The sequence below is a fragment of the Bacteroidota bacterium genome (genome assembly GCA_020161395.1).
Lineage (GTDB): Bacteria > Bacteroidota > Ignavibacteria > Ignavibacteriales > Ignavibacteriaceae > UTCHB3.
On sequence record JAIUOE010000005.1, the window covers coordinates 230686 to 288356 of the forward strand.

General features: G+C 43.0%; 58 protein-coding genes and 2 tRNA genes (2 of these 60 only partly in view). 26 read left to right on the forward strand and 34 right to left on the reverse strand.

Annotated features, from left to right (window positions below; genetic code table 11):
• Both LCH52_10235 and LCH52_10240 read right to left on the reverse strand, forming a co-directional pair.
• Nucleotides 1–1232: the 5' portion of a hypothetical protein gene (locus tag LCH52_10235; GenBank protein ID MCA0388861.1), read on the reverse strand. It extends 439 nt beyond the left edge of the window; the window shows 1232 of its 1671 coding nt (coding positions 1–1232); it begins with the start codon at nt 1230–1232; the stop codon falls past the left edge of the window.
• Between the two features lie 260 nt (nt 1233–1492).
• Nucleotides 1493–1568, reverse strand: a tRNA-Lys gene (locus LCH52_10240).
• A 236-nt stretch (nt 1569–1804) separates the two neighbouring features.
• Between LCH52_10240 and LCH52_10245 the strand changes: the two genes are divergently transcribed.
• Nucleotides 1805–2347: a rhomboid family intramembrane serine protease gene (locus LCH52_10245; GenBank protein ID MCA0388862.1), complete on the forward strand. Its 543-nt coding sequence runs from the start codon at nt 1805–1807 to the stop codon at nt 2345–2347.
• Here the strand turns inward: LCH52_10245 and LCH52_10250 are convergent.
• The 3 genes from LCH52_10250 to LCH52_10260 all read right to left on the reverse strand — a co-directional run bounded on the left by LCH52_10250 (nt 2340) and on the right by LCH52_10260 (nt 4469).
• Nucleotides 2340–3311, reverse strand: coding sequence for a J domain-containing protein (locus tag LCH52_10250; GenBank protein ID MCA0388863.1), 972 nt, complete (start codon nt 3309–3311; stop codon nt 2340–2342). The two genes, LCH52_10245 and LCH52_10250, sit on opposite strands and share 8 nt — an antisense overlap.
• 84 nt (nt 3312–3395) lie before the next feature.
• The gene (locus LCH52_10255; protein ID MCA0388864.1) at nt 3396–3950 is read right to left on the reverse strand and encodes a GNAT family N-acetyltransferase; all 555 of its coding nucleotides are present in this window, start codon (nt 3948–3950) and stop codon (nt 3396–3398) included.
• An 87-nt stretch (nt 3951–4037) separates the two neighbouring features.
• Complete coding sequence (locus LCH52_10260) at nt 4038–4469, reverse strand: META domain-containing protein (GenBank protein MCA0388865.1); 432 nt, start codon at nt 4467–4469, stop codon at nt 4038–4040.
• 178 nt (nt 4470–4647) lie between these two features.
• Here LCH52_10260 and LCH52_10265 point away from each other — a divergent pair, with 178 nt between their 5' ends.
• The 7 genes from LCH52_10265 (at nt 4648) to LCH52_10295 (ending at nt 9380) form a co-directional block, all read left to right on the forward strand.
• Nucleotides 4648–4998, forward strand: a complete 351-nt coding sequence (locus LCH52_10265) for an STAS domain-containing protein (GenBank protein MCA0388866.1) — start codon at nt 4648–4650, stop codon at nt 4996–4998.
• A gap of 50 nt (nt 4999–5048) precedes the next feature.
• Nucleotides 5049–5369 (forward strand): YbaN family protein, encoded by a 321-nt coding sequence (locus LCH52_10270; GenBank protein ID MCA0388867.1) that lies wholly within the window; start codon nt 5049–5051, stop codon nt 5367–5369.
• Nucleotides 5357–5842 carry a TerB family tellurite resistance protein gene (locus LCH52_10275; GenBank protein ID MCA0388868.1) on the forward strand — a complete coding sequence of 162 codons (486 nt, stop codon included), beginning with the start codon at nt 5357–5359 and terminating at the stop codon, nt 5840–5842. Before LCH52_10270 ends, LCH52_10275 begins: the two co-directional genes overlap by 13 nt.
• A 110-nt stretch (nt 5843–5952) precedes the next feature.
• On the forward strand, nt 5953–6474 hold the full coding sequence (locus LCH52_10280) for a hypothetical protein (GenBank protein ID MCA0388869.1): 522 nt from the start codon (nt 5953–5955) through the stop codon (nt 6472–6474).
• Nucleotides 6475–6484: 10 nt separating this feature from the next.
• Nucleotides 6485–7030: a hypothetical protein gene (locus tag LCH52_10285; GenBank protein ID MCA0388870.1), complete on the forward strand. Its 546-nt coding sequence runs from the start codon at nt 6485–6487 to the stop codon at nt 7028–7030.
• A 3-nt stretch (nt 7031–7033) separates the two neighbouring features.
• Nucleotides 7034–8161 carry a hypothetical protein gene (locus tag LCH52_10290; GenBank protein ID MCA0388871.1) on the forward strand — a complete coding sequence of 376 codons (1128 nt, stop codon included), beginning with the start codon at nt 7034–7036 and terminating at the stop codon, nt 8159–8161.
• An 88-nt stretch (nt 8162–8249) separates the two neighbouring features.
• Nucleotides 8250–9380, forward strand: coding sequence for a hypothetical protein (locus LCH52_10295; protein MCA0388872.1), 1131 nt, complete (start codon nt 8250–8252; stop codon nt 9378–9380).
• Nucleotides 9381–9453: 73 nt separating this feature from the next.
• Here LCH52_10295 and tpiA read toward each other — a convergent pair whose 3' ends face one another.
• The 5 genes from tpiA to LCH52_10320 form a co-directional block, all read right to left on the reverse strand.
• Nucleotides 9454–10203, reverse strand: a complete 750-nt coding sequence (gene tpiA / locus LCH52_10300) for a triose-phosphate isomerase (protein MCA0388873.1) — start codon at nt 10201–10203, stop codon at nt 9454–9456.
• A 75-nt stretch (nt 10204–10278) separates the two neighbouring features.
• Nucleotides 10279–10914 (reverse strand): hypothetical protein, encoded by a 636-nt coding sequence (locus tag LCH52_10305; GenBank protein ID MCA0388874.1) that lies wholly within the window; start codon nt 10912–10914, stop codon nt 10279–10281.
• A 1-nt stretch (nt 10915) separates the two neighbouring features.
• Nucleotides 10916–11257 carry a hypothetical protein gene (locus LCH52_10310; GenBank protein ID MCA0388875.1) on the reverse strand — a complete coding sequence of 114 codons (342 nt, stop codon included), beginning with the start codon at nt 11255–11257 and terminating at the stop codon, nt 10916–10918.
• The gene (locus tag LCH52_10315; protein ID MCA0388876.1) at nt 11247–12968 is read right to left on the reverse strand and encodes a hypothetical protein; all 1722 of its coding nucleotides are present in this window, start codon (nt 12966–12968) and stop codon (nt 11247–11249) included. The genes LCH52_10310 and LCH52_10315 overlap by 11 nt, the downstream gene beginning before the upstream one ends.
• Before the next feature lie 136 nt (nt 12969–13104).
• On the reverse strand, nt 13105–15876 hold the full coding sequence (locus LCH52_10320) for a T9SS type A sorting domain-containing protein (GenBank protein ID MCA0388877.1): 2772 nt from the start codon (nt 15874–15876) through the stop codon (nt 13105–13107).
• Between the two features lie 313 nt (nt 15877–16189).
• On the opposite strand from LCH52_10320, the gene LCH52_10325 reads away from it, so the two are divergent.
• Together LCH52_10325 and LCH52_10330 are read left to right on the forward strand one after the other, a co-directional pair.
• The gene (locus LCH52_10325) at nt 16190–17653 is read left to right on the forward strand and encodes a glycosyltransferase family 2 protein (protein ID MCA0388878.1); all 1464 of its coding nucleotides are present in this window, start codon (nt 16190–16192) and stop codon (nt 17651–17653) included.
• Nucleotides 17650–18537, forward strand: coding sequence for a CoA ester lyase (locus LCH52_10330; GenBank protein MCA0388879.1), 888 nt, complete (start codon nt 17650–17652; stop codon nt 18535–18537). The genes LCH52_10325 and LCH52_10330 overlap by 4 nt, the downstream gene beginning before the upstream one ends.
• A 105-nt stretch (nt 18538–18642) precedes the next feature.
• Here LCH52_10330 and LCH52_10335 read toward each other — a convergent pair whose 3' ends face one another.
• Nucleotides 18643–19272, reverse strand: a complete 630-nt coding sequence (locus LCH52_10335; GenBank protein ID MCA0388880.1) for a nitroreductase family protein — start codon at nt 19270–19272, stop codon at nt 18643–18645.
• 126 nt (nt 19273–19398) lie between these two features.
• On the opposite strand from LCH52_10335, the gene LCH52_10340 reads away from it, so the two are divergent.
• The gene (locus LCH52_10340; protein MCA0388881.1) at nt 19399–19851 is read left to right on the forward strand and encodes a nucleoside deaminase; all 453 of its coding nucleotides are present in this window, start codon (nt 19399–19401) and stop codon (nt 19849–19851) included.
• Between the two features lie 170 nt (nt 19852–20021).
• Nucleotides 20022–20672 carry a peroxiredoxin gene (locus tag LCH52_10345; GenBank protein MCA0388882.1) on the forward strand — a complete coding sequence of 217 codons (651 nt, stop codon included), beginning with the start codon at nt 20022–20024 and terminating at the stop codon, nt 20670–20672.
• 67 nt (nt 20673–20739) lie between these two features.
• Here the strand turns inward: LCH52_10345 and LCH52_10350 are convergent, their stop codons facing one another.
• From LCH52_10350 to LCH52_10375, 6 genes are all read right to left on the reverse strand, one after another.
• Nucleotides 20740–21189, reverse strand: a complete 450-nt coding sequence (locus LCH52_10350) for a PepSY-like domain-containing protein (protein ID MCA0388883.1) — start codon at nt 21187–21189, stop codon at nt 20740–20742.
• Between the two features lie 99 nt (nt 21190–21288).
• Nucleotides 21289–22548: a HAMP domain-containing histidine kinase gene (locus tag LCH52_10355; GenBank protein MCA0388884.1), complete on the reverse strand. Its 1260-nt coding sequence runs from the start codon at nt 22546–22548 to the stop codon at nt 21289–21291.
• The gene (locus tag LCH52_10360; GenBank protein ID MCA0388885.1) at nt 22545–23219 is read right to left on the reverse strand and encodes a response regulator transcription factor; all 675 of its coding nucleotides are present in this window, start codon (nt 23217–23219) and stop codon (nt 22545–22547) included. The genes LCH52_10355 and LCH52_10360 overlap by 4 nt, the downstream gene beginning before the upstream one ends.
• 64 nt (nt 23220–23283) lie before the next feature.
• Nucleotides 23284–23832: a HipA domain-containing protein gene (locus LCH52_10365; GenBank protein ID MCA0388886.1), complete on the reverse strand. Its 549-nt coding sequence runs from the start codon at nt 23830–23832 to the stop codon at nt 23284–23286.
• Between the two features lie 56 nt (nt 23833–23888).
• A complete protein-coding gene (locus LCH52_10370) occupies nt 23889–24215 on the reverse strand; it encodes a HipA N-terminal domain-containing protein (protein ID MCA0388887.1) in 327 nt (108 codons plus the stop codon).
• A complete protein-coding gene (locus tag LCH52_10375) occupies nt 24208–24441 on the reverse strand; it encodes a helix-turn-helix domain-containing protein (protein ID MCA0388888.1) in 234 nt (77 codons plus the stop codon). Before LCH52_10375 ends, LCH52_10370 begins: the two co-directional genes overlap by 8 nt.
• 181 nt (nt 24442–24622) lie before the next feature.
• Between LCH52_10375 and LCH52_10380 the strand changes: the two genes are divergently transcribed.
• Together LCH52_10380 and LCH52_10385 are read left to right on the forward strand one after the other, a co-directional pair.
• Nucleotides 24623–26158, forward strand: coding sequence for an ATP-binding protein (locus LCH52_10380; GenBank protein ID MCA0388889.1), 1536 nt, complete (start codon nt 24623–24625; stop codon nt 26156–26158).
• An 85-nt stretch (nt 26159–26243) separates the two neighbouring features.
• Nucleotides 26244–27329 carry an O-methyltransferase gene (locus tag LCH52_10385; protein MCA0388890.1) on the forward strand — a complete coding sequence of 362 codons (1086 nt, stop codon included), beginning with the start codon at nt 26244–26246 and terminating at the stop codon, nt 27327–27329.
• Nucleotides 27330–27334: 5 nt separating this feature from the next.
• Here LCH52_10385 and LCH52_10390 read toward each other — a convergent pair whose 3' ends face one another.
• Together LCH52_10390 and LCH52_10395 are read right to left on the reverse strand one after the other, a co-directional pair.
• Nucleotides 27335–28828: a hypothetical protein gene (locus LCH52_10390; protein MCA0388891.1), complete on the reverse strand. Its 1494-nt coding sequence runs from the start codon at nt 28826–28828 to the stop codon at nt 27335–27337.
• 23 nt (nt 28829–28851) lie between these two features.
• Nucleotides 28852–29070, reverse strand: a complete 219-nt coding sequence (locus LCH52_10395) for a cation transporter (protein ID MCA0388892.1) — start codon at nt 29068–29070, stop codon at nt 28852–28854.
• Nucleotides 29071–29152: 82 nt separating this feature from the next.
• Between LCH52_10395 and LCH52_10400 the strand changes: the two genes are divergently transcribed.
• Nucleotides 29153–31216: a S9 family peptidase gene (locus tag LCH52_10400; GenBank protein MCA0388893.1), complete on the forward strand. Its 2064-nt coding sequence runs from the start codon at nt 29153–29155 to the stop codon at nt 31214–31216.
• A 159-nt stretch (nt 31217–31375) separates the two neighbouring features.
• Here LCH52_10400 and LCH52_10405 read toward each other — a convergent pair whose 3' ends face one another.
• The 4 genes from LCH52_10405 to LCH52_10420 form a co-directional block, all read right to left on the reverse strand.
• Nucleotides 31376–31981 carry a hypothetical protein gene (locus LCH52_10405; GenBank protein ID MCA0388894.1) on the reverse strand — a complete coding sequence of 202 codons (606 nt, stop codon included), beginning with the start codon at nt 31979–31981 and terminating at the stop codon, nt 31376–31378.
• A 27-nt stretch (nt 31982–32008) separates the two neighbouring features.
• Entirely contained in the window at nt 32009–33718 is a 1710-nt protein-coding gene (locus tag LCH52_10410; protein MCA0388895.1) for a glutamine--tRNA ligase/YqeY domain fusion protein, read from the reverse strand.
• A gap of 172 nt (nt 33719–33890) precedes the next feature.
• Entirely contained in the window at nt 33891–34325 is a 435-nt protein-coding gene (locus LCH52_10415; protein ID MCA0388896.1) for a hypothetical protein, read from the reverse strand.
• Between the two features lie 293 nt (nt 34326–34618).
• Nucleotides 34619–36175, reverse strand: coding sequence for an SUMF1/EgtB/PvdO family nonheme iron enzyme (locus LCH52_10420; protein MCA0388897.1), 1557 nt, complete (start codon nt 36173–36175; stop codon nt 34619–34621).
• A gap of 400 nt (nt 36176–36575) precedes the next feature.
• Here LCH52_10420 and LCH52_10425 point away from each other — a divergent pair, with 400 nt between their 5' ends.
• Nucleotides 36576–37679: a serine/threonine protein kinase gene (locus tag LCH52_10425; protein MCA0388898.1), complete on the forward strand. Its 1104-nt coding sequence runs from the start codon at nt 36576–36578 to the stop codon at nt 37677–37679.
• 2 nt (nt 37680–37681) lie between these two features.
• Here the strand turns inward: LCH52_10425 and LCH52_10430 are convergent, their stop codons facing one another.
• Nucleotides 37682–38275, reverse strand: coding sequence for a hypothetical protein (locus tag LCH52_10430; GenBank protein ID MCA0388899.1), 594 nt, complete (start codon nt 38273–38275; stop codon nt 37682–37684).
• Between the two features lie 124 nt (nt 38276–38399).
• A complete protein-coding gene (locus LCH52_10435; GenBank protein ID MCA0388900.1) occupies nt 38400–38825 on the reverse strand; it encodes a transcriptional repressor in 426 nt (141 codons plus the stop codon).
• A gap of 121 nt (nt 38826–38946) precedes the next feature.
• Here LCH52_10435 and LCH52_10440 point away from each other — a divergent pair, with 121 nt between their 5' ends.
• The 7 genes from LCH52_10440 (at nt 38947) to secG (ending at nt 47632) form a co-directional block, all read left to right on the forward strand.
• Nucleotides 38947–39360, forward strand: a complete 414-nt coding sequence (locus tag LCH52_10440) for a MerC domain-containing protein (protein ID MCA0388901.1) — start codon at nt 38947–38949, stop codon at nt 39358–39360.
• Nucleotides 39361–39481: 121 nt separating this feature from the next.
• Nucleotides 39482–40597: a DNA alkylation repair protein gene (locus LCH52_10445; protein ID MCA0388902.1), complete on the forward strand. Its 1116-nt coding sequence runs from the start codon at nt 39482–39484 to the stop codon at nt 40595–40597.
• 92 nt (nt 40598–40689) lie between these two features.
• Nucleotides 40690–42789 carry a S46 family peptidase gene (locus tag LCH52_10450; GenBank protein MCA0388903.1) on the forward strand — a complete coding sequence of 700 codons (2100 nt, stop codon included), beginning with the start codon at nt 40690–40692 and terminating at the stop codon, nt 42787–42789.
• A 173-nt stretch (nt 42790–42962) separates the two neighbouring features.
• On the forward strand, nt 42963–45452 hold the full coding sequence (locus LCH52_10455) for a hypothetical protein (protein ID MCA0388904.1): 2490 nt from the start codon (nt 42963–42965) through the stop codon (nt 45450–45452).
• A 14-nt stretch (nt 45453–45466) separates the two neighbouring features.
• On the forward strand, nt 45467–47155 hold the full coding sequence (locus tag LCH52_10460) for a hypothetical protein (GenBank protein ID MCA0388905.1): 1689 nt from the start codon (nt 45467–45469) through the stop codon (nt 47153–47155).
• 64 nt (nt 47156–47219) lie between these two features.
• Nucleotides 47220–47296: transfer RNA gene (locus tag LCH52_10465), tRNA-Met, on the forward strand.
• 18 nt (nt 47297–47314) lie between these two features.
• Nucleotides 47315–47632 carry a preprotein translocase subunit SecG gene (secG, locus tag LCH52_10470; GenBank protein ID MCA0388906.1) on the forward strand — a complete coding sequence of 106 codons (318 nt, stop codon included), beginning with the start codon at nt 47315–47317 and terminating at the stop codon, nt 47630–47632.
• A 49-nt stretch (nt 47633–47681) separates the two neighbouring features.
• On the opposite strand, the gene dacB is transcribed toward secG, so the two are convergent.
• Nucleotides 47682–48908: a D-alanyl-D-alanine carboxypeptidase/D-alanyl-D-alanine-endopeptidase gene (gene dacB / locus LCH52_10475; GenBank protein MCA0388907.1), complete on the reverse strand. Its 1227-nt coding sequence runs from the start codon at nt 48906–48908 to the stop codon at nt 47682–47684.
• Nucleotides 48909–49009: 101 nt separating this feature from the next.
• Here dacB and LCH52_10480 point away from each other — a divergent pair, with 101 nt between their 5' ends.
• Nucleotides 49010–49810 (forward strand): TIGR00730 family Rossman fold protein, encoded by an 801-nt coding sequence (locus LCH52_10480; protein ID MCA0388908.1) that lies wholly within the window; start codon nt 49010–49012, stop codon nt 49808–49810.
• Nucleotides 49811–49950: 140 nt separating this feature from the next.
• Here the strand turns inward: LCH52_10480 and rpsU are convergent, their stop codons facing one another.
• The 8 genes from rpsU to LCH52_10520 all read right to left on the reverse strand — a co-directional run bounded on the left by rpsU (nt 49951) and on the right by LCH52_10520 (nt 57067).
• Complete coding sequence (rpsU, locus tag LCH52_10485) at nt 49951–50142, reverse strand: 30S ribosomal protein S21 (protein ID MCA0388909.1); 192 nt, start codon at nt 50140–50142, stop codon at nt 49951–49953.
• A 13-nt stretch (nt 50143–50155) separates the two neighbouring features.
• On the reverse strand, nt 50156–50536 hold the full coding sequence (locus tag LCH52_10490; protein ID MCA0388910.1) for a hypothetical protein: 381 nt from the start codon (nt 50534–50536) through the stop codon (nt 50156–50158).
• Between the two features lie 75 nt (nt 50537–50611).
• Nucleotides 50612–52684: a DEAD/DEAH box helicase gene (locus LCH52_10495; protein ID MCA0388911.1), complete on the reverse strand. Its 2073-nt coding sequence runs from the start codon at nt 52682–52684 to the stop codon at nt 50612–50614.
• A 492-nt stretch (nt 52685–53176) separates the two neighbouring features.
• Nucleotides 53177–53641: a universal stress protein gene (locus LCH52_10500; GenBank protein MCA0388912.1), complete on the reverse strand. Its 465-nt coding sequence runs from the start codon at nt 53639–53641 to the stop codon at nt 53177–53179.
• Nucleotides 53642–53652: 11 nt separating this feature from the next.
• Nucleotides 53653–54489, reverse strand: a complete 837-nt coding sequence (locus tag LCH52_10505) for a hypothetical protein (protein ID MCA0388913.1) — start codon at nt 54487–54489, stop codon at nt 53653–53655.
• Between the two features lie 5 nt (nt 54490–54494).
• Complete coding sequence (locus LCH52_10510; GenBank protein ID MCA0388914.1) at nt 54495–55064, reverse strand: sigma-70 family RNA polymerase sigma factor; 570 nt, start codon at nt 55062–55064, stop codon at nt 54495–54497.
• Between the two features lie 155 nt (nt 55065–55219).
• A complete protein-coding gene (locus tag LCH52_10515) occupies nt 55220–56416 on the reverse strand; it encodes a carboxypeptidase (GenBank protein MCA0388915.1) in 1197 nt (398 codons plus the stop codon).
• 12 nt (nt 56417–56428) lie between these two features.
• Nucleotides 56429–57067, reverse strand: a complete 639-nt coding sequence (locus LCH52_10520) for a hypothetical protein (protein MCA0388916.1) — start codon at nt 57065–57067, stop codon at nt 56429–56431.
• A 62-nt stretch (nt 57068–57129) separates the two neighbouring features.
• Between LCH52_10520 and LCH52_10525 the strand changes: the two genes are divergently transcribed.
• Together LCH52_10525 and LCH52_10530 are read left to right on the forward strand one after the other, a co-directional pair.
• Complete coding sequence (locus LCH52_10525) at nt 57130–57576, forward strand: hypothetical protein (GenBank protein ID MCA0388917.1); 447 nt, start codon at nt 57130–57132, stop codon at nt 57574–57576.
• A protein-coding gene (locus LCH52_10530) for an exodeoxyribonuclease V subunit gamma (GenBank protein MCA0388918.1) crosses the window boundary here: on the forward strand, nt 57573–57671 show its beginning. The gene runs 3069 nt beyond the window's last position; 99 of the gene's 3168 nt are visible here — the first part of the coding sequence; its start codon is at nt 57573–57575; the stop codon falls past the right edge of the window. Before LCH52_10525 ends, LCH52_10530 begins: the two co-directional genes overlap by 4 nt.

Genomic DNA, 57671 nt, shown 5'->3' on the forward strand with positions numbered 1-57671 from the left:
AGTTCGTTCAGCGGGATTTTCTCCGGCTTAAATGTAATCATTCCCTGTTGTAGCTTTGCCCAATCCAAAAGGTTGTTAAGGAGGTTGAACAATCCTTTGGCACTTCTGTTCAGGTCCTTGCTTAGTTTGAGCATCTCGGAAACTGTAAGTTCCTCTCCCTCATAAGCCATAATTTCGGTCAGATTTAAAAAAGCATGAAAAGGATTTCTGAGGTCATGTGCTATAATCGAGAAAAACTTGTCTTTCAGAGAAATCTGTTTCTCCAGCTCTTCCTGCCTCAACTTCAACTGGTACTCCACTTCGCTTCTCTCAAGTTCACCGGCAGCCCGCGTTGAAACGAGATTAAGAATGGTTTCCACCAAATGATGATCTTCCAAAGGTTTTTCGCCAATCACCGCTATCAATCCAATCGGCTTGCCGTCGGAACTCCAGAGCGTGGTCCCCACATAACTCTCGGCAGTCATATCCTGCAACGCCTGATCGTAGGGGAAAAGATGCCTCACTCCTTTGGGATAGTAACAGATGTTTTTGCCAACCACCTCACCGCAGGGAGTCTCCTTAAGAGTGTATTCGATGTTGTCGTCAAACTTTCCTTTGTAATACATCGCCAGAGTTCTCGCAGCAAGATTCCCGCCGGTCAGTCTGTCAATACAGACAAACTCCATGTTCAAACTCTCTGAAAGGAACCGTGCAAGAGACTCAAAAAAAGTTTCCCTGTTCTCGAGGTATCTGCTGTTGATCAAAAAAAGCTGGGTGTCCTGAATCAGTTTTTGCTCTGTGATATCCTGAAAAGTACCGTAAACCACCCCGGCATCCAGGTCAGTTCTCCCTATAACGCGAACCTGTTTCCTGATTCCTTTTGCGCTGATCTGTTCCAGTTCCAGGTCGAACACTTCTCCTGTCTTTATCGAGTGAGACAAAGCCTCCTCCACTCTCACTCTCGATTCGGGAACATAAAATTTTAGCCCCGCTTCCAGCTCCGGGTGATACGACATTTCAACATCATGAATCGCCCTCACCTCATCAGTCCAAAGCAGAGACTTCGTTTCAATATCCAGCTCCCAAGCCCCTATCTTTGTAAGCCAGCCCATCTCCTTCAAAAGCGTTACATGCTTTCTGTGAAGAATCATCTCGTTTTTGTGTTGCTCAATGATATCCTCATGAGACTTCAACAACAATTCGTATTTCTCGCGTAGAATTTTATATTCTGCTAACAATTCATTCTCTTGCATTTCTCTCTCCTCCATGCAAAACGAATTGAAAAAATTGTAGGGATTCCATTTTCTGTCTAACCCGAATTATTCCCGGGGATAAATCCCCGGGCTATCGGTTTTTTCCCATCAACCCCATCCGCGTAAATCCGTCTAATCTGCGTGTATCCGCGTCCCCTACCCACATGTCGCCACAAGGGCTCAAATGCAACAACTCATAGATCATAGTTCATTCCTCCTCCCTTAACAAAAAAAGCCCCCAATAACATTGAGAGCTTTCCTGGTGCACCTTGCGGGACTCGAACCCGCGACCTGATGATTAAGAGTCATATGCTCTACCAACTGAGCTAAAGGTGCACCGCAAAATTACTCAAAATATTTTATATTGCAAAATTGTTCTCGAATTTTCCGGAACATTTAAAACGGAATTGTTTCATTCCTGTTCCGTTTAACCGCTTTTTGTTAATTCTTCAGTAGAAGGAGATATTCTGAATCTTCAGGTCATCTGGGACCGGATCAGCTATGCTGTTACAATCCCCTCTCTTTTCATTGCGATACTCTGGATCATCAAACTGACCGAATGGTTCACCGGGATGTCTCTCTCGTGGCTCGGTATTGCCCCGAGAGATACCGACCATATCCTGGGAATATTTCTCTCACCCCTCATTCACGGCGACTTCAAACACCTGATGTCGAACACACCACCGTTGTTCGTTTTGGGCTTTCTTGTACTTTTCTTTTATCCCGTTGGCTCCCGAAAAGCGATACCTCTGATGTATGTGCTCGGCGGAATAATCCTTTGGGTCATCGGCAGACCGGCGATTCACATCGGTGCATCCACTCTGGTTTACGGACTGGCATCATTTCTCTTTTTCAGCGGTGTGGTAAGAAGGGATATCCGTTCGATAGCCCTCGCTCTACTCGTGGTGTTTGTTTATGGAGGTTCTCTTTCGATGGGACTTCTCCCCGTCGATTCGGGAATTTCGTGGGAAGGACATCTCTCGGGTGGAATTGCAGGCATGATTTCAGCCATGCTCTTCAGAAAATATGACCCCCCTAAAAAATATTCATGGGAGGAAGAAGAGGAGTCTGAAACCGATGTGAAAAGGTACTATAAAGACAATTATTTTACTTGAAATTGTATCTCTTTTTGAAATAGGCATAGGCTGAGTTTATCCGTTTGGATGCCTCTTCAGCCCGTTTCCCCTCCTGTGCATTCGAACCCGCTTTCGAGTCGGGGTGGCTCTCCTTCATCCGTTCCCTGTATTTTTTCTTGATGTTTTCCTTGCTGTAGTCGCCATTCAACCCGAGGATGTCGCCGTAGTATTTATCCATCGGATCAATGTATTTTCCACCGGTTCCCGTTGAGGATGTGTAGCTGCTTCCGCCTGAACCGCCACGGGAATAACGGCTCGAACCTGACGCACTCGCATTGTCAAAATCCCTTACAAGGTGCTCCCTTCCGATCAGGAGAAAATGGTAGAGATTCTGTGTCCTGTATCCGAAAGCGTGAAGATAAATCAGGAGCAGGTCACCATACGGCTCGGTCTCCATCGAGAGTTTGCTTGCCTCCAGATACAACTCGTGAAGCAGTTTGGGGATGTCGTAATGGTGCTCGTTTCCGTTCAGTCCTTCATCCGCAAATGGATTAATCAGGCGAAAAACACTCTTCAACCAACTGTCATCCTGCCTTGAATTACTGAGCTTGTAGAGAATAAGAAAATCCCTGAGCATATCTTTTTGAGGAACCCTCGCCATTATTCCCGGCTCCAGGGTACTGCATATCAGTTTCATGTAGGTAGCCCGCCCGAGGAGGTCCATCAGTCCATCAAGATTGACCCCAAAAAGTGAGAGAACCACCTTATTAATTGCAGGAACGATCAGAAGGTCCTCGGCACCAAATCCGCCCGTGAGAAATGCAGCCAGCCAGCCGGCACCCTTTGCGATGTTGCGCGAGAGTTTCACTTTGTCGAGACCCTGCATTATCTCATTTCTGATCTCTCCCGCAATTGTATATGCCTCGTTATACTTGCTCTGATCATAATATTTCTGAGCCAGCCGGTATTTCTTCTCAAGTTCGTAGTAGTTCAAGAGGTCCATTGTGTTTGTTAATTGATTGATGCAACAGAAAAAAGAAAGGCTGCCCGTAATGAGACAGCCTTAAAAATCAGGATTACAAAATGACTAAAGATCCCCGGCTCTCTTCATCTGGAAATACATGCTTCGTGTCATTTCATATCTCCAGACAAGCCCGTCAACTGGATCTACATAATCATCAGTCCTTACCATACGGAGTTTGTTCAGTATATGGTTCGACGCATTCACTTCAGGTCTCGTATGAGCGATAACTTTTATAATCGAGCTGTCCTTAAACGAAAAATGAAGAAAAGCCCTCGCAGCTTCGGTCGCATAACCTCTGTTGCGGTACTTTTCAGCGGTACCATATCCGATTTCAACAACGCCGTTGTTCGGCTTTCCTTTAAATCCGCCCGCACCTATCAGTGCCTTGTCTTTTCTGTGTATAAAAAGGTAGAAACCCCACTCGCCAAATCCCGGTCCGTGTGCCAGTAAACTGTAGATGAACTCGAGTGCCTCAGGGAACTCAAGGTATCCCTTCTCTACTTTTAAGCCAAATTCCTTCTCAAAAAGAGACTCGTCCTCTTTTAACAGCTCGATATGACGGGCTTTTGAGTTGACAAGATCAAGATTTTCTGTTTTGATTACAAATGGTTCTAGCATGAAATGAATTTTTCCGGAAAAAATAAAAAAACTAACTTTTAATGTAACTTATTTTTTGACCGAAATAAAGTCATTTATTTTGCTTGGCTACTTTAATTTGGTTGCCTGATATTCAAGCACGACCTGACCACCGGAATAGAGGAACAATGTCTCACCCGTCACGGAAAACCTGTCAACCTTCTTCAGCGCCTGAAAATAGTTGATCTCCAGATTCATGTCGTCACATGCCATCTTTGTGGAACCGAGATCACCAAATGTTATTTTGTCACCCGATACAGTTACATTTCCAAAATACTGGTTACAGCTTGAATTGCCGCCAAAACTGTTTACTCCTGCAACAACCGCCAAAGTAACATCGCCGGAGTTTGCCGGTTTCACTGCAACCTGCCCGTTGATCTTTACCAGCTTCCAGGCATTGCTGTAGAGTACACCACTGTCAGAGAGCTTTACGATTGAACCGCATCCTGCGAACAACAGCAACAGAAGAAGCGGTGTGATAAGTTTAATCGTTCGTTTCATTTTTCTTCCTCGAATCTGATTGAAAATTTAATGATGGTTTTACTGAATGAAAGTTCAGATTGTTTCCCGTCACGGGTGCTTCCATTCTGAATCCATGACAATTAAAACTTTTCGTTTATTAAAAAAACGAAACTTCATATATTGTCACTTTCAATTTAACTCTTTCCGGAGATTTTTAATGTACTTTACAATAAATGCCGAAGATAACAAGTTCTTCATCCTTTGCGACGGTTCACTAAACGCTGTTGCTGTTGAAGAATTCAGAAATACCGTGGAACCCTTCATTCGTGACTACAGAGCCCCTGTCGTTATAGACCTCGACAAGGTTGACTATGTCTCCTCCGCCGGTATCAGAGCATTTCTGCTCCTTTTCAGAGCTGCAATGGCAAAAAGCCCCGAAGTCGGCGTACATTTCATGGACATGGTTTCAATTATTAATATCTCCCCCCAGGTTCAGCAGATACTCGACATCTCCGGCCTTTCAGACTCAATAAAACAATGGTCGGACGAGAGAGATTCTCTTCATTAAAAGGAACTTTTTAATTAACCTGTGGATTTATTCAAATAAAAAGAGAGTTAATGAGCAGAATAAACATTGAAGACAACCGCATAAAAAGATACCTCCTCTTCGGGCTCGGTTTTTCGTTTATGGTACTCGGAATCATCGGTTTTATCATCCCCCTGATGCCCGGCACAATCTTCCTGATTCTTGCATCGATATTTTTTGCGAGAAGTTCGGAGAAATTCCACAATCTTATCCTCCACAACCGGTTCGTAGGGAAATATATCCACTATTATCACAGTGGAGGGAAAATGCCCCTCAGAGCAAAAATTATCACCGTTGGAATAATTGTTGTTTCCCTCACCATCTCTGCAGCCTTCACATTTTGGATAAACTGAACAAAAAGAACAATCCGCCAACGCACGGCGGCAAGACAGTCCCGCCGGTTCATCAGGACGGGATTGCTGCAAACCTGCAGGAACGGTTAAATAAACTCTCTTTGATGGTCTATCTTGCAGCAGGTGATTTGGAAATTCATGAAACTGAATCAAAACTGATTATTGAAATTGGTACAAAACTCGGATTCCTGCCTGAAGAGACCGCAGAAATAATTCAATCCCCTTCAGATTTCCTGCATGTCGTTATCCCGGAGCGAAAAAGGGAAAAACTTTCGCTGATCTATGACCTCCTCTACCTGATGCTCGCTGACGGCAAGGTAACCGTTGAAGAAGTTGCCATCATTTCCAAAATAAGTTTCCTCTTCGGAATCCCCGCCATCAAGCTCAAAACATTCTACATCCAGCTCGTTGAAGCCGGCAACAAAGGGATTTCAAAAGAAGAATTTCTGCACACTATGGAAATCTTTGTCTGACCTCAGCTTTTACCTCGATTAGTGTCTTGTATCACTTGATTTATTCCTCTTAAGTTATTACATTGAAATGCGGTAAAGTTTTATTTTTCAACTAAACAAGTTGTTGCACAGTGGCTCCCAATACAATGATCACCCTTGGTGGTCTCGTCCTTTTTGGAATATTTCTCCTCTCCACGAACAGTATCATTCTGAATCAGTCTGATATTGCCGTCTCGAATGAATTCTATATCTCAGCCATCGGGTTGGGGCAGTCCCTGATTGATGAGGCGAAAGGGAAAAAATTTGATGAAGCCGCAGTTGCCGGTACTCTGAATGCCATTGGAAATCTGACCGACCCTGCCTCTCTCGGAAGGGAGACAGGCGAGACCTATACAACTCCCGATTCTTCCTGGACGGGAAATTTCAGAAGCCTTACCACATTCGACGACTTCGACGATTATAATAACTACACAAGAATGGTCAGCACACCCCGCGCAGACAGGTTTTCAATTTCTTCGAGAATTGGATATGTAAGCGAGACCTGGCCCGATTCCACTAAAACCGTCAGAACCTTTGCCAAGAAAATGACTGTCACCGTAAGCAGTCCTTATCTTTCGAACACAGTCGTTCTGGAATATCTCTTTATCTACTGATATGACTGCGATGTTAGACCTGATCGGTGCAACTCTGATCTCAGCTTTTATAACCCTGATGTTGATGACCGTTAACAACAACCTCTCCACTACGGCATCGCAACAGTATATGAACACAAATACCCAGCAGAATATGGTTGCCCTTACCGAGGTGTTTCAGTACGACTTCAAAAACATGGGGTACAGAGTTACTGACTCGATAAAAATCAGGGTTTCAGAACCAACATACATGAGCTTCAGAACCGATTTTGATAACAACGGCACGGTCGATTCAATTACCTATTACCTCGGTACCACATCAGAACTTACTGCCACCGAAAACCCGAGTGACATGCCGCTCTACAGGAAGGTAAACAACAATACCGCGGTTTTAAATAACTGGGGTATAACGAGTTTGAGATTCAGATATTACGACAGTTTGGGAGTGGAAACTTCCTTCAAATCTAAAATAAGATCATTCAAGGTTACAGTTTCAACAATGAGCTCAGTGAAATATGACAACCAGTATTCGTATTCCAACTGGGAAAAACTTTACAAACCAAGAAATCTGAGGTAAACCATGCCCGGGAAAGCTTTAATAATTTTACTCGCTGGAATTCTCAGCATCGCCGGGATCACTTACATGAATATTTTCGATTCAGGCAGAAAAATGAATCAGTCAACTACTGATTCCTACGGCAACATGCAGGTTAAAAACATTGCCGAAGCAGGTGCACAGATGGCAGTCAGGCAAATGATCAAGGACACCGCCTGGAGAACCGGCTACCAGAACCTGAAGCTCTTCGGCGGCACTATCAATGTCAGACTTAAAGATACCATCTTCGATACCACTTCCGTTGTCAAAGTGGTTTCCATAGCAACTATGGGAGGCACTGATGATTTCAAATCATGGACTGCAACATGTTACTTCAACAGGTTTAAAAGACTCACCATCTTCCCTCCTTCAATTAAAGGAGCAGCAACCACCAACAGCACTATCACCACACTCGGTGACATGAATGTGGACGGAAGAGACCATACAATCAGTGGGGCACTCCTCTCCGGAACGGGAAGTCTTGGCATCTGGACTACAGGCGGTCTCTATCAAAGCGGTTCTTCAACCATCGGAGGCACCAATTCAGGTGGTACAGATTACTCCCCCTCCAAACCGGCAAATGCATCGATTGTCGCCTACAATCAGACATACCCCGGCGGTTACCCCCGCTCTCCTGACAGTCTGCTGGGAGGACCGACAAACGGATATCCCGAAGGAACCCTGAAATCGATTGCCCTCGCAGGACTTGGTGGCAGCCAGTATGTTACAAACCCTGTGAACCTCACCTATCCTCTCAGAGGGGTAACTTATGTGGAACTCCCGTCGGGCAGCTCCTGGAACTCTGCGAATGTGGATGGAACAGGAATTCTTGTAATCCACAATTCATCCGTGAACGCAACTATAACCAACATTAATTCAGGTGTTTTTGCGGGTGTTTTTATGGCGGATGAAATAGTGAGAATCCACACGAATATAATCGGGGCTCTAATTGCCATCTCACACGACCCCCAAAGTGGTGATTGTATCGGCAACGGAACGGGAAGCATCCTCTTCTCGCGACAGGCAATCATGAATGCTGTTAACCTCGTTAATTTAACCAACTCGATCAATGCCCTTTCTGTTAATCAACAGATTTTGTACTGGTTCGAGTGATTAATTTTCATTAATTTTTGATTCTATATTTCCACTTTTAATCGATCTATTTAATAATTCAAATTTAAGCACGAGATAGAGAAGGTCTATGCCCGGAAAAGCCATAATTATTCTACTAGCAGGAATGATCGCCCTGGCAGGGATTACTGTGGGTAATATTTACGAACGGGGCAGCGACCTTGCTGCCGCTTCTGTAAACACTTACGACAATAATCAGGTGAAGAATATAGCTGAAGCAGGGGTACAAATGGCTTTAAGAAAAATTACCGTGGACACCGCCTGGCGGACAGGTTTTCCACTGATGAATGTAATGAGAGGAAAGGTGTCTGTAAGACTGAAAGATACTACCGCCCTCGCAATGAATCTCATTAAAATAGAAGCCTTTGCTTTTACAAGTTATGGCACTTCCTCACAAAAAAGCTATACCGCCATTTGTTATGTCAACAGGAATGCCACTTCTGCCGGAATGCTGCCACCTGCTATTAAAGGTGCAATCTCCGCAAACAATTCAATCCAGACTCTTGGTAATCTTACTGTAGACGGGAGAGATCATGATCTTGCAGGCTCTGTTGTGGCAAATTCAGGAACTCTGGGTGTCTGGACGACTTCCACACTGAATCAGAGTGGAGCATCGACAATTGGCGGAACCAAAACGGGTGTGGATTACGCCCCCTCAAAACCTGCTAATCTGAATACCATAGCCACACTTCAGACCTATCCGGGTGGATATCCTGCATCGCCTGACAGCATCATGGGCGGACCTGCAAACGGTTATCCTGAAGGCACTCTGAAAGCCGTGGCAATGAGTGGTGCCGGTGGCAGCCAGTATGTCACAAACCCGGCTTCTTTGACTTACCCTCTTAGAGGTGTAACCTATGTGGAACTCCCCTCGGGCGGCTCATGGACTCCCGCCAACATTGACGGGACAGGAATTCTTGTCGTTCATAATACAGCATTAAACGCTGAAATGAAAAATGTAAACAGCGGTACCTTCAAAGGTGTGCTCATCGCCGACGACATAATTCATATTCATAATACCATAATCGGTGCTGTAATAAGCATGTCACCTTTACCTTCTGCGGGTAATTGCATCGGTAATGGTTCGGGGGATATACTTTATTCGAGTGAAGCCATCAGAAATGCAGTGAATGCCGGAACCGGTGCCGGAACCGGTGCGGTCAGCAGCAGCCTGAAAGTGGTTTACTGGTGGGAACAGTAGCAGAGAATTATTTAAATTAAAAAAAGGGCGACCCTTTTTAAGGGAAGCCCTTTACAAATCGAACACTGTTTTTTTAGAGTGCTATTCCAACAAAAGAATCTGCTTTAAGACAGGCACCACCCACCAAAGCTCCATCTATGTCAGGCTGACCGAGCAGCTCCCTTGCATTATCGGGTTTCACACTTCCGCCATACTGAATTATGGTTTTTTCTGCGGTTTCACTTCCAAAATGTTTAACGAGTTCACCTCTGATGAATGCATGCACTTCCTGTGCCTGAGCGGGCGAAGCAACTTTCCCGGTTCCGATAGCCCAAACAGGTTCATAGGCAATAATTACATCCGACATTTCGGATAGTGAGACTCCCGCAAGACCTTTTTCGACCTGTCTTTTTATGACATCAAAAGTTACTCCTGTTTCTCTCTCTTCAAGTGTCTCTCCGATGCAGAATATCGGTTTTAACCCTGATGCGAGTGCTTTTTTCACTTTTTTGTTGATGGTTTCATCAGACTCGCCAAAAATGGTTCTCCTTTCGGAATGTCCAAGAATTACAAATTCGACACCGACAGATTTCAACATCGAAGCTGAAATCTCACCTGTGTATGCTCCGCTCTCCTCAAAATACATGTTCTGGGCTCCGAGTCCTACGCTGCTTCCTTTTAACAGCTCTCTCGCTGTCTCAAGTGAAGTGAAGGGGGGACAAACGATAAGCTTTGCATCGATATTTTTATTTGCCAGTTCAGCTTTTATACCCGAAATAAGTTCAATGGTACCATTAAGGTCGTTGTTCATCTTCCAGTTACCGGCGATAACTTTAGTTCTCATTTTTCTCCTCGAAATTTTAAGATTTTCAGATGCAAAGTTACCCATATTTATACCGTCTGCAAAGTTCTTTCCCGTTTATGGCTGATCAAAAGACCCGGCAGCCATCCTTTCCCTGTTTCTTTTTTTCAGCAGTTCGTAGTCTTTCAGGGTTATTTTCCCCTGTTTGTAGCTCTGAATCAGTTTTTTCTCGAACTCCACAGGATCGCCAATCTCCGTCTTGCCGCCCCCTTTTTCGGGGCGTGACTCAAGATCATGGTACTCCCGTTTCCCGTCTTCATAAAGATAGACCCGCCTCTGTCTTCCCTCCTTCCACTCATTGAAGCGGTCAACTACTTTCGGCTTGTAGAAGGAATTTTTGATTTTACCTCCCGAACCGTCACCCAGCCAGTCCCTCTCTCCCGATCCATTCTGCCAGTATAACCATGGTTCATCATATTTGATTGTTTTTTTCTTCCCCTCCCTGTATTTTTTGTAGAGGGAAAAAACACCCGGAGATAGAAGTGAGAGCAGAGCCTCCTTTTGGGGAAGTGGTGCCCCCTCCGAAGAAGGAACACCTTTTTCTCCGCCAGCCAGCTCACCAAACAGCCGTAGTATATCGGAAACCTCCTCCTCATTTTTTCTGCGGAGTTGGAATTTTTCATGGTTTGCTGCTCCCAGTCCCAATCCTCCCGAAAATCCTTTTATAAGATTAACGAAGAAATCCTCATTCACTCTACCGCCTCGTTTCCTGCAACAGCTTTGCGATCAATGATTCCTCCTCCTGTTCCGGAACGGGTTCATCTTCATCATCACTCTCTTCAGACTCATTCGATGACACGGGGAACGACGCCACAACTTCATTTTTAAGAAGAGGCTCAAAATATTTTCTGATCTCATCCATCAGTTCCGTTTTCAGTTTTACAAAAGCCTCATCGTCAAGCCCTGTTGCCTGCGGGGAATCAACGGGTACTGCCTCAACGGCGGTTTCAGTTTTTGGCTCATTAACTTCAGTTGCCTCAGGAACCATTTCAGCTCCGGTTCCCTGTTCCATTTCCTTCTTTTCTTCACTGTTCATTTCTTTTCTCCTCTGTAGGTTGTTTACTTGTATAATTGTTGATGATCTTTTCTTTGTCACCTGTTTCCAGATTCATGTAGTTCAGCACCACATCAATGGGAACCGAACCCGGGAAGACATTATTGAGCGAGATGAGCTGATCAAGTTTTTCCGCCTTCTCATCACTGCTCAAGGGTGCTTCTGTAACCGTAATTTCATAATCCATTATTTTTAACTCTTCGGCAGACGGGAGGTTTTCCCCCTGTATCTCCTCCCGCCTCATTTGCCGAAGTGCCGCTTCCACCGCGGAGTCTCCCTCATACTCCAGTGTCCCCTCGAGCAGCTTTTCCCCAAGATCACATTTCCATCTTCTTAGATTATCGAGAACCAGCCCCGCAGCAAGCAGTCCCTGCTTCTGTTTGGCTATAATCGCCTTGCCACTCTCGTTGCTGTAGTCAGCAAGTCCGTGAAAACTTCTGCCACCGGCAAGATCCTCAATAAATCCCTGCATCACTGCAGCTATCTGAAAATATTGCGGATTAACTCCCGAAACCTTCAACGGACGGAAGACCTCTTCACCCGTTCTTGTCCAGATGATTCCCCCCGTCTTCTCCGCTTTCCTTAGTGCCGTTTCGGGAGTCTCCGATTCCGCCAGTGCATGAACATTCCCCTGATATACATTCTTCACATCCCTGCCAAAGCTGTAATCGATTTGCATAAAGACCCTGTCAAGGAATATCTGCGGTTCCACCAAAAGATCGGCAAGAGTCCAGAATTTGTTCTCAAAATGGAAGGGTCTGTAGATTGAAACAGGAATTCTGTTCAGCGGAAGATCGAAAATGTCGAGTATTTCCCCGCCGGTCATAACATACTTTGTAATCTGTACCCCTTCCACAGGCATGATCTCATGTATTGGAACCTCCTGATCATTCTCCAGATAGGGGATGTGGAGTTCTCTCAGCCGGTTGCCCGCCTTCTCCCGTGACGAAAACTTCCCGGCATAAACTCCCCCCGGAAGCCGGTGATAATCCCTCCAGTCATTGAAAAGGAGGGCAAACTCCCTCACCGATGACCTGCAATAATGGTTGATGAGCCTGACTGTATCCTTCCCTCCTCTGAAAAGGTTTCCGCTGTCACTTCTGTAGAACGAATGGGTAAAAAGAGGATCGCCTGAAGAGGAAACCCTCCCGTATTTTCGTTCGACACTTTCCCTGCTGAATGTCTCACCTGTGGCAATAAACAGGGCATCATCAAGATTGTAACTCTTCGCACTGCTGTCCCAAAACACATCGAGATAATCCCTCTTTTTTGCAGACACCCTGATCTCGCCACCCGGAGAGACAGGAACAATTTCCACCGCCCCAAAACAGACCGAAAGACCGGAATCAAACACATCGCTCTCAAGTTGCAGAAGGTCCTCGCTCCTCTCTTTGTCTTTCAATATTGCCGTGGCGATCTCTGCACCGGTGGAATTTTCCTCAGCCGAGGTGACCTTTATCGAATTCCTCGACTGCCTCTGTGTTGAAATGATATTGTTGATTTTGTGATTCATAAGGGAGATTGAGTATGGATGCCTGTTCGCACTTTTTATTGCGTCAAGCTCTTCAGATGTCCAGTGAATCCCCTGTTTATACCGCTCATTCCTCCGCCCCCGTTTCCATGCCTCCTCAAAGTAATTGAGTGATTCGAGGTGAAGTTCTGTTATTTCGTTGTGTGAATAGTAGTTGCCCATATTTCGCTTTTTTTAATGCAAATTTGGGGCTCGGAGTGGTTTTTCTCAAGTGTGAAGTGGTGCACGGGAAGGAATTTAAACAAAAAAACCCGGGAGAGTTTTCGCTTCCCGGGTTCGTAAAATATAAAGGTTTAGTCTAACGGAGGTAGATAACCTTCTTCGACAGGAATTCTGTTTTGCCCGAACCAAGATTTTTGATCCGTGCGTGAACAAGATAAACACCACTGGCGAGAGTGGTATTAAAGTTGTCCTTTCCGTTCCAGTTATACCTCTTCGCTCCCTTCACTTCCTCATTTATTGCGATATCCCTGACCAACTGACCGGTGATATCGTATATGCTGAGTGTTACGCTCGAGAGTTCAGGCAGACTGAGTTTGATCAGCGACATCGAATTGAAGGGGTTGGGCCAGATATCGAGCATAAGCGAATCGACAACTTCCTCTTCACTCTGAATACCTGTGAGTTTGCTCTCATCCCAAGGATTTATGAGATAATGAACAGTGTCATTCGGCTCAAGAACAAGGAAAGCCGTATAGTCGCAAAGCACCCTGTCACTAAACGCCATGTCAACGATCAAAGCTGTATCATATGCGGCATTAACAAGCATCTCGTTTATCTTCTCGTTTGTCAGGATGCTTGGCATTATTGTTCTGCTGCTTATTGTATCAAACTGCACCGTAAATGGGTACTGCTTTGTGAAAAGTGTGTCATTTCCGGAGAATTTGGCTTTCACATCTATTGTTACGGTGTTCGTGTTCTGATATTTCCCGATGAAGAACAGGGGTGCCCAGTAGTTTTTAAGGTTTTTCCTTATCTCACGGAATTCGGAAATCAAACCACCCGACTGTGCAGAAGCATTAATAACCAGGGTATCAAGTGCAGGCATCGATGTTGCCAGACCCGACGAAATGAAATCCCAGTCATAAATCGCTTTTTCGAAGTGCAGTCCGCCCCTCTTTTCAGCTATCCTTGAAAGAAGCAAACCACTTCCGTAGTATGTCTTCAGGTTGTTGTAGGTGACAGGCGGAATTACGAATGGTTCGCCGTCGAGCAGGTTTACAGTACTTATCATTGGTTTTTTCTCACCAAGCATAACATTGAACTGATTCACCTTCTGAGCGATCTCTTCTTCTGTGTAATACTTGTCGGAATTGCTGGCAATTATTATCTTCGAAGGGTGTTCCTGAACATTGAAGTTCGTGATGAAATCCAGAAAGTCAGGGAGCATCAAAGTACCGTTTGTTACATTCATTCCCATCATTGGCGGATTGACCAGCGATTTCAGACTGAGGTCATCATCATATCCGTAAATTCCCGAGACAACATACAGTCCGCTTAACACCTTTTTCGAGAGGACGGCAATTTTGTCCATCGAATTTTTCAACTCAACTTTCACACTACCATCGTTGTGATTCAACACATGAGTGGTCTTCCTCTCCAGCGAGAAGGGGAATCCCATCCCGAGATTACCGTTTTCATTTCTGAACCATGTATTGAACTTCGTAATGGTTGTATCCACTCTCAAATTGGTGAAATAGTTCTTGAGAAGGGAATCCTGCATCACGGTCGATTTTGATGTGTAGGAAAGGAATCTGCCACCACGACTGAGCATCAAATTGAGCGTATCTTTGTATCTCGCAATCGTATCCTGATGTTTGAATCTTCCCACAGGCAGGTATGCCATTACCAGGTCGCTGGATGTGATCTGGTCAATACCAGTTCCAAATTCGTTAACAGCCTTGTAATTTGCCAGAGTGCTGATACCGTGGAAATCCATCGTCCATCTTGCGTCATTGTCCAGCCAGAGAATTTTCCGTTTCTTCACCTGTTGAGCCGCAATTCCGGGTCCGCTGTTCAAATAGTTTGTGAACATGTTTTGAAGATTCCACCCGGCTATAACGGAATAGGGGGTCCATCCGTCGGTTATCTCGACAATGTTGTTCCCTCCTGCCATAAAGATCCTTGCCGAATCTCCATCCCTGATACTGCCTGTTATCAGTTTCCGCAAATTTGTCGCCTGAGTCGATAGATTTTTGCTGAAATCACCACTCACATCAAAAGCGTACATCAGCCTCTGCGGCGTTCGGGAAGTATCCACATTAAATATGGTACCCAGCGAAAGACCCAGTTCAAAATAATTCTCGCCGGGTTTCTTTTTCTCCGAACTGAAATATGTCCCGAAATTGAACGGGAAATCATAAGTCATTTTGAGCGACTGGTAACTCGCCACATTCCCCAGGTAGGTATAGAAATAGCTGAACCCCATCGTATCCGCCTTCGGGACAAAAGTCGACCCCGGCGCTTCATATATCGATGGCAAAGGAGTATCCGCATGTGTCCTCCTGAACAGTATATGCAAAGGAAGATTAACCAGGGAATTAGCTCTCAAAAGACCGTAAGGAAGTTCGGCTATGTTTTTGTTTTGAGCGTATTGAAGTGGTACGAGATATGAGATTTTAACTTTTCGGGTTGTACCCGACCTTAGAGGAAAGATGTGGAGCTCATACTGCTCTCCAATCTTTGTCAGATAACCCGGATCAGGGTTCGTCGGAATGTGGATAATGCTGTCGTAAAGTTTCCTGGCTCTCCAGGTATCAATGTGCAGCGCTTGCATCACATTGTTACCCATCCACATCCAGAGATCTTTCATTATCGCACCTTGTGGCAATTCGAACCGGTGAACAATCTCAACATTGTTGTTACCGAACAGTCCGTTGTCTGTATAGTAAATGTATAACGATTGCTCTGTGAATGCACCCCTTGGCTCCACCACCAAAGTTACATCCTTCATGTACGCAGCGCGTTCCGGTACCCAGGGTTGCAATGGTATTCTGGCGATCAAAGTATTTATCGCCGACATCTCCGTCACAAATAAGCATACGATTAAAAGCATGTATAGCCGTTTCATTGGCATGCCTCCTTCCGATCACTCTCCCGCCAAATTATGGTCCCGTGATCTTTAGTTTTTTTCGGCGTCACCAGCAAGGCTGATTATTTCCCACCACCGAAATTTGATTATTTGTTGATGAAATTAAACATAATTTAATTGAACCACAATAGCCGGTTATTCATTTATATTTCCCTTATTCGCTCCCCTTCTCGTAAAAAATTAGTAAGTTTGTATTATTCTTTTTTAGACACTTTTATTGAAGTCTAACTGACATTTCAGTTACTCTTTTTACATTAACCGAACGAAAATAACGACACACGGAGATATTTACATGGAGAGACAAATCACCGTTTTCCTTCCTTACAGCGGAGGAGAACATACAAAAACCACAATCACAAATCTGCAATCAACAGGGACGGTCGACAAAATATTTTTGCTGGCAACTCAGGACGGTCTGACCCCGCTCCCCGGTGCTGAAATTCTGAAGGTTGACTCGATTCAGTCTTCAGCCGGAATAAGAGCAATCGTTGCAAACTGTGCGACTCCTTACTTTGCTTATATCAAACAGGATACAATCATCGAACCGGGACAGTTCGGATTCGAAAGAATGCTCCTCGTCGCAGACGCCACTTCAGCATCGATGATCTACTCGGATTACTATGAAATAAAAGAAGGCAACGCATCTCCACACCCTGTTATCGATTATCAGGCAGGAAGCCTCCGCGATGACTTCAATTTCGGCTATCTCATGCTGTTCAATACAGAAGTGGCTAAAAAAGCTGTAGAAGAAACCAAAGATGAAAACTTTTCGTTCGCGGGTGCCTACAGCCTTCGCCTCGCTGTCTCAAGATTCGGTGATCTCGTCAGGGTTGGTGAATTCCTCTACTCCTCCATCGAACACGATACCCGGAAATCGGGCGAAAAACTTTTTGACTATGTCGATCCCCGTAACCGTGCGGTACAAATCGAAATGGAACAGGCATGTACAAATTATCTTAAATCGATCGGTGCACTCCTCACTCCCGAACACTTTAAAAGCATCGATTTCACGAAAACAGATTTTGAGTTCACAGCTTCGGTCATCATTCCCGTAAGGAACAGAGTAACAACCGTTGCAGATGCAATCCAGTCCGTTCTGAAACAAAAAACTGATTTCCCCTTCAACCTGATTATAATTGATAATCACTCCAGCGACGGTACTACAGAGAAAATCAAGGAATTTGCTTCCGATCCAAGACTTCTTCACCTCATCCCTGAAAGAAAAGACCTTGGAATTGGCGGCTGCTGGAACCTCGGTGTTCATCATGAAAAGTGTGGCATGTTTGCCGTCCAGCTCGACAGCGATGACCTCTATAACGATGAAAACACACTGCAAACAGTCGTTGACACTTTCAAAAAAGAAAAATGTGCAATGGTTATTGGTACCTACCAGATGACCAACTTCAAACTGGAAGAGATACCTCCGGGAATCATCGATCATAAGGAATGGACTGATGACAACGGACCAAACAATGCTCTCAGAATCAACGGACTCGGTGCCCCAAGAGCTTTCTACACACCTGTTCTTCGCGAAATAAAAATACCGAATGTCTCCTATGGCGAAGATTACGGAGTTGGTCTCGCGATTTCCAGACAATATCGTATCGGAAGAATTTATCATCCAATCTACCTCTGCCGCAGATGGGAAGGAAATTCAGATTCCGCGCTGAGCATTCCGCAGGTAAATGCACACAACTGGTACAAGGATAAACTCCGTTCGTTCGAACTTAAGGCGAGGATGAAAAAACTCTCTTGAGAAGGTCAGTACTCTCCGTACCGGGACACATCGCTAAAATGCACCTGAAAGCTTCTGCTTCAGGTGCAGATGTCGTCATGCTCGACCTCGAAGACAGCGTACCTCTTTCCGAAAAAAGATCCGCCCGTCTTCAGGTCGTTGAATCAATCAATTCCCTCGACTGGGGCAACAAGTTCCTCTCGATCAGGATTAACAGACCGGGCGACCGCTTCGCCTACAGAGACATCGTGGAAATTATCCCGTTTTGCAGTGATAAACTCGATTCCATCGTAATTCCAAAAGTCTCCTCTGCCGCTGATATCCACTTTGTCGAAAAACTTCTGAACTCACTCGAGGATGAATATTCACTCAAAAACAGAATATTCATCGAACCTTCCATCGAGGACGCCCTCGGACTTGAAAATGTTTCGGAGATTGCCGCCGCTTCGGAGAGAAATATTACCCTCGTATTCGGTATTGCAGATTTCTCCTCTTCCATCGGTGCCAAATTCATATCGATTTCAGGTCATGGTGAAAATGAGGATACCTACCCGGGTCACCGCTGGCAGTATGTCCTTTCAAGAATGGTGGTGGCAGCTAAAGCCCGTAATCTCGCTGTTATTGATGCTCCTTATGGCAATTTCAGCGATCCAAACGGTCTGAGAAAATCAGCCGAACTCGCTGCCGCTCTCGGAGTGGATGGCAAGTGGGCAATACATCCTGCTCAGATTGAAATAATCAATGCGGTCTTCTCCCCTTCCCCTCAGGAAATTGAACGGGCAAAAAGAGTACTGGATGCTTATGAAAATGCTCTAAAGGAGGGAAAAGGTGCGGTTGAACTCGATGGCAGAATGATCGACAATGCAACCATACGCCTTGCAAAAATAACCCTGAATAAGATATAATTAAACCGCAAGGCAAATAAAAACCACAGAGCACACAGAGAGCACAGAGGATCTAATTGGTTTACTTCTCTGTGTACTCTGTGTACTCTGTGGTTAAATTCGGGTCTATTCTATAATCTCGAGAATTGACTCAAGAGGCAGTTTTTCCCTCGCCGGAAGCGACTCAAGAGGCTTCCCGACCGCAACACACGCCGCAAGGCGGTATGGCTCCTTGATTCCCAGCAACGGCTCCAGTTCTTCCCGGGCGACAAGAAGACCCGTCAGCCAGCAACATCCATAACCCATCCCTGTGGCAGCAAGCATGATATTCTCTATTGCAGCTCCGATACTCTGGATGTCAGGGTAGTTCCGCATCTTGTTCATCTCTTCATGAGTCATTCCTGATGCTTCGAGAATCGTGTCAACAATTGCATCATACGATTTCATCTGTACCGCTATAACAGCGGGTGCATCGGTGAAGACTGTGGAAAAATGTGAAACGGTTGTCTTTATCTTCTCACCTTTGCTGTCTTCAGTTGAATTAAGAAGAGTTGAAATCTTATGATTCACAACATTCGACATTTTGGCAATCACATCTTTATTCGTTACAACAACAAATTTCCATAGCTGTGCATTATTTATACTGGGGGCAAGACCCGCAAGCCTTACCAGTTCTTTCAAATCTTCAAGAGGAAGGCTCTCCGGCTTAAAATGCCTGACACTTCTTCTGCGTTCTATTACTTCTTTGATCTCCATAAATTTTCCCATTTGTGTACTGAAACTTAACAATATTTTAGCTCCCCGTGAAATCAATTTAATCCCCGTAAATTTGTAATTTGCATTGTTTATTTAATTTTGAACTCATTTCACGGAGATCACAGAATGAAAGCCAAAAATTATGATGAGATGTTGCAGGTTGCAATAGAAGAAGCCAGAACCGGACTTGCTGAAGGTGGAATTCCGATAGGAGGTGCCATTTTCGACCTCGAAGGAAATCTGGTAGGAAGAGGACACAACCGCCGGATTCAGGAAGACGATCCATCCATCCACGGCGAAACCGATGCATTCAGAAAAGCCGGAAGGCAGCGAACATACCGGGATAAGATTCTTGTAACAACTCTTGCACCCTGTTGGTACTGCTCTGGTCTTGCCAGACAATTCAATTTCAGAACTGTAATTGTCGGTGAGTCTGTAAATTTCGACGGAGGAGTTCAGTGGCTCCGGGAATCGGGTATAGAGGTCATTGACATGAATTCATCAGAATGTATCGATATGCTGAAAGACTACATCACAAAAAATCCCGAAGTCTGGAACGAGGATATCGGAGAAGAGTGATATTGTATCTTTGGAGACTCCTGATCGGGGTCAGTCACCGTCTCCATTCAATGAAATAAGCTCTTAAGCGAATCTGTTCCCGTTTTTATTCATCTAACTTATGTTGATCTTTGAGAGTCTTTTTTCCGGATTTTCTCAAATCCATGATTAAGTTAAAAAAGGATAAAAATATGGAAAACATGCAAAATCGAATTCCGCTTCTTGGCGAAAAAATGCCGGACATTACTGTCCAGACCACTCACGGAGTCAAAAACATCCCCGGTGACTATGCCGGCAAATGGATTGTACTCTTTAGCCATCCGGGAGACTTCACTCCCGTCTGTACTACTGAATTTGTTGCTTTTGCGAGCAGAAACGAACAGTTTAAGAATTTGAACGCCGAACTCGTCGGATTGTCAATTGATCAGGTTTTCGCTCATATCAAATGGGTTGAATGGATTCAGGACAATCTTGATGTGAAGATACCTTTCCCGATCATTGCAGATGATATGGGTAGAACTGCCGAAAAACTCGGGATGATTCACCCGGGAAAAGGAACAAATACCGTTCGCGCGGTCTTTATTATCGATCCCCTCGGACTGATACGACTGATGATCTATTATCCTCAGGAAATCGGACGACAAATCGATGAAATACTTAGAGCACTGAAGGCTCTACAGATTTCTGATGCGAACAAAGTGGCAATGCCGGAAAACTGGCCCAACAATGAAATGCTGAAGGATAAGGTCATTATCCCTCCCCCAAAAGACATGGCAGGAGTTGAAGACCGTAAACAGTATGAGGGACCCGACTGGTGGTTTAAGTATAAATCGCTAAACTGATTAAACAAAAAAAAGGCTGCCATTTCCCGTGGCAGCCTTTTTTAATCATTTTCAGACAACAAGTGAATTAACCTTTAGCTTCTTTTTCTTTGTCTTTCATCTTCAGAAAATTTCCGGACTTGTCGAACATCAAATCATGTTTCGACTTTGCTTTCGTTATCTCAGCTTCATAAGTTACGGTTCCCTTGGCATCAGTTATCATTGCAGCTTCGGTTACCTTGTAGCCGGAATAATGTTTTGTAATGTAGGTTTTAACTCCCTTGGGCAGCTCTTTTTCGGTGATTGAAGACTCTGTTTCCTTCACTTTCCCGTTCGCTTCGAATGTCACGGTAACATTTTTACCGTTTTCCTTGAAAGACGCTTCAAATTCACTCTCTCCCTCTTTGTCCCACTTCACCGATGTGGCTTTTGGGTAAAGTTTTGTGAATGCATTTGTAACATCCTTCGGCACCTTCACGGTCTGTGAAAAAGCGACAAAAGATAATGACAGAGCCATTATTGCAAGACTTCTTAACATCTTTGCGGTTCCTTCTGTTTGTTTGACAATTTGAATTAATTACAGGCGAAACTTAATAATCGATTCTAAAGGAATTCTGTAGACTCTTTTGAAATACTATTATTTCCCGCCCGTTCCCCTGAATTGAATTGAAATTGTGTAAACCCCGTTCGAATACTGATTTGATACCACGAATCCGTATAAGTCACAAATCTTCTTCACAATTGTCAGACCAAGGCCGGTGGAATCGGATGAACCCGACTCTTTATAAAACCGCTTGAAAAATTTTACCGGCTCCGAACCTGGTTCTTCTGCACTGTTTGATATAGTCAGCTTCCCCCGCTCCGTAATGATCTTTATTTTACCATCAGTAACATTATGTTTAATTGCATTTGACAAAAGATTTTGAAGAAGTATCTCTAAAAGGTGTGCATTCATCAGAATGTAATCACCTGCCGTTATCTCTGTCTCGACCGTTAAGTTTTTTGATTCACAAAATTCCCGGTTAAGCTCAACCGTTACTCCCAGAACATTGGAGAGCAGGAGGGATTCAGATTCGAAGAGTGATTTGTTGTCCAGCTTGTTCAACAACAGAATTGATTTATTGATTTTTTCTATTTTATTCAGATTCTGAAGTACAACTACCATCTGCCGAAGGTGCTGCTCACTAATATCTCCATCCTGCAACAACAACTCAATCTTCGATTTTATTACAGCAACCGGTGTCTGAATCTCATGATTGACCTCCTCCGTAAACTCCTTCAGACTTTTATACTCACCGACCGCCCTTTCTGAAAGAAATTCAAGAGACCTGTTCAATGTTTCAAATTCATCGGTATCAGAGGCTTCAAATGTGAGTTTCTTTCCTTCCTTCAAAGAGAATCCTTTTAACTTCTCCAGTGAAGAATAGAAATCACGGAACAGCTTTTTCGAACTGTAATTATTCAAAAGAGAGAAAACCAGTACCATCAACAAAACAGCCACGATGGTAAGCAGTGACTGATCACGAAGCATCTCCTTCTTTTCAAGCATCGATATGCGAACGGTGCATTTGTAGTTCGTGCCGTTAACGGTAAGAAATGTAACCAGTTGCCGGTACGGTTCCGTTTCATCGCTCCCGCCAATCCGAAGATCTGTATCACTGAACTCACTTTTCCTTCCAGCCGTATTTGTCTCCTCTATCTCCACAAACGGTGAGAAATTCACCTCTTTATTCTGCCGCAACTCCTCGAAAGCTTTCTTCGTGATATTAACCAGTTGTTCGTCCACCTCATCAGAAATTGCCATCTGGTTGAACAGATACACACTCGTTGAGATCATTATAAAAAAGAGAACTGACGAAAAAAGGAAATACCGGCTGATTTTCTGTGTTAGTTTCATCGCAAACTGAATTTGTAGCCCAAACCATAAATTGAATTGATGTAGTCCCCCGCACCATTCTCCTTAAGTTTCTTCCGCAGGTTTTTGATGTGGGTGTAAACAAAGTCGAAATTGTCATAAGCACTCGAATCCTCGCCCCAGATGTGCTCCACTATCGATTCCTTCACCAGAACCCGTTCCTGATTGCTGATAAAGAAAAGGAGTATATCGAACTCCCTCCGTGTCAGCTCCACATAATTGTCATTTACATGCACTTCCCGCCGCTCCGTGTCTATCCTGATTTCATTTATGACCACAACATTACTTCCCCCAAAATTCCTTCGTCTCAGCACCGATTTTATCCTTGCCATCAACTCGGCGAGATGAAAAGGCTTGGTTATGTAATCATCCGCTCCTGTTTCCAGACCCGTAAGTTTGTCATCAAGAGTAATCTTTGCAGTAATGATGATGATGCCGCACTTCGGCTGAATCTTTTTCAATTCCTTTACAATATCGAGACCGGAACCGCCGGGTAGCATTAAGTCAACCACGGCACAGTCATACTCATACATGCCGGTCATGTAAAGCGCCGAATCATAATCACAAGCCTCATCACACAGATATGAGTTTCCGATGAATTCGACAATCGATTTGGAAAGTTCTTTTTCGTCTTCAATAATCAAAATTTTCATGGCGAAATTTATGCCTTAATTCTGAAGAAATCCGGAACATTTAAAATTCCAATAAATGTGCGGTTTATCTCTCCAGTCTTCTCCGTCTCTCGAGATATTTGCTAAAATAAATGGCCTTTAGATCATCCCTAAGGAAGGAACTGTTAATCAGATCGGAAACCTTTTCTGTCATTTTTAGGAGTGGATCGTAAAGAGTAGAAAACCTTTTCGAATTTATTCCGGTCTTTTTTGCAAAAACCTCAAAATCCTCCTTTGTGAATTTGGAGCCTGCTTTGAATGCCTCAGTCATAAAATCCGCCTCAAAAAGTTCAAGTGCCATGTCAGACTCCCGGGGTACATGAATCTCTGTATTAAGAAGATCGTATGCAGGGGATAAAGTTCTTCCTCGTGTCATACTGTCTTCAATTAGTGAAAAATTTTTAATATGAGCATCCCCGTTCGAAAACAAATAATTGAATACGACCAGTCGGAAAAAGTTCTCAACCTCAATTTTTGGTGCGGTCGTATATCTTGTTACGAGTTCTGCAAGTCTTTCATAAGAAAACGAGTATTTGTAGTTTATTCCTTCTTTCTCTTCGGTTTTTCCGGCAATTTGTGCGAAATCCTCCATCAAAAGTTTTTTGCCGGATGGCTCCCGGTCAAACCTGTTTCAATCACCCGGGGGAATTTTCAATCTTCATGCTTCCTCACAGTAATTGCTCCAATGGTTTCCGTACCGGCGGTTTCCAGAAGGCGGGTGAAATGATCTTTTTCATCAATTTTTAATAACCGGCACTGTAATTCCTTTAATTCTCCTTCTGCAAGCATCCCAAAGAAAAAGGGGAAAAGCACATCAGACTCAAATTTTTTCTCTTTTTTGAGAAGTGTCACACTTATCGACGGCATTTCAGGGTCATTTAGATAGTCATCAGAATATTCGAAATAATATCTTCCGGCTTTTCGCTCAATCTTGCCTGCAAGTCTTTCCAAATAATAAACATAACCTGTCTCATTCATACTTCTTAACCTTTATCAGTATTTCCATTCCCAGTGTCTCAACAATTCTCTGCAACTGATCAAAGCCCGGATTTGCCTTGCCGGCCTCGATATCCACCAGGCTTCTAAGACTGACTTCGCTTATCTCTGCCAAATCCTTTTGAGTGATGCCCAAATGCATACGCATCTCTTTAATGTGTCTGCCAATTTCTGTTTTATTCATTTTCTTATGTGCACTATCTTGCATAATTTATTGATTTACAACCTGAATATACGAACGAAATGACCGAATATGCAAATTGTTGCACAAATGAAAAATAGTCATCCCGAAAAAGAATCACAACCAAATACCCTCCCCCAAATATTACCCGTTTTGATTTCATCCCCCCCTTTTGCTTATATTTAAAGATATCATTTTAGGAATTTGCATGAAAAGATTGCCAATCGGTGTTCAAGACTTCGCAAAACTTCGGGAAGACAATTATTTATACATCGATAAAACAGCTCAATTAGAAAAGCTTGTCTCCGGGTATAACTATGCCTTCATCTCCCGTCCAAGACGGTTTGGGAAATCGCTTTTCGTTGCAACTATGGAAGAATTCTTCAAGGGCAATCGCGAGCTCTTTAATGGATTGCATATCTATAATTTCCCGAAATGGGAAAGTTTTCCAATAATCAGACTCGATTTTTCAAGAATTTCACACCAAAATCCTGAAGTTTTTCAAAAATCTTTAGTGGCACGACTTCAAACAATCGCACGGGAGCACGATATCGAAATCGATGCATCCATTGAATCAGAATTCATGCCCGGGCTCATTGAAGCATTGCAGGCCAAATATCAAAAGAGGGTTGTGATTCTTGTTGACGAGTACGATAAACCAATCATCGATTACATCCTTCAACCGGAAATTGCGGATGGTAACCGTGATATTCTGCGAAATCTGTTCTCCTCGCTGAAATCGCTTGATGATAAACTCAGATTCGTTTTTCTTACCGGTGTCACAAGATTTTCCAAAGTATCCCTCTTTTCAGGCCTGAACCAGATATCCGATCTGACTCTTTCACCATCTTTCTCAACGACTTTTGGTTATACTCAGGAAGAACTTATCCACTACTTTGAAGGACATATCAAGAAAATAGCGAAATCTTTTTCCGGAACAAGAGATCAGCTTCTGCAAACCATAAAATTCTGGTACAATGGTTACAGTTGGGATGGAAAGAATACCCTCTATAACCCTTTCTCCATTCTTTCTCTTTTCACGACTTTGGAATTTCAGAATTACTGGTTTGCAACAGGATCACCCGCATTTCTGATGAAATTGATAAAAGAGAAATCAATTTTCTTCCCTGCTCTGCAGAATGCATTTTTTAGTGGACTCGATCTTGAAAATCATGATGTCACTAAATTATCTCTTGGAAGCCTTCTGTTTCAGACAGGGTATCTGACGGTAAAAAGCAAAACATCCGATTTGTCAGGCGTTGAATATCAAATGGATTATCCTAATTTTGAGGTAAAAGATGCGTTCTATAAATATCTGTCTTCAGAGTTTACAAATTCAGAACCTGTTGAAGTTACTTCGGCAATCAGGAATATTCGTAATTCTTTCCTTCAAGAGGATTTTCAACTTCTCCTTGACACTCTGAAATCCCTTTTCGCACAAATTCCTTCAAATCTCTACATCTCCGCAGAAAAATATTATCATTCCCTCTTTATTATGATAATGTATCTCTCCGGAATTAAAGTGGAATCGGAAGTGAACACAAACATTGGCAGAATTGACGGAGTAGTAGAATTCCCCGATAAAATCTATATAATCGAATTCAAATACAACCTCCCCCCTGAAGAAGGTCTGCAACAGATAAAACAAAAAAAATATTACGAAAAATATCTCTCCTCCGGAAAACGGCTGATTTTAGTCGGTGTCAGTTTCACAAGGTCAGATATATCCTTGGCTGTGGAATAATCTGAGACTCTTTCAAATTTATTTCTTTGTTTTTCCTTCCGTTTTAACTTTATTCGCATAATTAATTATTCTTTACACGGATACTATGCCCGATATTCATACGCCCGAAACATCACAATACCTTAATTCTCTTCCACGGAGGACAAACCCTCTGATTACTGATATGGAAGAGTTTGCCAAACAGAATTTTGTACCAATACTTGACGCAGCGTCTGCTCAATTTCTTGAATTTCTCGTCAAGGCAACGGGCGCAAAAACGGTATTGGAAATCGGGACCGCCATAGGTTACTCAACTGTTAGAATTGCTGCCGCACTTCCGGAAAATGGAGTGGTTTATACCATCGAAAAATCCACTGATATGATTCCACTCGCCGAGCAGAACTTCGATGCATCGGGATTTTCCGGTAAAATTAAATTGCTGAAAGGTGAGGCGGTACATTTTCTTCTTAATATGAATATCGAGTTTGATCTCATTTTTCTGGATGCCGACAAGGAAGATTACCGCCGTCTGTTCGAATTCTCCCTGCCACTTCTGAAAAAAGGCGGGGTTTATCTTGTCGATAACCTTCTTTGGCACGGATACACTTCAGCAACCGGGGAAATACCGCCAAAATACCTGAGATCAACAGGTCTGATCAGGGAATTTAATCAGCATTTTTTCTCTGTTCCATCGCTTGAGTCTTCTTTGATTCCAATCGGTGACGGGCTCGGGCTGGGATATAAAACTGTTAAATTTGGAGAGGATAAATTGAGCGAACTGCACTACTGTTATAAAAATTTCAATCTGCTCGCAACAGACAGACTCGAAGAGGCGAAGGATATTCTCACTCTTATCGAACTTGCTCTCGAATGCAATCTGGAAAAACCCTTCGAAAACCTCTGCTTCGATGCAAAATATATGATCGGGTTGGGGAGCTCAATTGCGAAGGCGGAAGAAAATCCGGAAATAAATTCACTCGGAACAATGAGGGAAGATCTCAACAAGACTATTCTAAAATTTCTTCAGGGGTTCCGTGAACTTCTCTCTGAAGCTGATGAAGAGACCCAAATCTATTTCCTGAATAAATATCTTCAGCAGGAAGAGGATGAAGAGGGAATGGAAGACCTGCTCAGACTTGTGAATGACTTCGCAGAGCTGAAACTGATTCTGAATGAATTAAAACGGGGATGATGGAACTAAAAAAACTGAACTACCTTTAAATCTTTAATATTTTCAGGCAGAAGACTTTTCTTCACCCTGAACCTGTAAATATTGCTCACACCAGCAACCGGTCGCCTGTCCACAAATTTGTAATGGGCATCAACCACGGTATCACTGTAAAGATTGTAGATGATGATATCTTCACGGGTCACAAAGAAGAGGTATTTCTCCCCTTCGTAGCTCCGGGTCGGTACCACTTCCTTAAACAATCTGCTTGTGTAATTGTTAATTCCCGGAATCTCCGACAATGCAAACGACCCCTTTGCATGAAACCAGTAATAATCACCACCATCGAAAACTCGAACCATCTCACCATCATAAATCATCGGAAGTGTATCCTGAACATCTTCGACCTGAATGTTCCGCTCCGCCGCATATTCCCCGGCAAACTTTATGAACTCATCTTTTTTCGGGACCTTCAACTCCACAGAATTTCCTGTCATCGACTTCTCATTTGGAGAGTTTTTCTGCATGTAAAGTCTCAGATACTCCTTTGCTCCGAGTTCCCTGATGAGGAAGTGGTTGTATGCTGCAGCGAGAGGAATCGAGAACGATTTGTCCTGTGCCGCAAAAGAAGTGTCTTCTGCCAAAGTTGAGATGTCAAGAATTCCCTCTTTTTGAAGGAAAGCACCAAGCTTCACAAGCAGTCCGGGTGAACGGGGAGGCATTCCTCCAAGAGCAGCACCAAATCCTTCACCAAATAATTTCGGAGTATTCAGATTCATCTTACGAAGTTTGAACCGCAACAACTGCTCTGCAAGTCCTGTGATATTCATCGGCGTGCAGGTTATTATCTCATCCCACGCGGGAATAAAGGCACCTTTTGCCTCATCTGCCCCGAACTCGGCAACATTTTTCTCGTGCAACGCAACGATATAAATCAGGCGTTTCTTTTTAAGCTCAGCTTTCTCCTCATTTGTAAATTCGAGGAGTTTCATTATTGCCGCGGCATTTTTCTCAATTTGAGCGCCGGAATATGAATTGAAATTCTTTTTCTCTCTAACGAAAAAATCAAAATAGTCCGTTTCATATTTGGTCCAGTACAGGGTGAGATAACTTGAGGGAGCGACAAGCTGAAATTTTTTGAAATAAAAATATTTTTTGTAGTTGACGGAGGGGATGGCGACTTCGACACGGAAAAAATCCTGTGGCAGGTTCTCAATCTTATGAGATATTTCCGTCTCACCTTTTAAAATGCTGTTTCTTACAGAAAGGGGGATTTCACTTCCCGCCAAAACTTTGGTAGAAACATCATTGTAGGATATATTTAACCGCTCCGCCCTTTCAAGCGATTGCGGTTCCGCATAATGAACTATCCTCGCGGGGTCGCTGATAAGATACTGAACGAAACCCTTGACAAAATCTTCTCTTGAGGGTTGAGCAGAAACCAGAGAAGCAAGAAGGATGAAAAAGCAGGCTATTCTCGTCATTAATTTCATCTCGGTTATCATTATCGTTTCAACTTTCAACAAAAACTCCCGGGGAACAAAAACTATTTTTTTATCTCTTCGATGGAAACCACGGTAAATCCTGCGTTCTTCACAGCTTCTTCGATCTCTTCTCTTTTTACTTTTGTCTGATCAAATCTGACTTCTGCACTCCCGACCTTTACACCCAGTATGTTTACAGCAAGTTCAGATAATTCCACTTCCACTGCCTTCACACAGTGACCGCATGTCATTCCGTCAATAGTAATTTTTACACTTTCCATCGGCATTCCTAAATTAAGAAAAATTGATTATTTTCTGTATGAAATTTTAATTAAATTTTTCAGAAAACAGGATACAATTTAAATGAAAAAAATGATTTCATTGCTCCTATTAATTTTGCTCATCTCTCCGTCGTATGCACAAAAAAGAGCATTCACACTTGATGATATCTATAAAGTCAAAAATGTAAGCGCCCCGGCTCTCTCTCCAAAAGGAGATGTGATGCTCTACTCTGTTACCCGATACGAAATGAAGGGCGGGAAGAGTTATACCGATCTTTTTCTCGCCAATCTTGACGGGACCGGTGCGGTGAAGTTGAATCCCGATAAAGAAGGATGGTATTCTCCTGCTTTCGCTCCGGATGCAAACTCCTTTTATTTTATCTCATATAAAGGAGGAAATGCGCAACTGTGCAACTACTCCCTTGCTTCAAAAGAAGTAAAGAAACTTTTTTCATTCTACATGGGGATAAATGACTATACAGTTTCCCCGGACGGCAAAAAAATAGCCTTTTCCTCCAAAGTCTATCCTGAATGCGGAGAAAATGACAACTGCAATGAAACAAATTACTCGAATTTCAAGGATGGTCCAGTTCACGCACATGTCTCCGATAACCTTTTCGTTCGTCACTGGACGGAGTATGAAGATGATCTCTATTCACATCTTTTCATCTATGATGTCGCAACAAACTCAATAAAGGACATCACTCCCGGTAATTTCCATTCTCCAATCTTCATGCTCGGAGGTGGTGTCGGATATAATTTCTCGACTGATTCAAAGTCGATTGTCTTTGCTTCAAACCGTGAAAAAGATCAGGCATCTACCACAAACTCCGACCTCTGGATGACAGATATTGATGGTAAAGCCCTCAAAAACCTGACTCAAGTTAACAAATCATGGGACGGTCATCCGGTTTTCTCCCCCGACGGGAAATACCTCGCATACAGAATGCAAACCGTTCCCGGATACGAATCGGATAAATTCAGAATCGCACTTTACGACTTGTCCAGTGGAGTTGTAAAAGTAATTTCCGATGCGTTCGACAACTGGGTTACAGACATTTTATGGAGTCCCGACTCGAAAAAAATCTATTTTACAGGCGATGTGCAGGGATACTCTCCCCTTTTCAACATCGATATTTCAACGCTGAAAATTGAAGAACTTATTTCCAAAAAGAATGTAGGCGGGTTCACCGTTTCCCCTGATGGAAAAAAACTTTTCTACACATACAGGCTGAATCACCTCCCGGCGGAAATCTACTCCCTCGATCTGGCAACTAAAAAAGAGACGCAACTGACTTTTGTAAATAAACAGCTAACGGATGAAGTCGATTTCAGACCTGTCGAACATCAATGGGTCCCCGGTGCTGACGGAAAGAAAGTCCATGTGATGATTGTAAAACCTCACGGTTTCGATCCGAATAAAAAATATCCACTCATCGTGAATATCCACGGCGGTCCGCAAAGCCAGTGGTCTGATGCCTACCGTGGGGATAATCAGGTATATGCTGGTTACGGATATATCTATGCACTTCCAAACCCCCACGGTTCCACAGGATACGGACAGGATTACACAGCGGCAATTTCGGGTGACTGGACAGGTAAAGTAGTCGAGGATATCTATAAGGTTACTGACTACCTCGAAAATCTTCCCTATGTGGATAAATCAAGAGTTGGTGCAATGGGATGGTCTTTTGGCGGGTATATGGTAAACTGGCTTCAGGCAACCACAAAAAGATACAAATGTTTTGCCTCCATGATGGGGCTCTACAATCTCGATGCCTTCTACGGCACAACAGAAGAACTCTGGTTCCCTGAGTGGGATCTCAAAGGAACTCCCTGGACATCAAAACAATATAAAGCCAACAGTCCGTCAGAGTTCGTCAAAAATTTCTCAACACCGACCCTCATCGTAACAGGCGAAAGGGATTACCGCGTCTCATACAACCAAAGCCTCGAATATTTCACAGCTCTTCAGAAACTTGGTATCGACTCCCGCTTGATCATTTTTGACAACGATGGTCACTGGCCCTCACATACCAAATCGATGCCCCTTTACTACAATGCCCACCTCGAGTGGTTCCACAAATATCTGAAAGGCGACCCCGCCCCGTACGACACAAAAAAGATGGGGAAAAACAAGTTTTAGGTATTAGGTATTAGGTATTAGGTATTAGGTATTAGGTATTAGGTATTAAATTTACAGAAGTTTACTATCAATTCCAAATTTTTTATTCGAAATGGTTTGATTCGGATGGAACTTTTTGTCTTCGGCACAAAGCTAGTATATCGAATTAATACCTAATACCTAATAATTAACATTAAGTTCTTTATAAAGTTTTGTCTTTTTGAACTCGGCGTTGTCTTTCGTGAGGTCAACTATTTTTTTGCCGAGGTCGGCGACTTTCAGTTCAAGCATTACATTGGCTTCCCAGCCGTCAGCCACTTTGTTGATTGAGCTGTCAGCTACGACGGGTTTTTGAAGCAATTCATTTTTAGCTAGTTTGCCGGCATTCGAAAAGATGTCGGTAACTTCCTTTTGATTTTTCAGCTTCTCTTTTTTCAGCGATTTCTGATAATCCTCAAGCTTTTGTTCGATCTGCTGCGAAAGTCCGTTCTTTGCACCGTCCATCGCTTTCACCATGGCAGTTTCCTTGTCGGATGCCTTGGCTGAGAATGTCGAAAGCAGAAGATCGGGTGAATAACCGAGACCGCCCTCATCTGGCATCTCTTTGTTAAAACCTTTCTCGAAAGCACCCGATTCCTCAGGCACTTCAACGGGAGCCGGTACCACTTCCTCTTCCTCTTTCTTTTCCTTTTTCTCTTCCTTGTTTTGTGCAGTGGCACAGCCGTTGAGCACAACCCAGAGAGGAAGGACCGTAATGAGAAACAAAAACAATTTATGGGAATTCATATTGATCTCAATCTAAAATTTTTCTCGCTATTTATTCGCTTTAGCCCAGTTGTCCCGAAGTGTAACTGTCCTGTTGAATACAGGCTTTCCCGGAAGCGAATCTTTTATGTCAGCACAAAAATAGCCGAGTCTTTCGAACTGACATGTGAACCCCGGCACCACATCCTTTAGATAGGGTTCGAGTTTGCAGTTATTTAGCACGGTGAGGGAATTAGGATTCAGATTATCCGTCCATTCCTTCCCTTCGTCAGGTCTGTTCGGGTCAACATGATCAAACAACCTGTCATAAAGCCTTACTTCAGCATCAATTGCATCTTTTGCAGAAACCCAGTGTATTGTACCTTTAACTTTACGACCGTCCGGTGAGTTCCCGCCTTTGCTCGCAGGGTCATACTCACAGTATATTTCAACGATTTCACCCGTCGTTTCATCCTTTTTGAATCCGGTACACTTCGCAAAATAAGCCCATCTCAAACGAACTTCATTACCCGGGAAAAGACGGAAATAACCTTTTACAGGTTCTTCCATAAAGTCTTCCCGCTCAATGTAGAGTTCTCTCGAAAACGGCACCTTCCTGCTCCCTTTTTCGGGCTCTTCAGGATTGATCGTAAATTCCATCTCCTCGGTCTGATCCTCGGGGTAGTTTGTGATTATCACCTTGAGCGGATTGATTACAGCCATTGCCCGTTCTGCATGTCTGTTCAGATCTTCCCTGATTGAGAATTCAAGAAGTGCAACATCAATTATCGATTCTCTCTTTGCAACTCCAACACGGTCGGCAAAATTTCTTATCGCCTCCGGTGTGTAGCCTCTCCTTCTCAGTCCGGCAATGGTCGGCATCCTTGGATCATCCCATCCGTTGACGAATCCTTTTGTAACCAGTTCGTTCAACCTCCGTTTGCTCATGATTGTGTAATTGAGATTCAAACGGGCAAATTCAATCTGCTGCGGGTGGCAAGGAGTTTCGAGCGTATCCAAAACCCAGTCGTATAGTGGACGGTGGTCTTCAAATTCCAGTGTACATATCGAATGTGTAATCCCTTCAAGCATGTCGGAAAGTGCATGAGCGTAGTCATACATCGGATAGATACACCACGCATCACCCGTCCGGTGGTGGTGGGCACGCATGATCCGGTAAATGACAGGATCACGCATATTTATATTGCCTGAACTCATGTCAATTTTGGCTCTCAGCGTCTTTGAACCGTCGGGAAATTCGCCTGCTCTCATTCTTCTGAAGAGGTCAAGATTCTCCTCCACGCTCCGGTTTCTGTAGGGACTTTCTTTCCCGGGTTCTGTCAGGGTTCCGCGGTATGCTCTCATTTCTTCGGGCGAAAGCTCGCAAACGAATGCTTTTCCTTTTAATATAAGTTGTTCAGCAAAATCATACAGCTTCTCAAAATAATCGGATGCGTAAAAAAGTCCGTCACCCCAGTCAAATCCGAGCCACTTCACATCTTCCATAATGGAATCAACATACTCGGTGTCTTCCTTGCTGGGATTTGTGTCGTCAAACCTCAGGTTCGTCCTGCCGTTATAGTCAATTCCGATTCCAAAATTGAGGCAGATCGATTTCGCATGTCCGATGTGCAGGTAACCGTTCGGTTCGGGCGGGAATCTGGTGAGAACTTTTGTACCATTCTTTCCGGTACGCAGGTCTTCATCAATTATCTGTCTGATAAAATCTCTTGGAGCAGAAACTTCTGTATTATTGTTGTTTTCCAATTCTTCCGGCATGTTATTCTTTTGCTAAATATTTAATAAATGAATCCAAATTTACATAATTTGTCTCTAAGTTCATAAGCAAAGCGATTTGCCGGAGAATGGTCGGATGCACCTCTCCCGTTGGAGACTTCCGGAAACCTCCATGGAAAATTCCCTGCGACTTCTTTTTAGGGGGCAGTTTTTGCTATTTCAACAAGTATGCGGTAAATATACCGTTCCACTTCCCTCCATTACTTGTTTTGCCTTCAATCGTCCTTCCATCACCGGATAAAGAAAGTTTGTATGAGTCAAGGGCAATTATCCCAAGCGGGTCTTCCTCTTTATAACCTGACATCTGAATTTCATCGCCCGTTAGAGTTCCTTCAAGAAACTCGACGGCAATCCGGTCGATGTATTGTTGAAATTTTCCGGGCTTCGTGGCTTTAAGTTGCCAGACGAGTACTGCTTCGAATTTTGAACCACCTGTGGAATTCATGACAAGTGTGCCGGCAAAGGAAGTACTGTTATTGTCAGTCCAGTTGACCGACCAGGCTCCGTTCAGCCTTTCGGAGTGTTGTGCGCTGATCTCAAAAAAGAGAATCAGGAAAAGAAGAGTTGTAACTTGTGCGAATCGTTTCATTTTATTCCTCATGTATGGAATTTAACACATTACAATAAACCAATTCTCTCGCACAGATAATGTAACAATTATTCCCACAATGTCAATGAATTTATGTTTTTTTGTTTTGTGTCTTGGTTTCCTACCCATATATCGCCACAAGGGCTCTTTTGAAAGGGGTCACTTGATTCTACACATATGTCGCCACAAGGGCTTTCTTAAAAGGGGTCGCTTGATTCTACACATATGTCGCCCAAAGGGCTTTCCTTTCAATTCTTCCCCATCCTGAATATCGTGTTCAGAAACAGTCCCTCCTACATTCTCCTCGCTAACCGGAAACCGATCCCGTAACCTTTACTAAAAGGGCCCAGACTGTAACGATAGTCAACTTTGCAATGCTCTTCTGAATCATTCCAACTGCCACCTCGAAGTACAGTCGCAGAACCATAATAAATATCCCAGCACCATTCCCAAACATTACCGCTCATATCAAAAATTTTTAACTCGTTTGGCTGTTTCGTCCCAACAGATTTGGTTGAGCCATTTGAATTTTCGTTGAACCAGGCAACTCTGTTTATTTCATTACTTCCGCTATACTGATACTTGAAACTCTTATTCCCTCCTCTTGCTGCAAATTCCCACTCCTTTACTGTTGGTAGTCGATATCCATTAGCTTTGAAATCACAAATATTCATTTCCCTGTCTGTCCCAATATTTCCGGACAAAACGCCATTCTGTTTTTGAATCTTAAAGTAACATTGTGACAATCCTTCAAGCAAACTCAACTTATTGCAAAATTTCATTGCATCATATTTGTTAATATTTTCCACAGGCTTGGAATCTCCTTTAAAGAATGAAGGATTCTGCACCATAACTGTTTCCCAAAGTTTTTGGGTTACAGGAGTATTCGCAATATAAAAAGAATTCACAGAAATTTCCACTTTACCCCCCATCAAAAAAGTGCCTCCTTCAACAAACACCATTTCATTCCCGATTCCCGATTTTACGACGGGTTCGGGTATGCTGATTTTTGGTGAATAAATTTTTTGAGGCATGGGTTGGGAAATCTCAATTTTGCCATTCAAAGCCTTCAAGAACTCGTCAATACTCTGGTATCTCTTTCTTTTGTCTTTTTGAATTGACTTCATCACAGCACCCACAACATTTTCAGGAATATGTGGATAAAACTCCCTTGGATCGGGGATCTCTGCGTCGTGCACCTGTTTCATTATCGCAAAAGGATTGGAGGTATTTGCAAAATTAAACGGCAGTCTTCCGGCGAGCATTTCGTAGAAAGTCATCCCCAGACTGTAAATATCACTCCGCTCATCTATTTCCTCTCCCTCCATTTGCTCGGGAGACATATAATAGATTGTTCCCATTTTCATACCGGCGGTACCCATCGTGGCACCAAGAACCTTTGCAATCCCAAAATCAGTAATTTTTACCGTTCCATCACTTCCCACCAGAATGTTTGCAGGTTTTATATCACGGTGTACAATTCCGTTCTGATGGGCATGCGACATCCCCCGCAAAATTTGTGTGAAAAGGGGTACTGCCTTTTCAGCAATGATAGGACCAACTTCTTTCCCGATGATCTGAGAAAGGGGTTTACCGTCAACGAATTCCATTGCAATATAGAGTTCGTTTTCAAACGAGAAAAAATCGTTTACCTGAACAATGTTGGGGTGTGAAAGTTTTGAGAGGACGACGGCTTCATTTTCGAATCGTTTTTGTATTTCCGGGGAGTCATCGTTGAGTTGTTTTAATGCAAGAATTTCATTTCGAAGTGTGTGCCGCACCTTATAGACAGTGCCCATTCCACCTCTTCCTACCCGTTCAAGAACTTCATAAGAGTTAATTTTTTTCATCGCAATCAAAATTAGTAGTTCAAATACAATGTGATTTTTACAAATTCAATTTAATCATAAATATTTTTTCGACATCCATTCATATCGAAAAACTTCACCAGAATCGTGCCCACATGTCGCCACAAGGGCTATCTCGATGATGGTTGTCCCGTTTTCTACCCACATGTCGCCACAAGGGCTCAAAATCCAATCCGTGACATCCGTGCTAAATCCGTGAAATCTGTGGAACTATTGAAATCCCCCTCTGCGAGACTCCGTCTAATCTGCGTGTATCTGCGTACTCAAATAATCTATCCCCTATCTCAAAAAATTTTCGCGAAATCTGATTTTTTTTATATAGTTTATAAATAGAAATTCAAGAAAATCTGAAACTCCAAATAATTTAATTTTTGGTAAAGATATGAGCCAAAGAATACAATCTTATGAAGTAATGGAAAACATCGGGTACGGTGGCATGGCAAAGGTCATGAAAGTGCGACACCACATCACGGGTGAGATTCGTGCCATGAAGATGCTCTATGAACAGTTTGCCATCGATCCCCACATGAGGGAAAGATTTGAAGAGGAGGCGAGAAACGCCGGCAGACTTCGCCATCCCAACATCGTTCAGGTATATGATTATATAACCGAGGGAAACTACCTCTGCATCATTATGGAATATATCGATGGTAAACCCCTCTCAAAAGTGATCGGCAAAGAAGTGGGACCGATCGTCCCTGAAGTGGCGATACCCATCTTTATGCAGATAGCCTCGGCAATCGAGCACGCACACAATCTCCCTAAACCCCTGATTCACCGCGACATAAAACCTTCCAACATCCTCATTACCAAAGACAAAACAGCTAAAGTTACCGACTTCGGTATAGCGAAAGTCCTCGGTGGTGACAGTCATACTGCGACAGGAACAATGCTCGGCACTCTTGAGTACATGAGTCCTGAACAAATGAATGGTAAGGATGTGGATCAAAGAAGTGATGTTTACAGTCTCGGGATGACTTTGTATGAAATGCTCGCCGGAAGACTCCCTTTTGGTTTCGGTTCACAGGATTCAGTACTCGATAAAATCAGGGTGATTAACCAGTCAAAGATTCATGACCCAAGGGATTACTACCCCCACATCCCTGAATATCTCGTGGAAATTATACGAAAAGCCATACAAAAAGACAAAAACCTGAGATTCAAATCAGTCTCCGATTTCATTGAAGCAATCGAAATAAAGGCATTCGTTTCCTCACCGTCCCTCGAGAGTTTTGCTCCCGAAAACGAGGTGCATCAGGAGCAAAAAAAAGAGGAGACTGTTTCCCGCAATCACCGAAATTCGGAAACGGTTGCCCAACACGACTGGTCCGGTAAACTAAAAGAGGATAATGTTGCTGACGACGAAGACGAGGATGAAGAAGAAGAATCAGGCAGTGGCTCTTTCTATCCTCTGGTTATTTTCCTGGTTGCCGTGATCGGTGGTCTCATTTACCTTATTATTCAGCTCTTAAAACATAAAAATTAAACTTATGGACGCAGTACCGAAATAATGTGCTGCTCGGAACATTTATACCCTCTGTTCGTTGGTATCAGTCTGAAATTTTTGTAAACTTTTACATCAGACTTTTTGTCCTGTCTTCTGTCTATGGTTGACTGGAATTCGGTGATATAGGCTGAAATTGTACCACTGTCAAATTCATATGCAACAAGATCTGTGAAGTAGTGGTCGAGAGGGTCTGTATTATCGAAAAATTTGAAGAGTGTGCTCCTCATCTTTTCCCGGTCGAATGTATTTTTTCCGTAGATTGCGGGATATGAATAAAGATCTGCCAGTTCTTCGGTCAGTTCTTCTTTATTGGCTCTGCTGTATTCATTGAAAAAAGTCCAAATCTCTGACAATTTCCTGTCGTCTCTCACTCTCGTGGAATCGGGCTTCCTTTCTTCAGGCTGCTTTGCATACCCCGGAGTAGTGTCAACAATAGGTTCTTTAACTCTATCTGCTTGAGCTTCCTTATTCCCTTCTTTATTGGTTGTAATCACAAAAAGCCCGACTACTATCAGGAGTAACACTATGATTATTCCCATCAAAATCATCACTGTTTGGCTCTGTTTCGTGCGCATGGTTCCCTAACTCCAATTCTTGCTAAAATTCTTAAATGCAGCAATATTTCCGGTCAAAAATAATGACCAATTTATCCTTTAAACATAAAAAAAATTTTGATCAGAGCAAGAGTTTGACGAAATTTTAACTGATTGAGCAGGCTTTACAGATTCCGGTGGCGGATATCTCCAGCGATTTCACACTATATCCGTCAGGAATGTCAAGTTCGGGCTGCCTGTGGTAATTGAGGCAAAAGGTTTGTCCACACGAGGAACAAAGGAAATGGATGTGGCGGTCTTCATGACGGTGGGTGTTACACGAACCGGAGGAACATAGAGCATATAGAACAGTGCCGTCACCTGTTGCAATCTGATGGATGATCCCTTCCTCCACAAAGGTATTCAGAGTACGGTAAACAGTCACCCTGTCGTAATCATCACCGATATTCTCCTTTATCTCTTTACACGACAAGGCGGTGGATTTATCGAGAAGTGCTGAAACAATCTCTTTGCGGATGGTGGTGATTCGAACTCCATGCGACTTCAGCAGTTGTTCCGGTCGGTTGCTCATAAATTCTTTTTCATTTTTCACACTGCAAATGTAATATTATTATTTTATTTTTGCAACATTGTTGCAAGAATGACAAATTCTTTTTACATTTGTAACAGCAAAAACAATTTTTCCGGAAAAAATGAAATTTAACCATTTGGAACACAACAAGATTCATAACATAGACAAGACAGGCATTACCGTATCCACTCTCTGCCTTATCGAATGTACTCTGAGACCTGTAATTCTTACTGCTCTTGCTTTGAATAATGTCGGTGGATTTCTCCATGATCTCCTCGCTCTCCTTGTGATTCCCGTTTCCGGTTATGCTGTTTATAAAGCATGGATTTCTCACCGGAATCCTTTTATTATCTCTCTACTTGCCATAGGGACAATACTCATTGTCTCCTCCTCTCTTCTGCTCGGTGACGCACACGACCACGGCCATTCAGGCTTCGAATTGAACACTCATCTCATTATGGTTATTGCCGGAGGTGTCTCCCTGATTACAGCACACATAATGAATACAAAATACTGCAATTCCTGTACTGTCTGAGCTGTTTCCTGCCGGGGAAGGAATTGTAATTCCATCCATCCTTGAATAAAACAGTTCGTCACTTTTTAATAATAAAGCAAACCCTTGCCTGATTACATTCCCGTTTTAATTTTTGGAAATAATGGAAGAAAAGTTCCTCCTCAGAAATGTCTATAGCACAACCGGCGTTTCGCATCTCGCTGCTAACATAAAAGCTGTTTATAATGAGTTCGATGATAAAGGATTTTGCTCCGTTGTCAACTCAAAACTTGAATCTCTCGGATTCGGTGAAAGAGGCAATCTCATCTCGAAATCGCTCGACCTGTTTCTCCCCAAAGACTTCGAAAAAGCGGCAAATATTCTGTTGGAGGCATTGCCCCCTGTTGGCAGTGATGAATTGAAGGGGTATGAAGGATTCATTATAATCCCTCAGGCAGGTTTTATCTCAAGAAACGGAATGGATTATTTCGATCTTTCGATAAAAGTTCTTTTCGAAATGACACTAAGATTCAGTACTGAAAACGATATCAGACCATTCCTGATCCGTTACCCCGAAAAAACCATTGCCCGGTTGAAGGAACTCGCCCGTCACCCGCATGCTCTCGGCAGAAGACTCGCAAGTGAGGGTACAAGACCCAGACTCCCCCTGTGCGGCAGACTCGATATTTTCATCAAAGACCCCTCGCCTGTCCTCGAAATTCTTGAAATATTAAAAGACGATCCCGCTCTCGTTGTCAGACGGTCAGTGGCAAACAACCTGAACGACATTTCCAAGGACAACCCGGAGGTGGTGGTTGAAACTCTCACTCGATGGAAAAAGAACGCTTCACATGAACGGGAATGGCTCATAAATCATTCGTTGAGAACGCTCTATAAAATGGGACATCCCAAAGCTCTCGAGCTGCAGGGTTACCCTGTACAAACGGAAATATCACTAAACAGCTTTTCCATCTCGAAAAAAGCTATCTCACTCGGTGAATCCCTTGGTCTTGATTTTATTCTCGAAAATAAAGGTGATTCTCCTGTAAAACTGATGATCGATTACGGCGTCCATTTCAAAAAAGCGAATGGTGCCAATAAACTAAAAGTTTTCAAATTGTCTAAAAAGACACTTGAACCCCGGCAGCAGATTAAATTTAAAAAATCTGTTCCGTTCGTTCCGATAAATACCCGTGTATTCTATCCGGGTGATCATATTATCGATTTAAGGGTAAACGGCAATGTTCTCGGAAGCTGCAACTTCCATTTGTCGCTGTAATTATTGAACCATTTCTCGCTTGAATGAAGCGATATTTTTAATTAACTTTAGAGTTGCGTTTTTCAAGCTTTAAAAACCCCCAAAGGAGATATATGTATATAACTTTCTTCAAGTCCTTCAGAAATGTGGCTCTTACAGCCCTGCTGGTGGTCTTCTCACTTTCCGCCACCGTCTTCGCACAGCACACAGGAGTAAATCTTGATACTGTAAAAGCCGGCAAATTTGATACAGGAAGGATGTGGACTTTCGACTTCCCGCCTACTGATCACTTAAAATCAACCTACAACTTTTCACCCGATGATGAGTGGTACAGCAATGTAAGAATGTCTGCACTTCGCTTTGCCGACTATTGCTCTGCTTCATTTGTTTCCGCCGACGGTCTTGTAATGACAAACCATCACTGCGGCAGGGAGAGCATAACCGGAGTCTCCAAAGAGGGCGAAGACCTTCATAAATCGGGCTTTTGGGCTTCTACTCTCGCTGAAGAAAGAAAAGTTGACGGACTCTTCGTTGAACAGCTCGTTTACATCGAAGATGTGACCTCCAAAATCCGCGAAGCCATGGATTCCGGTACCACCGATGACGAAAAACTGAAAACCAGAGACGCCAAGAAAAAAGAACTCGTCGAAGAACTTAAAAGCAAAGGCTTAAAAGGACAGGTTATCACCTTCTTCAACGGCGGTAAATATTCCCTTTATGGTTTCAAAAGATATAATGATGTAAGACTCGTATTCGCTCCCGAAGACCAGCTCGGTTTCTTCGGAGGTGACCCCGACAATTTTACCTACCCAAGATATAATCTTGACTGCACCTTCTTCCGTGTTTACGATGAGAATGGTCAACCGTTAAAAACAGATCACTACTTCAAATGGAGCACAAACGGCGCCATGACAGGTGAACCGGTTTTCGTAGTAGGTAACCCCGGAAGCACCAACAGACTTTATACTGTCTCCATGCTCGAATCGCAGAGAGATTACACAACCCCCGTTACAATTGGATTTTTGAAATCACTTGTGAATTCATATTCAAAATATCTTGAATTGAAGCCTGAAAAAGCTTACGAAATGAACGATCAGCTCTTTAGCTTTGCCAACGGCTTAAAAGCCACCAACGGTCAGCTCGAAGGGCTCCTTAATCCTGTCTTCATGAAGAAAAAACAGGACTGGGAAGCAAAATTCAAAGCTGCAGTTATGGCTGATCCTAAACTCGCTTCCGAATATGGCGAACTTTGGGATAAAATTGCAAATGGCAGAAAAAAAATGAATGAAGTATTCAACGAACTGAATGCATTCAGAGTAAGACCGATGATCTTCTCACAATACTTCCTTACCGCTTCAGGTATCGTTGGTGCTGCCAAAAAAGGAAACAAACCTGAACTTACAGTGTTCCCCGATGACTTCGATCAGACAATGTCGGAACTTCTCTTAAAAGAAAACATCGCTTTTATCAGCGGACTCATCGGTACGAACCACCCTGCATTCATCGCCCTCACAGGCGGAAGAACAGGTGATGAAGCCGTTAAATACCTCCTCGAAAAAAGCAGACTTACCTCAAAGGATAAAGTTGCTGAATTTCTGACTATGGAAGTTGAAGATATTCTGAAATCAGACGATCCTTTTATCAAGTACGCTCTTCTCGCTCAGGAAAAAGTAAAATCGCACAGCGATATCGTGAAGAAATCGCAGACCGAGGAAGCCGTTTTTCTTGAGAAACTCGGCAGAGCTGTCTTCGAAGTTTATGGTACTACCATTCCACCGGATGCAACTTTCTCACTCAGAATTTCTGACGGTGTTGTAAAAGGTTACGACTACAACGGAACCACCGCTCCACCAATCACTACCTTCTACGGTCTCTACGACAGATACTTCAGCCATGGTAAAAAATTCCCCTGGAGCCTCCCCGAAAAATGGGAAAATCCACCAGCAGAATTTGATCTGAGTGTTCCGTTCAATTTCGTTTCAACAAACGATATCATCGGTGGTAACTCCGGTTCCCCTGTTATCAACCAGAAAGCTGAAATTGTTGGTCTTGCTTTTGACGGCAACATTGAAAGCCTTCCGGGACAATTCATCTTTGATGAAACTGCAAACAGAACTGTTTCTGTCCATTCTTCCGGAATGTATGAAGCTATAAAAAATCTTTATAAAGCTACCAGACTCGCTAACGAGTTAAAAAATGGCAAACTTGATTAATCTCTGATTGTTCAACAGACCCCCGTTTTTCAAAGCTGTCGCCTTCCCCGGTGACAGCTTTTTTTATTTCAAGACCCCTTATTCAGGCTATTTTCATAATTCTGATCAATTAATTCTGCAATTTTTCTTATATTTCACTTGTATGCAAAAAAACATTTAATTAGGAGCAAAAGATGGCACTTTTTACAGGTGGCAAGAAACTTGAAAAACTTACACAGGATAATGAGAAACTTACAAAAGAAGTAGCCAAGTTAAAACAACTGCATGACAAAATCTCCCGCGAAAGCAGCGAACTAAGGATGGAGAAGGGAAACCTTCTTATCGATATCGAAACCTTAAGATCGCAGCTCAATACTTTCATGGAGAAATATGTCGATGTTGAAGAACTCGAAAAAAGAGCCGAAGAATTAAAAAGTGAAATTGCAACCCTTGAATCTTCATCGGGAATGCCATCGGAAACGGTTATTGCCTATGATGAAATCCCTGAGCATCTCCGCTCTGAAATTGAAGAGCTTGAAAGAAGAAGGGCTGCGCTCCAGACTGAAATTAACACCAAAGAAGCATACCTTGAAAAACTGAACCAGCAGTTCGACCTCCTCGAACAGGCTACCCTTAACGCCGCTCCAATGGCTCAGCCGCAGATTGCCGACCTCTCCGAATTGAACTCGGAACAGGAAACCCTTCAGGAAATTATTCTCGACCTTCGCAGATCAAAACACGAACTCGAGGCAGAAATTGCTGAACTGCAATCTCAAAAATCAAGTTTCGAAATGCCTCATTTCACTCCTTTTGTTACAGAACCCGAGCCGGTGTCAGTTGTCGACAATTCTGAGGAATTGTTCCAGCTCCGCACTCAACTCGAAGAAAAGGAACTTCAGCTTATTCAGCTTCAACAGCAACTCTCCGAGGAACTCGCTGACAGAAATCTCGAAATCAGCTCGTTACGGTCACAGCTTGAAGAAAGAGACCGTAAGATAGCATCCATGGGTCTCGATGGCATCAGCATTGAACCATTTGAGTCGCCCGAACTGCCTTCTTATCTGACAGGTGATTCAGCTCCCGAACCGGTGAGTGAAACACCGGATTTCGACAGGTCGGAGCTTGATGAAATCATTTCTCAAAAAGACCTGCAGATCGATAACCTTCAGGAAACAATCGCATCACTCCATCAGGAAATTGAGAGCCTGCAGGAACTCATCCTCAAAATGGAAGAGGAAAAGGCCAATACTCCGATGCAGGAAATTAATTTTGAATCGCCGGACGATGAACCGCTGAATCCACCGGTTGAAAACAGTGATTTTACGATGCCTGAAGTTGAAAGCACTCCTCCACCTGTGGAAGAAAAAGTCGTGGATGAGGAAACTTTCCAAATGCCCGAATTCGATCCTGCTAATCCGCCTGAATTCCCCGAAGGGTTCGACTCGGAACAAACAGCAGCTTTTATGGAACAGTTTGAAGCTGAAATGGAAAACATTAAACAGCTAAGACTGGCACACGACACCCTGCAGGAGGAAAACAGTGAACTCGTTGCCAGACTGACGGAAAGCGAATCCCATCTGATTACAGCCAACAAGATGCTGACCGATCTCCAGCAGGAGAATGAAAGATTAAATCAGGAAGTGGAAGCTCTAATTGAAGAGGTTGATGCACTTAAATCTCAATCTGCACAGATCTACCAGGCTGAAAATGCCCCGTCATCTTTCGATGAAAAAGAAAAAATCCTCTCCGACTATCTGGAAAAAAGGGAGAAACTCAGCAGCGAAGTCTCATCCCTGAAATCGGAAATTGACAGACTCTCATCACTCGCAAAAGCACAGAATGATGAACTGAATTCCATGAACGAGGAGTTACAATCGCTTCAGGAAAAAAGATCGGAAGCACTTCTGAACCTGCAGCAGTTCGAAGAGAAAAAATCACTCCTCACGAAAGAAGTGATGGAACTCGAAAACACAAAACACTCGGTTGAGGGTGAGGTTACCAACCTGAATGATACCCTGAGTGGTCTCGAATCTGCATCTAAAGTCCTCGAGGAAAAACAGCTCAAAACCGAAGAACTCGTACTCGAAGCTCTTCGCTCGTTCAATCAGGAAATCGTTTCCCTCCGGGAGCATCAGACCAAACTCAGAACTGATATCATGGAGAAGGAAAGACTCAAATCGCAGAAGGAATCTGATATCGAACAACTCGATCTCCAACTGGGTGAGTTAAAGTCGGAAATCAAAATTGCCGAGAAAGATCTCACGAACATCCGGCAGCACATCCACAGCCTGAAAGAGGAAAAAGATCAGTTGAATAAAAATCTCTTCGAGCTCAAAGACACCGAAAAACGGATGAACCTGATTGTGCAGGAACTCAAGAAAAACCGTGAAAACCTCAAGGAAGAGAATAACGAGCTCGAGAGGAAACTCTCCTCGATGTTCAACAGCTTCTCGAAACGACACGCTGACCTTGAAGGAAGAAGGGCCTCACTCGAAACTGCAATAAAAGAAAGGCAGTCTGATCTCACCGGTTTGCAGGATGAAATTGAGAACGGTTCGATTATGCTAAACCGTGTGAAGTCGGAGCTCCAAAGCCTCGAACATCAGAAAAACGATCTCGTTAACAGTATCGAAAAACTGAAAAAAATTGAAAAAGAAGCCCACGATTCAAACAATGAATTTTAAGCGCGGTGCTATCCATGGATGAAAATTTCGACAGCGGATCAATGTCCCCTGATACAAATAACCAACTCGACATTAAAAAACTGGAACTCGACAGACTCAGAACCGAAGAGGAACAGCTCGTTGCCAAGATTAAAAAATTGCAACAGAACCTCATTGATCTTGAGACCAAGGAGACCGCCCGTTTAAGCAGCTTCAAGTCACTTTACTCCAAGGAAAGGGACATGCTCCTCTCCGAGGTTGAGGCATTGAAGCAGGAAAAAGCACTGCTCGAACAAAAAAATTCGGAACTCGGCGAAAAAATTGACAACAGTGAAGCCAAACTGATAGCTGTAATCTCCGACCTCGGAAGCAAGACCCGCTCGGTGGCAGCTCTCGAGGATTACCTCCCGCAATTGCAAAAATCTGTCGAGAATAAAGAGGGAGAGTTCAACTCCATTCTCAATAATATCGAACTGAATGAAGAAAAACTGCTCCACCTCTCCAAAAGACTTGAAAATGCAAATCGCGACCTCGATATCAGAAAGATTCAGCTCGAATCGTATGAAGCCTCCATCTCAAGCTCACAGCAAACAGTAAATGAGCTCGAAGATAAAATCACGAAATATGAAAATCTCAAAAACGAAATCTTCAGAAATATTAAAAATGCCCTCCTGAAGGAAAGCGCTCTGAAGGAGAAAACCGGTCGCTTGAAGAAGCATCTAAACTCTCTCGAGGAAAACAGGTACGAAATCGAGTCAAATATTCTGAAGACCGAAGAGCATTTTATTACAATGGCTTCTGCCTACAGACAGGAGATAAGCGATCTCAAGGTTAAAGTTCGCGAAATTTCAAAAAAACTGATTGACAAGGAGCTGATCCTTTTTAGAAAATCAGAGGAAATTGCAAAGAAAGAAAAAGCAATCACCAATCTGGAAATCGAGTTCCGTTCCATCGTTTATCGTGTAAAATCGGGTAATGAGGAAATTGAATCAATTTCTGCAAGAAAATCAAAGTTGCAAAATGAAATAATTGAACTCTCGGCACAAAAAACCGGTCTCGAAAATTCAGTTAATGCAACGATATCCGAACTCGACAAAGCCGGTGAAAAATCGCACGAGACAGAGGAAAGTTTCCTTAAGGTGATACAAAGCTTCAAAGAGGAAATTGAAGCCCTTAGAAGAGCCCGTGACGAAGCCAGCAACGAATATTCACTCATCGAGCAGAGATTGTCTCTCCTCAAACTTGAATCTCAAAAATCGGAAAGATCAATCTCCGGTATCATCCTCGAAAATGATCAGCTCGCTGCTGAAAGAGATATTCTCAGTAACGAAATAACCAAACTGGTCGAACTTAAAACCCGGCTCGATTCTGCAGACCCCGAAAACATCGAGGAACACATCGAATCGCCTGTCACTTCTGAAAATGAAGACGAACCTGATAAAAAAACGGATCTGGACGAAGAGGAAGTGAAAGAAAGGATAATGCCTCCTTATGGCTACAGTGGCATTGACAAGGAACTGCTCAGCTACCTTTCTTCAGAGCTCAAGGATTTCGGAAGCGAATCAATAAACAAAGAACTTGAAAGCCTGACCGCTGCTCTGATTGATGGCAATGATGCATCACCCGAACCCGAAATAAAGATACAGACTCCTGCCAATTCGGAGGAATTAAAGGATCTGATAAAAAAAATTAACGAATCTCCGGATGATGAAAGAGAAAAATAAAGAATCTGTTTGTTTATTTCTGATTGCATTGTTATCTTAGTGTCTTGATTTTTTTAATTTCCCCGGCGGGGTAGCTCAGCAGGTTAGAGCAGTGGAATCATAATCCACGTGTCGGGGGTTCGAGTCCCTCCCCCGCTACCATATTTTTTTGGAGAAAAAATGTTTACCTTTTTTAGTATCGTTATCATTCTGTTGGCTATCTTTCTTATACTGGTTGTCTTGACACAACAGTCCAAAGGAAGTGGTTTAACTGCGACTTTCGGTGGTGGAAGTGTTGGTAGCATGTTTGGTACACGCCGTACGGCTGACTTTCTTTCTAAAGCAACCTGGGTAATGGCTGCTACCATTGCCATTCTTACCATTCTCGTTAACGGTTTCTTTCTTCCGACTGGATCAAGCGCTGAAAGCGTTATCCAAAAGGGCGGGTCAAATCAGACTGCTCCTGCTAATCCCGGTGGAAATCAACCCGCTAAATAGTCATAAAAGTTTATTGAATATAAGGCTGTCCCAAAAAGGCAGCCTTTTTTTATAGCTTGTCTATAAGCAGATTAAATATCTGATCCTGCAGCCCTCTGTAATAGTCTGGATAGCCGTATGAATAGTTGAAGAAAACAGCTCCTATCATGTCCCTCCCCCTCTTTGTCTTGAAATAACCGCTTAATGTAATAACACCCGAAAGTGTGCCCGTTTTCCCCTTCAAATTATTGTCGCCGTTTGCCTGTTCCATCCGTGAACGCAGCGTACCATCCACACCGGATATACTGAGAGTTGAAAAGAACTGCGATCTAAAAACCTGATTCCCGTAAATGTACTCATATATTTTAACTATCACACCCGTGGGAATTTGATTTCTCCTCGACAAACCGCTTCCGTCTGCCAGACTCGTCCCTTTCAAATAGGCACCCGACTCATTCAAAAAACCGATGCAAAGCTTAATTCCGTTTTTTGTATTTCCCCTCTCACCGTTTACTGCAGCACTAATCAGTTTCATGGTATATTCTGCGTAAAAGTTGTCGCTCCGCTTGTTCACTATTTTCAGCAACTCTGCAAGCCGCACTTCCGAAGTTGCAACAAGACTGCAACCGCGGGGCATAACTCCGGATACCGCTTTACCGTCAATTCTTATCCCCTCTTTCTCGAGAGCGGCTTTCAATTTTTCAGCTATTGCAACGGGAGGTGTGGTGAATTTGTTTCCTGTTATCCAGATGTTTTTGTCGAGCACGAGAGCTGAAAGCGGATAGGTTTCATAATCATACTCGCCGCTCCCGACATACTGCGACCGGCTGTAGAGATCATCGAAATAGCTGTCATCACCGACGATATTCCCGGTTATCTCTCTCACACCGCTCTTCTTGAATTTGGCAACAAATGTTTCAAGGTCTTTCGTTGTAAAAAGTGGATTCCCCAATCCTTTCAGGTACAGATCCCCGGTCAGCACTCCTGTTGTGCTGATACTTCCTGAATACCTTAATTCTGTTGCTAATATAAAATCCCCGCCAAGCAGGTGGAGTGCCGCCGCACTTGTTACCACTTTGGTATTGGATGCAGGTATCATAACATTCCGGTGGCCGTAAGTGTAAACCGTATCGTTTGTCTCGGCATCAACAACCAGAATCGACCACATGGTCCCGGCGGGCATGGCAGTGAGGATATTGTTTATTCCCGAACGAACATCATGGTATTGAGCCAAAAGGGGGAGGGAAACAATTAGAAATATCGTTATGAAATAATTAATTTTTAATTTTTGCCGCAAAATCGATTTTCACAGGATTATTTATAAAGTTTACTTAATTAACTTTAAAGATATGAATTATTGATTTTATTGAAAAACATAAAATAGAGGAAACAGTGGATATGACAAGAAGACCACCGAAATCTTATAAAAATGAAGAATTCCTGAACTCGTCCGAGGGCAGAACTGTAAGAATCCTTTCTGAATATCTCGACCCCGAAGCCAAATTCAAAAGAAATAAAATTACCAACACTGTTGTTGTGTTTGGATCAGCCAGAATCAAACCGCTTAGTGTGGTTCTTGAGAGGGCAAAGCAACTGGAGAGTTCCGGGAACGCAACTGAAGAAGACAAAAAGCAACTCGAAAGAGAGCTCGCCTCTGCCAAATATTATGATGATGCAGTAGAGTTCTCACGCCTTACGGGTGAATACCTGGTCTCGCGAACCACCGAAGATAAAGGCTTTGCGATTGTTACAGGTGGAGGACCCGGGATTATGGAAGCCGCCAATAAAGGGGCAACCCTTTCCGGGTGCAAGTCCGTGGGTCTTACAATCAGCCTCCCGAAAGAGGAAAGCATGAACGATTTCGTGATAGACGAACTTGGATTTGAGTTCCATTACTTCTTCATGAGGAAATTCTGGTTCGCATATCTTGCGAAGGCTGTCGTTATTTTTCCCGGCGGGTTCGGTACTCTCGATGAAATGTTTGAGATTCTGACACTGGTGCAGACGAAAAAGATGACAAAGGAAATGAAAATTATTCTCTATGGAAGTGATTTTTGGAAAAATCTGATCAACTTTGATAAACTGATTGAGGTGGGCACCATTTCACCCGAGGATGTAAATATTTTTGAGGTACATGATACACCTGAGGATGCATTCGAGTCACTCAAAAAGTACCTCGATGTCCGGCTGGTCAGGTAGTGATTATACTAAAGAAGGGGCTTGCATAAAAAGCAGGTCCCTTTGTGTGAAGAATAGACTAAAAAAGGTCTGTGTCGTTCTATCTTCCGATAAAAAGACACAAACCCGTTATAAAACCTTATGAGAACTGAAGGATTATATTAATCCTTGTTGTCAGTCCTGTGAGCTCTTCTCTCCGCTTTAATCCTCTCAAGTCTTTTCTTGATTGAAGGTTTAACGAAGAATGTCCTCTTCTTAAATTCTTTTAATATGCCGGAGCGTTCATACTTCTTTTTGAAGCGCTTTAACGCTTTATCTATAGATTCGTTCTCTTGTACAGTAATGCCTATCAAGCGAATACCTTTCTTAATTGATGGAAGCTAATAACTTTTTAATACCTTTACTTTGAAACTCAACAGTAAGCGATATCTTTGTTGGTGAAAGTTTGGACTTCGACTTTACAACCCCGAAATCTTGCCATTCTTTATGATAAAGAACAACGCCTACTTCATAGTCTTTGGCTGGCGAGTAGTCAACTGCCTCACCCATGTCAATGTCTTTTACCGATATCTTGTCGTCTCTGATGATATCATCAACTGAAATAACAAGTTTGTTCTTGCATTTTTTGCAGTGTGCCCAGTACATGTCTTCGCCAAAAGCCTCTCCCGCGGGGGTAGAGATTTCCATCTTGGTTACAGATGCGCAGGTTCTGCAAAATGCTTCTATGTTTTTTGTAAGTCGTGCCATATAAATTAAATTTTAGCTTTAAAATATACGGAAGATTTTCCCCTTTTTCAAGTGAAAAGGGGAAAATCATCTGTGTTAAAACTGTTTTTTTTCTCTTTTTTTGTATTTATCACCGAAAGAAGGCTTGTCTGACTTCCTTTCGCGGGAATTAAACTCCTTAAAGCGTCTTGAACCCTCTCCGCCGCCGGCACTTTCAGAGCTTCCGCCGTGTCCGCGGTAACCACCTGAAGAGCCTTCAGAGCTTCTTTTTCCTTTGTAACCACCACCCGATGATCCTTCAGAACTGCGGCTTCTGTTAAAGCCGGAACCACTTGATGATGATCCTTCGGAACTGCGACTGCGGCCATATCCGGAACCGCCCGAGGATGATCCTTCGGAGCTTCTTCCTCTGCCACCGCCGTATCCGCCGCCACCACTTCTGTTGCCGCCTTCAGAGCTTCTGCTTCTGTTGCCGCCACGGTAATTGCTTCTTCCGCCTTCAGAGCTTCTGCCACGATCGCCACCAAAAGATGCTCTTCTTGGTCTGTCATCCGAACCCGTTTTGCTCTTACCCTCTGAAATTTCGACCGAAATGGTTCTCCCTTTATAATCTTTCCCACTGAATGAACTCATGATTACATCGGTAAACTCGGAATCCGCTTCAAAAAATGAAAAGTTACGCTGAAGTTCGATGTCACCAATCTGTATATCTGAAAATCCTGTGTACTCGTTAACGAGTCCCATGAGGGTTCCCGGCTTCAAATTGTCTGTCTTTCCAAGATTAATAAAAAATCTTGTGTAGTTCACATCAGATCTTGAATTCTTGCCTGTCGATTTTCCCTCTTTTGGTGTTGAGAGTTCAGCAGTATTTTTATAATAATCGAGGAAGCGGTTAAACTCAACCGAAACGAACTTCATAATCAGTTCTTCCCTGTCGAGCCATTCAAGTTTTCTGTAGATTTCAGGCAAAAATGATTCGATCTGAGTGTAGTCAACTTCCACTTTTTCCATTCTGTCGATAAGGTGGAAAAGCTGTTTTTCGCAGATTAATTTACCGGCAGGAATTTCTTCATAGGTAAACTTTTTATTGATCTGTTTCTCAATCCGGCTGAGAATGTGCTTCTCTTTTGCATTGGAAATAACAATCGAAGTCCCTTTTTTTCCGGCTCTGCCTGTTCTTCCGCTTCTGTGTGTGTAGAGTTCTATCTCTTCGGGAAGGCTGTAGTTGATAATGTGTGTCAGGTTGTCAACATCAAGACCTCTCGCAGCAACATCAGTTGCAACAAGAATCTGCAGGTGTTTTATTCTGAATTTGTTCATTACCTGGTCACGCTGAGCCTGACTCAAGTCCCCATGAAGTGCATCAGCATTATAACCGTCTTTCATCAAAAGATCTGCCACTTCCTGGGTTTCTCTTCTTGTACGGCAAAAAACGATACCGTAAATCTCGGGATAAAAATCCACGATTCTTTTCAGTGCAAGATATCTGTCTTTTGCATATACCTGATAACAGACATGATTTACATTCTCGGCACCTGAGTTTTTCTTTCCGACTGTAATTTCAATCGGGTCTTCCATATATTTTTTAACAATTCCGGTAATTTCTGAAGGCATGGTTGCAGAGAAAAGAAGCATGTTCTTGTCTGCAGGTGTCTCGGATAGTATCGCAACGAGTTCATCTCTGAATCCCATGTTCAACATCTCATCAGCTTCATCGAGAACCACAGTCTCTACTTCGGAAATGTTTACTTCTTTACGATGAATAAGATCGAGTAATCTGCCCGGAGTGGCTGATATTATCTGAGCTCCGTCTTTCACTAATTTTATTTGTCTTTCGATGCTCGCTCCGCCAAACACAGCGGCAATTTTTACACCCGTTTTATATTTTGAGTAGTTTGCAAGATCATCGGCGATCTGCAGGCAAAGTTCTCTGGTCGGACTTAATATAAGTACCTGAATCTTTTTCTTTGCAGTATCAAGATTCTGAAGTATCGGTATGCCGAACGCTGCGGTCTTACCGGTACCTGTCTGTGCAAGGGCTATAATATCCCTGCTGTTATCTTCCAAAAGTAATGGTATTACCTGTTCCTGAACTTGAGTGGGCGTTTCAAAGCCAAGTTCTGTGATGGCTTTAATGATGCTCTCTTCAATTCCAATTTCTTTAAACATAAAATCCTTAAAAGGTTGGCGACCGGCGTAAGACCCCGAACGGGAGTTTGTAACTCTGTTGTCGTTCTCCGTTTTCTATACGGAATTGCGGGATACTGGCTGATCAAAATAAATAAATGTCAAACCCGAGGCAGAAACTTCCGAGCCGGAAGTGTACAAGTTGATAATAAAACGAATAGAAAGATCTGATTGTCGGGGGATACCGTGTTTTTTGTCTTTTTGGAAAGTTTTATACACCAATTGCCGCTCTTGCAGGCTGTTTCGAGGAAATTTTAATTTCCAGCACATAATATACTAATTATTCCACACATAAACTAATTTCGAGTAACTTCAGAACTCCGGAACCTCAGAACTCCAGAACCTCAGTATCTCCGAAGTTCTGAGGTTCTGTATGGATATTTAAAACAAAACGGGCATCGGGATGCAAAAAAAAGCTGCCTCAAATCTGAGACAGCTTTAAATCAAATTGATGTAATGCAGAGCGCGTTTAATTCAGTCCCTTTTTGGCGTAATCACAAGCACAGGGCAGTCAGAGTGACGGATAACTTTTTCTGCCACACTTCCGAGGAGAGTGTGCAAAAGTCCCGTTTTTCCCTGGGTTGCAATTACAATAAGGTCAATTTCGTTTTCTGCGGCATATTTCACAATTTCGGCATGACTTACACCAAACCGGAAAACTTTCTCAACTTTCGCGTCACCGTACTTATCTTTCATTTGAGCAATGTATTTTTCCATTTCAGTTTCGGCTTGCTGCTTCAATTCATTTTCGATCTTTTCCTGAGTCAAATCGAAGGTACGGATTGCAAGAATCGGCTTAAAATCCTCTATTACATGAAGAATATGTATCGTGGCGTCATATTTAATGGCTCTTTCAATGGCATACTCTGCAGCCGACATGGAATATTTACTGAAATCTGTCGGAAATAAAATATTATTGATTGTTGCTAAAATTGCCATTTTCTACCTCTCTAATCCAAACCGCAAAAAAGTGTTTTAAGGTTTTCGGGGTTGTCTTTTGCAACAACAGCCCTCACATTATCTCCACATCTGTTTATCAGAATCCCCATGTTCCCCTCTCCCTGTGTGTAACATGAACCGGACATTACAGTTGACATGATCTTGTTGTCGAGGCTCAGTTTCTTGTCGGAAGTAAGATATTTTTTATCAACCTCAAAGATGTAGAGCAGATTACCGTTTGAGTCAGACAAAACCACATGCCCGAACTTCTCACCGTTGTCATGAGATACAACGGCACCCACAAAATGCCATCCCTTTGGACATGCCATCCTCATCTTGTATTGCAACCCCTTTTCAGCGAAAAAAGACTGAATCTTTCCCGGGTCGTCAGATGTAATCTGAGGTGCAAGCTTTGCATCCAGAATGGCTTTGAAATTATTCATCGCCATTTTATCCAGACTGAATCTGGACTCCATAACTTCCAAACCACCGGTTTGTGTGTCAGTATATTTAAATATGAACAGTGTAATAAAAATTACAGCTATTGCTGCAGCGTAGGCGTAAGGGCGAAGGGAAAATATCTGTTTGTTGTTCCCCTTCTCAACCGCTGCTCCTGTCCGTATATCGAGCAAAATCCTGTTACGAAGGGAGGAAGGACACTGTGCCATCCTGCACTTCTTACTTACAGTTTTCTTTACGGTCAACTGAACATAGTGTTCAGTCTTTAAATTGGGATCGGTAGCTGCCACACTCAACAATTCAGAGCGGAGCTGATTGTCTTTTATTTCATTATCCACTAAAGCAGCAACAAGTTCGGCGTATTCGTGTCTCTTTTTATCGTTCATCATATCTGCTAATTCTTAACATAACCTTTTGTGCCTGCGTAGTCATAGAGTTTTGCATAGAGCATTTTGCGGGCTCTGTGCAGTCTAGATCTGACTGTACCTACAGGGCAGTCTATAAAATCTGCTATTTCTTCATAAGTGAATCCCTCGATATCAGCAAGGATAACAACCGTTCTGAAATCTTCCGGGAGAGAGGAAATGGCTGACGCAACCTGATCGTCGAGAAGATTGTCAAAAATCTCTTTTTCGAGATGGGCGTCTTCGGTGGAAGAGGGCTTCACATTTTCGTAATAGTTCTCTACATCTTCATAATCGTATCGTTCCGGTTCTTTTGTCTTTTTCCGGTATGAATTGATGTAGGTGTTCTTCATTATTCTAAACAACCAGGCTTTACAGTTGGTTCCTTTTTCAAATTTATCGAAGAAGCGGAAGGCACGCATGTAGGTATCCTGCACCAGATCACTCGCCTCGTCAGAGTCACCGGTCATCCTGAGTGCAAAATTAAAAAGCGCATCCATGTGCGGAACGGCTTCCCGTTCAAAATCAGCGTAAATATCGCCGTTATAGTTTTTTGTCATACTCGAAGTTTAAAAAGTATATAATCTCGTTTCCTAATAATAGCAAATTTATCTTAAAATACAAAAAAAAGGGAGTAATTTTTACTTGAATGGTGCAGATTTAAGGATAATTTAATTTGAGAGTGGTTGTTTTTCCGGCTGAGGAAGGAATCGATTTATACTTGATCCGGAATTTCAATAGCTATTCCGTCTTTTACTTCATAAACTTTTTTCTCCCCCTGTTGCAGCACAAAGTTCGCCCTTCCGCCGATTCTTACTGCAGGAACAATTGATAACCCAGTACCGTCAATTTCTGTGTAACCCCGGCGGTTTCGAAGTTTCCCGATTCTTTTTACTGTTCCCTTTATTTTGACAGGCCTCCCCGTTTTTGAAGGGACTTCGATTCTGTTTATTCCGATATTCACCAGTTCACCTTCAAGCTTTACACCCCGGATGAGGAGATCATACATCACTTTTTTATTACCCGGGAGTCCGTCATACAGTTTTGTCTCATAATTCTGATACTCACCAGAGATAATCGATTTGAATGCTGTAATAAAGAGAAAAAAGTTCAGTCTCCTCTGAAACCGTCTCTCAATATCATCCTCCCATCCGCCACTTTCAATCAGAATTGTTGCTGCCCCAAGAGCCTGAAAAGTGTCACCAAAAGCTCTGTACTCAAATTCATCGCTGTACCTTCCAATATGCCCGGGAATAAGTTTCTCAAGGTGGTCGACAAGGCTGGAAATAAGCTTTTTTGCATTTAAACGGTTTGGGGGATTTGAACTGGATTTATCAGGAGGTGGTGCGAGAAAAGAGATGGTCGCCGGTCTGCCCGAATCGCCAGCCGCATGTGCTCTCCCCTGATCATGAAGATTGAAGGCAAAATCAGGCTTGATCTGGCGGAAACTGTTCATTAAAACATTTGCTTCGGGTGTAGTCAGGTCGTATGCATCCCGGTTAAGATCGACCCCGGAGGCATTTTCCCGCGTAAATCGTTCCGCACCGTCAGGGTTGACGAGCGGCATTATCCATAAAGTCAGGTTATCCAGAATTTCATCCCGGAGGTTAACGAATCTTCCGGGATTTCTCAAAAACTTCATCAGGTCAAAAAGAGCTGCGTTTGCAGTGGGTTCGTCACCATGCATCTGTGCCCACATGAAAATGACTGTACTGCCTGTTCCCGTTTTTATAAGCCTTATTTCACGACCCTCTTCGGATTTCCCGGCAGTCTGAACATTAAAAAGTGGATCTTTGAATAAATCACCGATAAGCTTGTCAACATCGTTGAAAGTATAGTAACGGTCAGGTAATCCCTCTTCCTTAAACCCTGCATATTCCCTTGGAATTTCGAATTGTAACCGGTCAGTCATAAAAAACTGTTGCTAAAACATCGTCCCCAGGGTTATCGTCAAAAATATCCCCGAGATATTCTGTTTCATGATTCCTTCCATCCCTTCAACGCCACCGTCAAAGAGGTGTGCATAGTAGTATCTTACATTCAACCCGAGAAGATTCTTTTTGTTAATTCCAAAGTTGGCTCCAAGACCTGCGTAACCGCCCAGTGCAATTTTTGCCTGTGCAGATCCGAATGAGGAGAAAAATTCCTTTTCAAACGGAGTGGTAACTATAAGATTGGGTCCGACCCCAATCGAAATGTAGGGCCTCAGATTCTCGGTGAGACTTTCCTTAAAAAGGCGGTACTGAAAACCCGTGGAAAAAGGGATCTGAAATATTCTGTTTTTCTTCCCGACAACGATTATTCTTCCCCAATAATCGATGTATTCAAATTCCCGGTCGTCCTTCACCTCACTTATCGAAAAGTCTGTAAACCAGGTAAGTTCCTCGGATAAATCCTTCCGGTAAAAACCACCCAGTCCAAAACCCGCTTCACCTATCATGAGATCGAGCCCAAGTGTGTTGGGCGGAAAAGGCTGTGGTTTTTCTACAGGGGCTACATCTCCCAGTTTTTGTGAAAATAAAAATATCGGAGACAGCAGAAGAATTAATGCAATTTTTCTCATTTTTTCTTATCTTTTATTTCAAGGTATAAAAAATTAAAAATTTATTTTTCCGGCTCAAGTTAATGATAAAATCTGATAATAGTCAAGGTTATCCGAAACCACCTGAATTTAATTTCCCCGACGAAAAACTGACGGAAATTGTCACTGACAGATTAAGGAAACTCTCTCCTGCCGGTGATTCCGGTGAATTCATTACCATTGAGCACCAACCGGGAATGTCTGATCTCAACTCCCTCCTCCCGGTGAATCACATGCCCGGCAGCGGTCTGATGATCTTCTCACGATTCGATCTTTTAGATGAACTTCTTCAAAGCCTTGTACACGCGTTGAACAAAAAAAAATTATTCCGCATCGTTATTCTCCTTTCAGGGGAGTTCAACCCGGAGGCAGTAGTTGCGTTCTTCACCTCTATCTCTTCCACTGCGGAACTGGAATATTTTGAAAAACAACTGGTTTACAACGAATTCAAAGACAAATTAACTCTGCTTTCTTTAAGGATAAAACAATGATACTTACACCACTCGACAATTTTAAGGACTTTGTTCTCGATAACTGGCTAATGGACAACAAAGACAGAACCGATGATACCGGTCTCCTTCTGCTG

Bases quoted from the DNA above. Each gene is read 5' to 3' on its own strand.
- LCH52_10255 (MCA0388864.1), bottom strand. From the start codon at position 3,950: ATGCTAGAACCATTTGTAATCAAAACAGAAAATCTTGATCTTGTCAAC.
- LCH52_10445 (MCA0388902.1), top strand. From the start codon at position 39,482: ATGGAAGAAAAGTTCCTCCTCAGAAATGTCTATAGCACAACCGGCGTT.
- LCH52_10510 (MCA0388914.1), bottom strand. From the start codon at position 55,064: ATGACAAAAAACTATAACGGCGATATTTACGCTGATTTTGAACGGGAA.
- LCH52_10460 (MCA0388905.1), top strand. From the start codon at position 45,467: ATGGATGAAAATTTCGACAGCGGATCAATGTCCCCTGATACAAATAAC.
- LCH52_10310 (MCA0388875.1), bottom strand. From the start codon at position 11,257: ATGAACAGTGAAGAAAAGAAGGAAATGGAACAGGGAACCGGAGCTGAA.
- LCH52_10350 (MCA0388883.1), bottom strand. From the start codon at position 21,189: ATGTTAAGAAGTCTTGCAATAATGGCTCTGTCATTATCTTTTGTCGCT.
- LCH52_10525 (MCA0388917.1), top strand. From the start codon at position 57,130: ATGATAAAATCTGATAATAGTCAAGGTTATCCGAAACCACCTGAATTT.
- LCH52_10425 (MCA0388898.1), top strand. From the start codon at position 36,576: ATGAGCCAAAGAATACAATCTTATGAAGTAATGGAAAACATCGGGTAC.
- LCH52_10415 (MCA0388896.1), bottom strand. From the start codon at position 34,325: ATGAAACGATTCGCACAAGTTACAACTCTTCTTTTCCTGATTCTCTTT.
- LCH52_10270 (MCA0388867.1), top strand. From the start codon at position 5,049: ATGAGCAGAATAAACATTGAAGACAACCGCATAAAAAGATACCTCCTC.
- LCH52_10495 (MCA0388911.1), bottom strand. From the start codon at position 52,684: ATGTTTAAAGAAATTGGAATTGAAGAGAGCATCATTAAAGCCATCACA.
- LCH52_10405 (MCA0388894.1), bottom strand. From the start codon at position 31,981: ATGAATTCCCATAAATTGTTTTTGTTTCTCATTACGGTCCTTCCTCTC.
- LCH52_10455 (MCA0388904.1), top strand. From the start codon at position 42,963: ATGGCACTTTTTACAGGTGGCAAGAAACTTGAAAAACTTACACAGGAT.
- LCH52_10515 (MCA0388915.1), bottom strand. From the start codon at position 56,416: ATGACTGACCGGTTACAATTCGAAATTCCAAGGGAATATGCAGGGTTT.
- LCH52_10450 (MCA0388903.1), top strand. From the start codon at position 40,690: ATGTATATAACTTTCTTCAAGTCCTTCAGAAATGTGGCTCTTACAGCC.
- LCH52_10385 (MCA0388890.1), top strand. From the start codon at position 26,244: ATGCCCGATATTCATACGCCCGAAACATCACAATACCTTAATTCTCTT.
- LCH52_10400 (MCA0388893.1), top strand. From the start codon at position 29,153: ATGAAAAAAATGATTTCATTGCTCCTATTAATTTTGCTCATCTCTCCG.
- LCH52_10285 (MCA0388870.1), top strand. From the start codon at position 6,485: ATGTTAGACCTGATCGGTGCAACTCTGATCTCAGCTTTTATAACCCTG.
- LCH52_10410 (MCA0388895.1), bottom strand. From the start codon at position 33,718: ATGCCGGAAGAATTGGAAAACAACAATAATACAGAAGTTTCTGCTCCA.
- LCH52_10440 (MCA0388901.1), top strand. From the start codon at position 38,947: ATGAAATTTAACCATTTGGAACACAACAAGATTCATAACATAGACAAG.
- LCH52_10325 (MCA0388878.1), top strand. From the start codon at position 16,190: ATGGAGAGACAAATCACCGTTTTCCTTCCTTACAGCGGAGGAGAACAT.
- LCH52_10360 (MCA0388885.1), bottom strand. From the start codon at position 23,219: ATGAAAATTTTGATTATTGAAGACGAAAAAGAACTTTCCAAATCGATT.
- tpiA (MCA0388873.1), bottom strand. From the start codon at position 10,203: ATGAGAACTAAAGTTATCGCCGGTAACTGGAAGATGAACAACGACCTT.
- LCH52_10435 (MCA0388900.1), bottom strand. From the start codon at position 38,825: ATGAGCAACCGACCGGAACAACTGCTGAAGTCGCATGGAGTTCGAATC.
- LCH52_10500 (MCA0388912.1), bottom strand. From the start codon at position 53,641: ATGGCAATTTTAGCAACAATCAATAATATTTTATTTCCGACAGATTTC.
- LCH52_10290 (MCA0388871.1), top strand. From the start codon at position 7,034: ATGCCCGGGAAAGCTTTAATAATTTTACTCGCTGGAATTCTCAGCATC.
- LCH52_10345 (MCA0388882.1), top strand. From the start codon at position 20,022: ATGGAAAACATGCAAAATCGAATTCCGCTTCTTGGCGAAAAAATGCCG.
- LCH52_10245 (MCA0388862.1), top strand. From the start codon at position 1,805: ATGTCTCTCTCGTGGCTCGGTATTGCCCCGAGAGATACCGACCATATC.
- LCH52_10505 (MCA0388913.1), bottom strand. From the start codon at position 54,489: ATGATGAACGATAAAAAGAGACACGAATACGCCGAACTTGTTGCTGCT.
- LCH52_10335 (MCA0388880.1), bottom strand. From the start codon at position 19,272: ATGGAGATCAAAGAAGTAATAGAACGCAGAAGAAGTGTCAGGCATTTT.
- LCH52_10480 (MCA0388908.1), top strand. From the start codon at position 49,010: ATGACAAGAAGACCACCGAAATCTTATAAAAATGAAGAATTCCTGAAC.
- secG (MCA0388906.1), top strand. From the start codon at position 47,315: ATGTTTACCTTTTTTAGTATCGTTATCATTCTGTTGGCTATCTTTCTT.
- LCH52_10250 (MCA0388863.1), bottom strand. From the start codon at position 3,311: ATGGACCTCTTGAACTACTACGAACTTGAGAAGAAATACCGGCTGGCT.
- LCH52_10265 (MCA0388866.1), top strand. From the start codon at position 4,648: ATGTACTTTACAATAAATGCCGAAGATAACAAGTTCTTCATCCTTTGC.
- LCH52_10295 (MCA0388872.1), top strand. From the start codon at position 8,250: ATGCCCGGAAAAGCCATAATTATTCTACTAGCAGGAATGATCGCCCTG.
- LCH52_10375 (MCA0388888.1), bottom strand. From the start codon at position 24,441: ATGCAAGATAGTGCACATAAGAAAATGAATAAAACAGAAATTGGCAGA.
- LCH52_10395 (MCA0388892.1), bottom strand. From the start codon at position 29,070: ATGGAAAGTGTAAAAATTACTATTGACGGAATGACATGCGGTCACTGT.
- LCH52_10420 (MCA0388897.1), bottom strand. From the start codon at position 36,175: ATGAAAAAAATTAACTCTTATGAAGTTCTTGAACGGGTAGGAAGAGGT.
- LCH52_10380 (MCA0388889.1), top strand. From the start codon at position 24,623: ATGAAAAGATTGCCAATCGGTGTTCAAGACTTCGCAAAACTTCGGGAA.
- LCH52_10355 (MCA0388884.1), bottom strand. From the start codon at position 22,548: ATGAAACTAACACAGAAAATCAGCCGGTATTTCCTTTTTTCGTCAGTT.
- LCH52_10430 (MCA0388899.1), bottom strand. From the start codon at position 38,275: ATGCGCACGAAACAGAGCCAAACAGTGATGATTTTGATGGGAATAATC.
- LCH52_10340 (MCA0388881.1), top strand. From the start codon at position 19,399: ATGAAAGCCAAAAATTATGATGAGATGTTGCAGGTTGCAATAGAAGAA.
- LCH52_10370 (MCA0388887.1), bottom strand. From the start codon at position 24,215: ATGAATGAGACAGGTTATGTTTATTATTTGGAAAGACTTGCAGGCAAG.
- LCH52_10315 (MCA0388876.1), bottom strand. From the start codon at position 12,968: ATGGGCAACTACTATTCACACAACGAAATAACAGAACTTCACCTCGAA.
- LCH52_10490 (MCA0388910.1), bottom strand. From the start codon at position 50,536: ATGGCACGACTTACAAAAAACATAGAAGCATTTTGCAGAACCTGCGCA.
- LCH52_10520 (MCA0388916.1), bottom strand. From the start codon at position 57,067: ATGAGAAAAATTGCATTAATTCTTCTGCTGTCTCCGATATTTTTATTT.
- LCH52_10260 (MCA0388865.1), bottom strand. From the start codon at position 4,469: ATGAAACGAACGATTAAACTTATCACACCGCTTCTTCTGTTGCTGTTG.
- LCH52_10320 (MCA0388877.1), bottom strand. From the start codon at position 15,876: ATGAAACGGCTATACATGCTTTTAATCGTATGCTTATTTGTGACGGAG.